Raw genomic sequence first — 52,190 nt, forward strand, 5'->3', positions numbered from 1 at the left:
ACTCCCGCGACGACCAGGCCAAGGTCCGCCTCGACATCCTCAACGACAAGGAGGGCGTGTGGCGCTGCCGCACCACCTTCAACTGCTCCGAGGCCTGCCCCCGTGGCATCCAGGTGACCCAGGCCATCGCCGAGGTCAAGTCGGCGATCATGCGCGGCAAGCCGTAAGAACCACTCCGATGCGACGGGCCTCGATCCTCCGGGATCGAGGCCCGTCGTGGTGTGGCGGGTGCGGGCGCTCCGCGGGCCCAAATTCTCGCTAGGCTGTGGGAGACGAAAGGGAGTCATGACCGCCGCCTCCGCGCACCGAAAAAAGCTTGTCCCCCGCGTGATTGTGCTCGCGCTGCTGCTATGGGTCATTCTCTGCGTCGCGCTCCCCGGCCCGGTCCCGATCCAGTTCGGCAATGCCGACGCCCCGGCCGCGGGCGGCGTCTCCAGCTGGTTTGTCGCCATCGCGATGGCCCTGATCATGTTGGTCACGGTCTGGGCCTTCCGCAGCGGACACGCGACCCGAACCCCGGATCAGCGACGCGGCGACCTGGCCGCCCTGCTGATCGCCCAGAGCCTGTTTGGGTATTCGCTGGTTGCCGCGGGGTCGATCCCCGCCGCCGACCTCCCGGTGTCCTGGCTGCCGCTGGCCGTGGCCATCGTAGCGGCCACCGCCGGATACTTCATCACCCACCGCATCGTTGATCACAATCCGGAGGTTGCCCCTTTCGAGTCGACCGATTCGGGTTCATAATCGAATCAGCGCATAACGCGCATGATCGAGAGGACCAACGATGACCGTCTCCCTGAATCCGTACATCAACTTTCGTGGCGAGGGCCGCGCGGCGCTCGAGTTCTACCATGGGATCCTCGGCGGTGAGCTGACCATCTCGACCTTCGGGGAGGCCGGCATGCCGGTGGACCCCGCGGATGCCGACCTGATCATGCACGGCATGATCGTCTCCCCCTCGGGGCTGACCCTGATGGTCTCCGACACCCCGAGCTATATGGAGCTCACCGTGGGTGACAATGTCTCGGTTTCGCTCTCGGGACCGGATGAGGCCGAGCTGCGCGGCTACTGGGAGGGTCTGCTCCCCGGTGCCACCGTGCAGGCTCCGCTGGAAACCGCGCCGTGGGGCGACACCTTCGGGATGCTGGTGGACTCGTTTGGAATCGGCTGGCTGGTCAACATCACCGCCAACTAGCGCACAAAAAAGCGGCCCATCCTCGGTGAGGGTGGGCCGCCTTTTGTTGCTCGAACTACTTGATCGGAACCAGCACGCCCTGGTGTCCCTGACCGGCGATCACGGCGAGCTTACCCGCGTCATCGTTGGGCACGATCAGCGCGATGTTTCCGGTCACCGACTGGCCCGGGGTCAGCGTCTCATCCAGGGTGAAGCGCGGCTCGGGGGCGTATCCGAAGGTGTCCTCCAGCGGGTAGAGCTCATCGGCGGAGGTAACGTACTGCACCGGGGCTTCGAGGAGGTTGCCCTCGCCGGTGCCGGTGTAGGTCACCGTGTAGTTCACCACGGCGTAGCTGTGGCCGTCGATCGGCTCGGCGTTGTCGGCGTCCGCCGCCAGCACCTCGGCGGTCTGGTTCGGGGTGAAGGAGTTGATCACGACGGTGTAGCCGTCGCCCACGATCGGGGTACCGATCGCTCCAACCTCATCCGCGCTCTCGTCCACCTCGGTGGGCTCCGCGGAGGGCAGCAGCGAGGAGTTCGCCAGCGGACCCTCGCCCTTCTGACCCTGCTCGATCAGGGTAGCGGTGAAGATCAGGCCAATCACCAGGAGGACAGCGCCGATGATGACGCCGACGGCTCCCAGGATCAGACCGGTCAGCGCAAAGGCCTTGGGCTGACGCTTGACCAGCGCAATGATGCCGAAGACCACGGCGATAATACCGAGCAGGATGCTCAGCGGCGGCAGGAACACGAAGACGACGGCAACGATTCCCAGCACCAGGGCGGTGATTGCCAGACCACGGCTGGAGGCGGGAACGGATGCGGGCTCAAATGGTGCCTGCGGCTGCGGGGCAACCGGAAGCTGCTCAGGCTGTCCAGGATATTCAGAGTTAGTCATGATATGGCCAACAATAGCGTGAGTTATTTTCTCACTCCGAATCCAGCCCCACCCCCCTTTCGGGGTTGATGGGGGTTACCGTGCGAGCGGGGCCACCCACCCCACGCAAAAGGAGGGCCCCATCGGGACCCTCCTTCGCTCGGCAGCGCCGTATTACTTGATGGCAACAAATACCGGGTCGGTCAGCAGTCCGGCACGAACCCGAAGGACTCCCTCATCGCCATCCGGGAAGGCGAGTGCGGTGTTCCCGGTGGCACTGGCTCCGGCAAACAGCTCCTCAAAACCGATGGCGGGCTCGGGTGCCACGACAAGCTGGCTGGTGGCATCCACGACGTTTCCGGCGGAGGTCACGTAGTCAATGGATACGAGCCCCGCGTTACCCGAGTCGGCCCCGGTGTAGGTCACGGTGTAGTTGATGACCGCGTAGCTGCTGCCGGCCGCGGGGGCCTCGTTGAAGGGGTTTGCCGCGAGAACAGCGTCATTCTGGCCCAGGGTCACCGAGTTGATGACGACGGTGTATTCCTTACCTTCGATGGTGGTGCCCAGCGCGATCGGGTTTTCCCGGGTACCCAGGGTGTCATCGCCGGCCTCTTCGCCTTCGGTCTGGACGTTGACTCCGGTCTCCTTCTGGACGGAATCGATCGCGGCACCCACAACCACACCGGCCAGGATGGTCACGATCAGCGAGGTGATCAGTCCGACGGCACCCAGGATCAGACCGGTCAGCGCGAACGCCTTCGACTGACGCTTCACCAGCGCAACGATTCCGAGGATGACGGCAACCGCACCCACGATGATGCCGGCGACCGGGAAGAACCCGATCAGAACGGCGACGATACCCACCACGAGTGCGGCCACCGCGAGCCCCTTAGCCGCGGTCGGAGCCACGGGAGGAACGGGCGCCGGCGCGATCGGCGGCTGAGGTGCAGAATTTACAGGAGATTCAAAGTTAGACATAATTAAACAAACGTTATACGTTGAATCGTCTGGCCGCCACTCGACAGTCGCCCCCTGTTCGGGAGTTTCGTCGCGTCGGAGGAGGTACGGGCACGAGTCATCGCTGCCTCGGCGGCTATTCCGCGGGAACTATCCCTCGGTCATCACCAGTCGTGCCTCGGCCGGGGTCGCGGCCGCAAGCGCCCGGGAAGCCAGCAATCTTGCGTGTTCCAGGGTGTGCTGGCGCAGCTCGGTGCGTACGTCCGCGAGCGCCTCGGGGGCCATCGACAGCGATGTGACGCCGAGCCCCACCAGGATGACCGCGAGCAGCGGATCCCCCGCCGCTTCTCCGCACACCCCCACGGGCTTGCCCGACTGACCGCCGGCATCCCCGATCATCCTGATCAGGCGCAGCACCGCTGGGTGCCAGGGATCCTGATACTCGGCCAGCGCACCCAGCTGCCGATCGGCGGCGAGGGTGTACTGGGTAAGGTCGTTGGTCCCAATCGAGACGAAGTCGGCGATGCCCAGGATCTGCGCGGCCAGCAGGGCGGCCGAGGGCACCTCGGCCATGACCCCCGCGGTGCCGAGTCCCAGTTCGCGAGCCAGCAGCACAAACCTGGCGGTTTCGGCGGCATCGGCGATCATCGGGGCCATCACCCGCACGTCCGCACGGCAGCTGTCGGCGGCGATGGCGAGCGCCCGCAGCTGATCGCGCAGGATCGAATCATCTCCCCGGAACGCGCGCAGCCCGCGCATGCCCAGGGCCGGGTTGGGTTCGGCGGTATCCACCGGGAGGAATGCGAGCGGCTTATCGGCACCGGCGTCCAGGGTGCGTACGATGACCCGACGGCCGGGGAACTCCTCGAAGATCCGCTGGTAGTGCTCCACCTGCTCGGCGATACTCGGGGCGCGGTCGGCATCCAGGAACAGGAGTTCGGTTCGCAGCAGCCCCACGCCCTCGGCACCGAGTTCGCGGGCCGCCTGGGCCTCATCGGCCCGGGTCAGGTTGGCCAGGAGCGGAATCGGGGTGTCATCGGCGAGGGTTCCCGGGCCCACCGGGACCTTGGAGCGGCGACGACCCAGCCGGCGGCGAGCGGTCTGCACATCCTCGGGGGTCGGATCGATAGTGACGGTACCCTCGGCCGCATCCAGCAGCACCTCGGTCCCGTCCACCAGCGCGTCCACATCGCCCACACCGACCACGGCAACCAGGGCCTTGGCCCGCGCGAGGATCGCCGTATGCGAGGTGGGGCCGCCTCCGCTGGTGATCAGCCCGAGGACGCGCCCCAGGTCAAGGCCCACGGTGTCGGCCGGGGCCAGATCGTGAGCCACCAGGATAAAGGGGGTATCCGAGTCGGGGATGCCCGGCACCGGAACCCCGCGCAGGTGCGCGATCGTGCGCTGGGAAAGGTCGCCCAGGTCGGAGGCACGCTCGGCCATATAGCCGCCCATCGAGAGCAGCATCTGCTGGAAGGTGTGGAACGCCTCAAAGATCGCACGCTCGGCGGTCTTCTGGGCGGCGATTCGGGAGCGCACATCGGTCAGCAGCGAGGGATCCTGCGCCATCTGAGCCTGAGCCTCCAGCACCGCTCGTGCCTCGCCGGTGGTGTGCTCGGCATGCTGGGAGAGATCATGGGCGGTCTCGCGCAGCGCGGCCTCGGCCCGGGATGATTCCCAGGCCGCCGTGTTGCTGCGCGGACGATCCGAGGGCTCGGGCAACGGTTCGGGCATACGCAGGACCGGTCCGGTGACCACACCGCGACCAACACCCACCCCCTGCACCCGCACCCGGTTCCCTTCGTTCGCCCGCTATCTAGGGTTCAGCCTAGGCCAGGTCCGAGCCGGGCGCACATTCGAAGGAGGAATCCCGCGGCGTTCCCCGGAAATCTCCCCACCCGATCACGCCCCCATTACAGTAGGGGCATGAGCAGTCGACCCCGCAGCGCCTCCCGAGGCCAACGCCTGGCCGAAAAGAATGCCCGGAAGGCCGCGCTAAAGCGTGAGGCCTCCTTCTCGGAATCGATCCGCAACAGCGATAATGCGCTGGTGCAGCGTTTCGAGAAGCCGCTGGAGCGCGCGGGCGAGGCCGTGGACACGGTGACGCGCACCCGGGTGGTCCGCACGGTCATGCGCTACAACGAGGCCGACGGCAACCTGCTGTCCTCGGGCATGAGCTTCCAGGCGGTGTTTGCGGTATTCGCCGCGCTGTACGTGGGGTTCGCGGTCGCCGGACTATGGCTGATCGGCAACGATGAGCTGTTCAAGAATCTCGTTCACATCATCAATAACGCGGTTCCCGGGCTGATCGGCACCGACGGCGGCAGTGGCATCATCAAGGAGGATCAGATCCTCACCATCGCCCGCGTCAATGTGTTCGGGTGGACCGGTGCGATCGCGCTGGTCGGTTTGCTCTTCACCGCGATCGCCTGGCTCTCCTCGACCAGGCAGGCCCTGCGCTCGATCTTCCATCTCCCCCGCGCCGAGGGTAACTTCTTCCTCCAGAAGGCCAAGGACCTGGGGCTCGCGCTGGCCTTCGGGGTGCTGCTGGTGCTTTCGGCCGCGGCCAATATGCTCTCGACCCAGGCGGTGACCTGGGTGCTCGGTCTGATCGGAATCTCCGATGAGTCGTTCTGGGGGCGCGCAACGGTCTCGCTGATCGGTCTGGTTGCCGGTCTGCTGCTGAACTTCATCACCCTGTCGGCGCTGTACCGGGTGCTCGCCCGCATCCCGATTCCGCTGCCCGACCTCTTCATGGGGTCCTTCTTCGGGGCCCTGGCGCTGACCGCGCTGAGCGTTGCCGGTGGTGCGGTGCTGGGTGGGGCCAGCCGAAACCCGCTGTTGGCCACGTTTGCGGTGTTTATCGGTCTGCTGATCTGGTTCAACTTCGTCTGTCGGGTGATCCTGATCGCCGGGGCCTGGATCGCCGAGGGCCTGGAACGCAAGGGTGTGGTCCTGATCGAGCAGAGCGAGCGCGAGCGGCTCGAGGATTTGGCCGATGCCCGCGAACTGATCGCGCGCACGACCTTTGACGAGGCGGTGGCCGCGGCCCGGGCGGCGCGGGGACCGGCGAAACTGGTGGCCAGGGCCCGTGCCGAGCGCGCACGTAAGGAACTGCGGACCCTGCGGGCCGAGCGCCGGGGTCGCTAGTTTTTCGCGGTCGCATACAATCGGGCAATTACGCCCCGGAGTGTCGCCGGTACCCGGTAAACTGGGGCCATGTCTGCCAACCCATTACGCGTTATTTCGGTCAACGTCAACGGCATCCGCGCCGCCTACCGCAAGGGTATGGGCGAGTGGCTGGAAAACTCCGGTGCCGACATTGTGGCCCTTCAGGAGGTTCGCGCCGGCGACGCCGACGTGCACAAGCTGGTGGGCGAGGGCTGGCACATCCTGCACGATGAGGCCGCGGCCAAGGGTCGCGCCGGTGTTGCACTGCTCAGCCGGATCGCCCCCGTCGCCTCGCGCGCGGGCCTGGGCGGCGAGGAAACCGACAGCACCGGACGCTGGCTCGAGGGCGACTACGACTGGCACGGCACCCCGGTAACGGTGGTGTCCACCTACGTGCACTCGGGCGAGGTGGATACCCCGCGTCAGGTATCCAAATATGCCTTCCTGGAGGCGATGCTGGTGCGTCTGGCCGAGCTCTCGGCCCAGACCTCGCACGCCGTCGTGGTGGGTGACCTCAACGTGGGTCACCGCGAGCTCGACATCAAAAACTGGAAGGGCAACCAGAAAAACGCCGGCTTCCTGCCGCAGGAGCGCTCCTACTTCGACCGTTTCTTCGGGGCCGCGGGCACCGAGGTCACCGGCGTGGACGGCGTCACCGGTCCGGGCATCGGCCTGGTGGATGTCGGTCGCGCGTTCGCCGGCGAGGTCCCCGGTCCGTACACCTGGTGGTCCTACCGAGGCCAGGCCTTCGATAACGACGCCGGATGGCGCATCGACTACCACATGGCAACGCCCGCGCTGGCTGCCACCGTTACCTCCTATGCGGTCGAGCGGGCCGCTGCGTACGACGAGCGATGGTCCGACCACGCGCCCGTCACCGTCGTCTACGCACTCTAATCTCGCTCAATTTTTAAGGATTTATCATGACCAACCCCCGCCTGTATTCCGGCATGCAGCCCTCCGCCGATTCGCTCCAGCTCGGCAACTTCCTGGGTGCGCTCTCGCCGTGGAAGCGCCTGCAGGAAACCCACGACGCCTTCTTCTCGGTGGTCGATCTGCACGCGATCACCGTGCCCCAGGACCCGACCACGCTGCGGGAGAAGATCCGCCGCACCGCCGCGCAGTACATCGCCGGCGGCATCTCCCCGGATAAGTCCACCCTGTACGTGCAGTCGCATGTGCCCGCCCACACCGAGCTGGCCTGGATCCTCAACACCATCACCGGCTTTGGCGAGGCCGGTCGGATGACCCAGTTCAAGGACAAGTCCAGCCGCTACGGTTCCGATGCCACCAGCGTGGGCCTGTTTGCGTACCCGGTGCTGATGGCCGCCGACATCCTGCTGTACCAGACCGAGGTGGTGCCGGTGGGCGATGACCAGCGTCAGCACGTCGAGCTGACCCGCAACCTCGCCGAGCGCTTCAACTCGCGCTTCGGCGAGACCTTCACCATCCCCACCGCCCACATCGGTGGCAACGAGGCGCGCATCTACGACCTGCAGAACCCCACCTCGAAGATGTCGAAGTCCGGGGAGTCCCCGGCGGGCATCATTTGGGTGCTGGATGACCCCAAGGTCAACGCCAAGAAGATCATGCGCGCGGTGACCGACGCCGACGGCGTGGTGGCCTTCGATCGGGAAAACAAGCCCGGCATCTCCAACATGCTGAGCATCTACTCGGGCCTGTCGGGGCGCACCGTGGAGGACATCACCGCGGCCTATGATGGCCAGGGCTATGGTGCATTCAAGAAGGACCTCGCCGAGCTGGTGGCCGACACCCTGGGCCCGGTACGTGAGCACGCCAACGAGCTGATGGCCGACCCGGCCGAGCTCGACCGCCTGCTCGCCCGCAACGCCGAGCGCGCCAGCGAGGTGGCCGAGACTACCCTCGACACCGTGTACGACCGCATCGGCCTGCTGCGCCGCGCACGCTAAACGCCACACCCATACGCAGACACCCGGGCCGTTTGGTCCGGGTGTTTGTGCGTCGGGGCCGAGCCGCGTCGCTTCGCTCGGGCCGATCGGTCCAGGCGGGCGGCTAAGCTCCCGCGCGCAGGATCGCGCGGCCCGCGGTGCGCAGCTGGGTCTCGATCTGTTCGGGGGTGTCCAGATATCCGGCAAACATTGCACCGTCCCTGAGCATCAGGAGCTGGCGGGCGACCGGTTCGGCGGGTGCGATGCCCAGGGCACGCACGGCGTCGGCGAGGGTGCCCAGGAGCCAGTCCCGGTGGGTCAGCACGGCCCGACGGATCGGGTGCTCGGGTTCGGCATATTCGGCCGCGGCGTTCAGGAACACGCAGCCTCGGAAACCCGGACGGCAGCTCTCGACCCCGATCACCCGGGCAAACCCGGAGAGGAACAGCTCGGCCTGCTCGGCGGTGACGATGCGCACGGGTAGCTCTTCGGGGCCGCGGCTTTCGATGTCCGATCCTTCGGGAGCAAACAGGCGGGCCACCGATTCCTGGGCGCGCGCGGACTCGGCATCCAGGTAGGCCACGATCAGGTCGTCCTTGGTGGGGAAGTGCCGGTAGAAGGTGACCTTGGTGATGCCGGCGGCGGCGATGATCCGGTCCGCGCTCACCGCGCGGTATCCGAGCGCCGGGAACAGCGCGCCGGCGGCATCGAGGATGCGCTGGCGCGCGCCGATCCGCACCGGGGCGCTGGGAGTCTCGGCCTTCCGAGCCGTCTCGGTGTGTGTTGTGGAGTTCTCGGCCGTCGCGTCGGTCTCGGCATTCGTCGCGGAGGACTCCGAGACGGCCGTGCCTCGCGTCTGTACCTGCGTCATGTGCGCTCCCGTGCCGAACGGTTCCTGAATCGAAACCGAGAATCTGAGGTTGGACTTGCATGTTGCCGAGTCCTGTTCCAGTATAGATCTTGTAGGTAGAGTGACTAGTTCGTCTACCTAGGAATTTTCCGAGAATCCCCGTCAGAAGGACACAGATTATGAGCGAAACCCTGTACACCGCCGTAGCCACCTCGACCGGCGATGGCCGCGCCGGGGGCCACGTCGTCTCCAGCGACGGCAACCTCGACCTGGTCCTCGCGGTCCCCACCGAGATGGGCGGCCGTGGCGGCGGAACCAACCCCGAGCAGCTCTTCGCCGCCGGCTGGTCGGCCTGCTTCCACTCCGCACTCAAGGCCGTGGCTGCCGCCGAGAAGATCACCCTGACCGACTCGGCCGTGGTGGCCGACATTTCGATCTTCCCCAACGGTCAGGGTGGATACGACCTCGGCGCAGCCCTCCACGTGGAAATCGCGGACATCGAGCAGGCCGAGGCCGAGCGCCTCGTGGGTCTTGCGCACCAGGTGTGCCCGTACTCCAACGCCACCCGCGGAAACATCAAGGTCGAGATCGAGACCGTCGTCGCCTAACGCCCTCCCCAGGCATCACGGGCACCCGAGACACTCTCGGGTGCCCGTTTTTTAATACCCGGAACGACATTTTTCGGTGCGCCGAAATTAACCTGCTAGTGTGAGCGCATGACCTCCGCAGCACCCGCCTCCACTCGTCCAACCCGCGCGCCCGAACGTCGGCTCCTGGGTCTCCTCGGCCCCGCCTTCGTGGCGGCCATCGCCTATGTGGATCCGGGGAACGTCGCGGCCAACCTCTCCGCGGGCGCGGGCTACGGCTACCTGCTGGTCTGGGTTCTGGTGCTGGCCAACGTCATGGCGGTGCTCGTGCAGTACCTCTCCGCCAAGCTCGGCCTGGTCACCGGCAAGAGCCTGCCCGAGCTGCTGGGACAGCGCATGCCGCGCGCCGGCCGCCTGGCCTACTGGGTACAGGCCGAGGTCATCGCCGCGGCCACGGATCTCGCCGAGGTGATCGGCGGCGCCATCGCGCTGAACCTGCTGTTTGGGACGCCGCTGCTGCTCGGCGGGATCATCGTCGGCGCGGTCTCGATGGCGCTCCTGGCAATCCAGTCGCGCCGCGGCCAGCGTCCGTTTGAGTTTGTCATTCTGGGCATGCTGGTGATCATCACCATCGGCTTTGTGGGCGGCCTGTTCTTCTCCCCACTGGACTGGGGCGGCGTGGCCGGCGGACTGGTTCCACGCTTCGAGGGCACCGAGACGGTCCTGCTGGCCGCGAGCATGCTGGGAGCCACGGTCATGCCGCACGCGATCTACGTCCACTCGGCCCTCGCCCGCGACCGCCACGGCGTGAGCACCAACCCCGGCCGAGTCCGCCGCCTCCTCAAGGCCACCCGGTGGGATGTGGGCCTCGCGCTCGTGCTGGCCGGGGGCGTGAACATCGCCATGCTGCTTCTTGCCGCCTCGGCCCTGCCCGGCGTCGCGGGCACCGACACCATCGAGGGCGCCCATGCGGCCATCACCGCGGCCCTCGGCCCGGTCGTCGGCGTGGTCTTCGCCGTGGGCCTGCTCGCCTCGGGCCTCGCCTCCACCTCGGTGGGCTGCTACGCGGGAGCCACGATCATGGACGGCCTGCTGCACGTACGCATCCCGCTCCTGGTGCGCCGCGTCATCACCATCATCCCCGCACTGATCGTGCTGGGCGTGGGTTTTGACCCCACGCTGGCGCTGGTCCTCAGCCAGGTCCTGCTCTCGGTGGGCATCCCCTTTGCCCTGATTCCGCTGGCCTATCTGACCGCCAAGCGTTCGCTGATGGGCGAGTTCGTGAACCGACTCCCGATGCGCATCATCACGGCGATCGTGGTGGCCGCCATCGTCCTCCTCAACATCGCGCTGATCTACCTCACCCTCACGGGCGCGGCATAGCCACCGGCCCCTGCCCACGTCCGCGGGCCCAACGCACAATGCGGTCCAGGGTCCAGGCGACCAGGGTGAGTACGTGCAGGAGGACCAGCAGCACGATCCAGATGACCTTCTCCGAGGTTCGCATCCGGCGATCATTCGCGGTAACCACGATCGCGTACACCCAGTACCCAAACAGCGCGAGTACACCCAGCAGAACCGGCAGATGCCAGCCCATCAGCAGATTAGACACGGTGCTCCCCCACTCCCCCTCGGCACATCCGCGTAGCTACACCCTAGCGAGATCCGCACCCCTCCACCAGAAAAAACACCGCCGCCCCGCTGGAATCCAGCGGGGCGGCAGTCAGAGAAAACTCGCGAACTAGTTCACGTCCTCGTCAACCCAGTCGAAGGTCTTGGTGACGGCCTTCTTCCAGTTGCGGTACAGACGGTCGCGCTCGCCCTTGTCCATGCTCGGCTCCCAGCGCTTGTCTTCCTGCCAGTTCTTGGCCAGGTCGTCGGTGTCCTTCCAGAATCCGACGGCCAGACCCGCGGCGTAGGCGGCACCCAGCGCGGTGGTCTCGGCAACCACCGGGCGGACAACCGGGACACCCAGGATGTCGGCCTGGAACTGCAGCAGCAGGTCGTTGGCGGTTGCGCCACCGTCCACGCGCAGCTCGGTCAGGTCCACACCGGCGTCGGCGTTCACGGCGTCCAGCACCTCGGCGGTCTGGTAGGCGATGGCCTCCAGCGCCGCACGGGCGATGTGACCCTTGTTCACGAAGCGGGTCAGACCCACCAGTGCACCACGGGCATCCGAACGCCAGTACGGAGCGAACAGACCCGAGAAGGCGGGGACGAAGTAGGCGCCACCGTTGTCCTCCACGCCACGAGCCAGTTCCTCAACCTCGGCGGCCGAGGAGATCAGCCCCAGGTTGTCGCGCAGCCACTGCACCAGCGAACCGGTCACGGCGATCGATCCCTCGAGCGCGTAGTGGGTGGGCTGGTCACCGATCTTGTACCCGATGGTGGTCAGCAGACCGTTCTCCGAGTGGATGATGTCCTCACCGGTGTTGAAGATGAGGAAGTTACCGGTGCCGTAGGTGTTCTTAGCCTCACCCTTGTCGAAGGCTGCCTGACCGAAGGTCGCGGCCTGCTGGTCGCCCAGGATACCGGCGATCGGGGTCTCGCGCAGCAGCGAGTGGCTGTCGGCGTGACCGTAGACCTCGGAGGAGGACTTCACGGTCGGCAGCAGCGACTTGGGCACATCGAAGGCGGCGAGGATCTCGTCGTCCCACTCGAGGGTCTCCAGGTTGAGGAACAGGGTACGCGAGGCGTTGGTCACGTCGGTGACGTGCACACCGCCCTCGACACCGCCGGTCAGGTTCCACAGCACCCAGGTGTCGGTGGTTCCAAAGAGCAGGTCGCCGGCCTCGGCACGCTCACGAGCGCCCTCGACGTTTTCCAGGATCCAGACGATCTTGGTACCGGAGAAGTAGGTGGCCAGGGGCAGACCCACGGTCTTCTTGAAGCGCTCCACGCCGCCGTCGGCCGCCAGGCGGTCCACGATGTCCTGGGTGCGGGTGTCCTGCCACACGATGGCGTTGTAGACGGGCTCACCGGTGTTCTTGTCCCAGATGACCGCGGTCTCGCGCTGGTTGGTGATACCGATCGCCGCGATGTCGTGGCGGGTCAGGTTGGCCTTGGACAGCGCCTGTCCGATGGCCTCACGGGTGTTGTTCCAAATCTCGTTCGGGTCATGCTCAACCCAACCAGCCTTGGGGAAAATCTGCTCGTGCTCAAGCTGTCCGGTCGAGACGATGCTCCCGGAGTGGTCAAAAACAATCGCACGCGACGAGGTGGTTCCCTGGTCAATCGCGATGACGTAGTCAGCCATGTGCTTAACTCCTTATTTCAAAAACTGCGGTGTCTGTGAGGGGGGAATACTACGAGGGTGGCACGGGCGGATGCATGTTTACCGTGCATCCGCCCGGACCGAGGTGTTAAGTTAGGCTCCGACGATCGGGAGCAGAACCGGGGAGAGCAGACCGGCGGCCACACCACCGATGATCGGACCCACAACGGGAACCCAGGCGTAGCCCCAGTCGCTGGAACCCTTGCCCTTGATCGGCAGGATGGCGTGGGCGATACGCGGACCGAGGTCACGTGCGGGGTTGATGGCGTAGCCGGTGGGGCCACCCAGCGAGGCACCGATACCCACAACAAGGAAGGCAACGGGCAGTGCGCCCACGGCTGCCAGACCACCGGTTTCACCCTGGTGGTTGAAGCCGAGGATCACGATGACCAGCACGAAGGTCGCGATGATCTCGGTGATGAGGTTCCAGGTGTAGGAGCGGATTTCCGGGCCGGTCGAGAAGACGCCGAGCTTGACGCCCTTGTCCTCGGTGGCGTCGAAGTGCTTCTTGTAGGCCAGATACATGAAGATCGAACCGATAATGGCACCGATTAGCTGTCCACCAAAGTAGGTGAATGTGGCGCCGACACTGACCGGCACGTGCGGTGCATAATCAGCGGCACCGGAGGTAAGAATACCCAGCGTCACCGCGGGGTTCAGGTGTGCACCCGAGTTGAATGCAACGATCACACCGGCGAAGACCGCAAGACCCCAGCCGAAGTTGATCATCAGGGTGCCGCCGCCAAGACCCTTGGACTTGGCCAGCAACACGTTTGCAACTACACCCCCACCAAGCAGGGTGAGCATTCCCGTACCGAAAGCTTCGGAGAGAAAGACCGTTCCTAAAGATACGTCCACGTTGACCTTCCTTTTCTGTTTCGTGGCGACCCCTGGTCGCCGCGTTGGTGTGTGAGTCCCGGATCGGGGTCGCCACCGACTCTCGTCGGTGGCGACCCCTAAGCCCGGACTGAGCGAACCCTAGGCGCTCACCGGAGTCTTCCCGCCAGCGCGGGAATCGGTGATGCCGTGAGCCCAGCTCAGGTATTCTGCGGCCCGAGCGATTTCTCGTTCGGTCGCCTCGGTGTCCCAGCCCAGTGACGACGCAATGGCCTCGGCCACTTCGACGAGGACCGCGTGCGAGCTCCGACCGGTGAAGGCCAGGCTCGTGCGGCGCTGGATGACATCAAGCAGGGTGACCACGCGCTCTTCGGTGGCCAAAATGGTGAGCTCCTCGGCGCTGTAGTCCGGTGCGGTGGCGAGCATGTGCTCTTCCGCCGGGAGCTGAGCGATGAGGGCGGCGGCACGGGTGCCGTAGCGCTCAAGCAGTGCGTCGGCACGCTTGTCGGAGACCAGGCCGCGGTTGGCGGATACCCAGCGGGCGCGGGCGGCGTCGTCGCGGGGGTAGTCCTTACCTCCACCGATCGCCATTCCGGCGGTGGAAACCTTGCGCTCGAGGCCCAAGACCTTCAGCACGTCTCCGGAGAGGTGCTCGGCCAGGGCGCGGAACGTGGTCCACTTTCCACCCACGAGGCTCAGCAGCGGGGTCTTACCCACGGCGGTCTCGACGATGCGGTAGTCGCGGGAAACGAAGCCGGGCTGGGTGTCACCGTGACCGGGCAGCGGACGGATGCCGCTGAAGCGGTAGATGATCTGCGAGCGGTCCACCGAGATCTGGGGGAAGACGTGCTTGACCAGGTCGAAGAAGTAGTCCACCTCTTCCTCGGTGCAGACGGCGGCCTCACGCGGGTCGGCGTTGATGTCGGTGGTACCAACCATGACCTTGCCCTTAAGCGGGTAGATCAGCACGATCCGGCCGTCGTTGTGCTCGAAGAAGATCTCGCGCCCACCGGTGGCTGCCAGCAGCTCATCGTTTTCCAGCACAATGTGCGAACCCTTGGTGCCACCCATATAGGTGGTCGGGGTGCCGAAGGCACCGTTGGTGAGGTCGGTCCAGGGACCGGAGGTGTTCACAACGACGTCGGCGGTGAAGTCGAACTCCTCGCCGCTGACGCGGTCGCGCAGGGTAATCGCACCGGACTCGGTGGATCCCACGGCCTCAACATAGTTGACGGCACGGGCGTGGTCGCCGGCGGCCAGACCGTCGTGCATCACGTCGAGGGCGAGGCGCTCGGGGTCGTGCATCGAGGCGTCGAAGTAGGTGGCGGTGTACTTGAGACCCGGGTTGAGCTGCGGCAGCTCGGCGAGGGTCTTCTTCTTGCCCAGGAAGCGGTGACGCGGAACCGAGCCGCCATCACGGGAGAAGGAGTCGTACATCATCAGACCCATCTTGATGAGTGCGGCACCGCGCTCCTTCGGCTTGCCCTGCTTGTGGGTCAGGAAGCGCATCGGAGCGGAGACCATGCCCGAGAAGGTCGAGAAGATCGGCACGGTGGTGGGCAGCGGCTTGACGTAGTGCGGGGCGATCTTGATCAGGGAGTTGCGCTCCTGAACCGATTCCTGCACGAGTCGGAACTCGCCGTTCTCCAGGTAGCGAATGCCACCGTGGATCATGTGGCTCGAGGCGGCCGAAGCGCCCGAGCAGAAGTCGTTACGCTCGATCAGGGTCACGTTGACTCCCTGAAGGGCGAGGTCGCGGAAGGTGGCAATCCCGTTAATACCGGCACCGATAATCAGTACGTTGGCTCGCGGCTCTGCGCGGACAGCCTCTACCGTGGTGCGAGCGGTGCCCGGGTTCCCTACCTGATCCTGCATGGTGTTACCCCTTTTCGAAACTTTCGATTTCCCCCGGCAGCGGCATCCCCGCCGTCGGTTCTTTCCGATTGTGACCCACCTGCACAAAACGCGCAAAGCCGATGCACGAATGTGCACGAGGTCGATAACACATGTTCTTGAATCACAACTTAGTAGCCGTCATGCGCTTTGCATAGGGGTTTTCCGCATCGTTACGCGGAGCGTCATATATCAATCGTGCTCCATTCACCCGGGCACTCCCCTCTCGGTGTCCCCCAAAAATGGTTCCCCGATGCGCCAAAGAAACATTTAAAAAACACACATCTACCCAATCTTGGTGCACAATTTCTCAGCGACCGTTATCCAGATGAACGGCGGGTAAACGGCGCTGTGGCCCCGTAAACAAGCGGATGTTTGAGAACTTTCGACGTTCGCATTCCGCACTCACCGTGGCGAACGGCGAGTCGAAAACTGCCGATTTTGGACCAAAAAGAGCGCGCGAAGGTGCAAGATATACGCGTTCCCGCATTCATCACCCGCTATGAGTGATGTCCCCCATCCATCCGCGAGGCACACCGGCTATCGGAACCTCGGAGAATTACGCCCCCTCCCAACCCCGAGACGGGGCCTCGGCGCGCGCTCACGGGAAAAAATGGTTAAGCTCGGAGGTGAAGTCTTGCGACGGTGAACGCGGCGATCCCGTACCACCACGCGGGCCCGCACATCACACCCGCAATACATCCGCCACCTGACCGGCCCCGCTGGCGGCCGCACGGCGCAAGGAGTTTTACCAATGTCGGTTCCCGAATCGTTTTCCCTCAGTGGGAAAACTCGTGACGCCCTAACCGCCGCGCAGCTCTACTATCTGCAGGACCTGACCATGGATGCGATCGCCGCCGAGCTGCACACCTCGCGCTCGAGCGTCTCGCGTCTGCTCGGTCACGCCCGCGAGACCGGACTGGTCGAAATCCAGGTCCGCTCCCCGCTGGACGCCCCGCGCCAGCTGGAAAACGACATCCGCCAGCAGTTCGGAGTGGTCGCCCACGTGGTCTCGGTCCCCGACCAGATCAGCGATGTGGACCGCCTGGACCGCGTCGCCCTCTATGCCGCCCGGATCCTCGGCGGCTTCTTCGACTCCAATATGTCGATGGGGGTGGCCTGGGGTTCCACCATGAGCGCGGTCTCCCGCAACCTCTCCTCCAAGCCCACCCACAACTCCCTCATCGTGCAGCTCAACGGTGCCGCCAACCCGCGCACCACGGGTATCGCCTATGCCAGCGAGATCCTGCAGCGCTTCGGCGCGGCTTTCGGCGCGGCGATCCAGCAGTTCCCGGTGCCCGCCGTGTTCGACGACCCCAACACCAAGACCGCGATGTGGCGTGAGCGCAGCGTGAGCCGGGTGGTCGAGCGTCAGAACGCGCTGGACATCGCGGTCTTCGGTCTCGGCTCGACCTACTCCGACGTCCCCAGCCACCTCTACGTCGCCGGCTACATCGACGATGCAGACCTCGCCGTGATGCGCGAGGACGGGGTTGTCGGTGACGTCGCCACCGTGTTCTACCGCGAGGATGGCAGCAGCGACAACATCGCCCTGAACTCCCGCTCGTCGGGCCCGAGCCTCGACGTGCTGCGCGGCATCTCCCGCCGGGTCGGCGTCGTCTCCGGTGCCGGCAAGCTGCGCACCCTGCGCGGCGCCCTGGCCGCCGGCCTGATCACCGACCTGATCGTGGACGCCGGCACCGCCCGCCGCCTGGTCGACCAGGGCCCGCTGGACGCCTAGCCCGCCACGCCGCGCAGACACAGACGCTCCCCTCGACTTCAAGGGGAGCGTCTCTGTCTGCGGGCACCCAACCTGTCCGCATTCTTTCCGCTACTTCGGAGCAACAATCGTTATTCGCGTAGCGTTCCGCATATGAGTGCGGATCGAAGCAATAAGACGGGCATACGGGTCCGCCCGTCCCCTGTGCGTGCGTGGGCACCACCCGAATCGGGCGGAGCCCCCATTATCCCGCCCGTCCTGTATCTACCGATTCGGCTCGGCCCCGAGGGGCAGCGCACCATCGAAATACACCGGCGAGCCGATGGACGAACCACCCTGCTTGCTTATACGGCGCTAGACCGCCTTGCGCGACAGTGCGGAGAGAGTCAACCGTGGATTCTGGTTTTTACCGAAAGACTCGGAGAGATCAAGGACGAATACCCGTTTGACGTGGTGAGTTTTGACCCGGGTATCGATCCCCAATCCACGACCGAGGGGCAGCTGAAATGACACACATCCGAATCGATGACGAGGGAATGCAAGAGCTGGCGAAGTCTCCCACCCGTCGAATCGATAACCTTATTTCAGCGATGGATAACTTTCCCGGTGGCGCCAACGGCGGCCTCGCAAGCCGAAAGATCGCGGCTGTGCTCCGAATCACATTGGAAGCTTCTCAGCTCTCCGCTGCAACAAGCACGGCACTTCTCGCTGTCGCCCGAGCGGCAATTGAGGACCACACACTCGCCGAAGAACAGATCATTCGAGACCTCAGTGTGCTCGTTCGTGGAGGTGACTCGTTGTGAGCATCAATCTCAAGATCCCAGGGGATCCCGATGGGCTCCACTCACTTGCGGATTGGCTTGATCCCAAAATCAAGGCCCCTACCGCATCGCTTACCGACGGGTTGGCCCAGCTCATCTGGGACACCCCCATGTTTTGGCGGGGAGAATCGGCGGCCGCGTTCCAACTTGCTGCGAAGAACGTTCGGATCGGGGTCGAGCCGCTGGGTTCATACACCGCAGATGCGGCAGAAATCATTCGGGCCTATGCACGACGTTTGTCCCGGGGGCGTCAAACATTTGCCGGATACGCCGATACTGCCTATCAAAATTGGCTCACCGTGGTGGGCTCAATCATCGAGCCTCCGGTGGCACCCACACAGTTCGTGGCCCCGGCAGGTACTCCACGTCCAACAGAACGGGGCCCGAATGGCGAATGTCTCTCGCCACTCCCGGTCGGAGGATACGAGGATTCGGTGCTGTGCTACCAAAAACTCGATAAAAGTGTCAGCAAATGGTGGGCCGAGCTCCGAGTATGGGTCGATGACCACTTTGCTCCGTTGATCGCCCGTGCGGTCGAGTTTGAAGGTCTCTCGGTAACGTTTGATGCGCTGCAACACGGTAACGAGTTAGTGCGCGGAATCTATTTGGAAGACGCAGGTTCCAAATGGAAAGACACTCTGAGCGCAGCAGAACAAGCCGCGGACTCGGCTCAGGAGGCGTTTAACCGGCTCGAGCGCCAGATGATCTCGGGTAGCGCAGAATTCCGGGCGGCGGCAGCAAGATTCACCAGCCCCGAACTTCGTGAGGCACGTTCACTGCTCGACGCGGAGGTGGGTCGTCTCCGGGTCGGCACACGAATCATTCCGGTTGCTGGCGTTGCCATCGACGTGGTCTCTGCAGCCGCCGATGTTGCAGCAGGGGGATCTGTGTCTTCAACGGGTATCGGTCTCGCGGGCGGATTCGTCGGCGGGCTCGGTGCCGGTGCGTGGCTTGCCCCCGTACTTGGTGCGGTGCTTCCGCCAGTGGCTGTTATTGCCGTGGTGTCCGGCATCTCGGTAGCGGTAGGAAGCGCTGCCAGTTGGGCGTGGGAAGCTTCGGTGCCCCTGGACCTCCGCGAGGCCATAGACGCAGGGGATTTTGGTTATGTTTTCGCACGGTCATGACATGTCGCGTCTGGAGTCCTGATGTTGCGATTACGGATTCATCAGAGAATCGTCACGCTGCCCTCCGGATATACCCAGTCGAAATCTCAGGCTCCCTGGATCGGCCTCGCGATTCCAATTTGCACAGTCCTCGGGTATTTGACGTTTTCGAAGACCCCTAACCCTGGTGTTGCCCTCACCTCGTTCTCTCTCACCGTGAGTCTTGCGCTTTTTCTGGCCTGGCTCCTCGTCCTGACGATCAGGCCCGAGCCGGAAACAGTTCGAGTTGCACGTTCTGGACCACTCCGGTTCCTTCCGCGCCCGGGAACATGGAGCGGATTGATACTTGTCGGTTTGGCGCTATCTATCACCGGAGCAATCACGCTGCTGACGTTGTACATCCCCTCGATCTATCCCGTATCTGGATTAATCGGAGGACGCTTTAGCCGCTTCAGCCTGGGACTGGTCGGTCTCGCATTGGGTGCATACACGTTCATCGGGTCAATCCACCGCCGCACCCGGTTCCAGGGGGTAGAGGTCACGAGCGACGGTATCCGCTGGTGGACCAGGGGTAACACCGTCCACCGCACCTGGGAGCAAATAGATGCCGTCTCACTCTCCTCAGAGAAGGGCCTCCAGCGACTCGACTTACGGGACACCAGCGGCGACACGTTTGTGGTTGGTCCCGGGCAATCTGGGTCCGACCCGTGCATGTTGGCCGAAGTGATCCTGTTCTTTCGAGACAACCCGGTTCACCGTCCTCGTCTCCAGTACGGGGCGACTGCCCTGAGCGCACTGGGTACGGTCTCACGATTTCCCGTCCGCTCGAACACGCGGTAAGCAGCAGCCGGAAAAAAGTCTCGGTGTGTCGGAATACTTCCACCGGGCAGTGGGGTTGTCCTACGATAGATAACAAATAGTGCTCCGGGGTTGGTGAGAGTCCAAACCGGCGGTGAGAGTCCGCGAGCCCGTTCTTTTTCGGAAGGAGGGGTTGAGCCGGTGAAATTCCGGCACCGACGGTTATGGGTCCTGCGGGATTCGAGTCCGGATGAGAGGTAGCACACGCGGATTTGACGACCCTTCGTCGGGTGCGCGTAATTCGGTGACGCTCGCGTCGCCACCCTCCCGGAGTGCGCTCGAGAAAAGGCAACCACTCCGATGATCACCCCAGACCGCCTAGACGCGGCCGTCCTCGACGCGGCCATGGGCCGCGCCCTGGAGATCGCCACCCGCGGGCCCGAAGGCGGGCCCAACCCGCGGGTAGGCTGCGTCATCCTCAGCCCCGACGGGCACACCCTCGCCGAGGGCTGGCACCGCGGTGCCGGCACCGCGCACGCCGAGGTAGACGCCCTCTCCCACCTGGCACCGGGCGAGGCCCGCGGCGCGACCGCCGTGGTCACCCTGGAACCGTGCAACCACACCGGACGCACCGGCCCCTGCGCGCAGGCGCTGATTGCCGCCGGCGTCGCCGAGGTGTACTTCGCGGTGCCGGATCCCGGAGCGGTGTCCAGCCACGGCGCGCAGACCCTGATCGACGCGGGCATCCCCGCACGGCTGGGCCCGCGCCGCGAACAGGCGGAGGAACTGCTGGCCGGATGGCTGCGGGATGCCCGACGCGGACGCCCCACGGTGACCGTGAAGTGGGCCACCAGCCTGGATGGCCGTGCGGCCGCCGCCGACGGGACCAGCCAGTGGATCACCGGACCCGACGCCCGTGCAGATGTGCACCTCGAACGCTCCCGCCACGACGCGATCGCCGTGGGCACCGGAACCGTCCTGGCCGATGACCCCGCCCTCACCGCCCGCGGCGAGGAAAACGGTGCGCCGCTGGCCCAGCCGATCCCCGTGGTGTTTGGCCACCGCGAGGTGCCGGCGAATGCGCAGCTGCGCAGCCACCCGCGCGAGCTCATTACCCTCAGCGGCGATGATCTGGGCGCGGATCTGGATGTTCTGTGGAAACGCGGCATCCGATCGGTGTTTGTGGAGGGCGGCCCGAGCCTGGCCAGCGCCTTCATCCGTGCCGGGTTTGCCGACCGTGTGCTGGTCTATATCGCGCCCACCCTGATCGGCGGTCCGAAGCTCGCGCTGACCGACCTCGGTGTGGACACCATCGGCGACCAGCATCGCCTCGTCTTCACCGATGTTCGACACCTGGGATCGGATCTGCGTCTCACCGCCGAACCGGTCGCCCCCGAAACCTCATCCACCCACCCGACGTCTGGAGCCCACTAGTGTTTACCGGAATCATTGAGGAGCTCGGCACCATCACCGCGCTCGTTCCCAGTGCCGATGCCCTGCGCATCACCGTGGAGGGGCCGCTCGTGGTCTCCGATGCCGGGCACGGCGATTCGATTGCCGTGAGCGGCGTGTGCCTGACCGTGATCGAGCAAACCGAAACCTCCTTCACCGCCGACGTCATGGCCCAGACCCTCGTCATGTCCGCCCTGGATGGGGCGACCGTGGGAACCCGGGTGAACCTCGAACGTGCCGCCCAGGTGGGCGACCGTCTCGGCGGTCACATCGTTCAGGGCCATGTGGATGGCACCGGCACCCTGCTCCAGGTCACCCCGGGTGACGCCTGGCGGGTACTGCGCTTCTCGCTGCCGATCGAGCACGCCTCGCTGGTCACCGATAAGGGGTCGATCACCGTGGACGGGGTCTCCCTCACGGTCAGCGCGATCTCCGATCCCGCCGAAACCGCCCCCTGGTTCGAGGTCTCACTGATCCCCGAAACCCTGGTCGCCACGACCCTCGGCGAGCGCCAGATCGGCGACACCGTCAATCTTGAAACCGACATTCTGGCACGTCACGTGGAGCGTCTGCTCGCCGTGAATGCCGCAGTTACTCCCAACGAAAGCCGATAACCGATGAGTCTCTCAACCATTCCTGCCGCCCTCGCCGCCCTGCGCGCGGGCAAGGCAATCCTCGTGGCCGATGATGAGGGCCGCGAGAACGAGGGCGACGTGATTTTCGCCGCCGAGCTCGCCACCCACGACACCGTGGCCTGGGCCGTTCGGCACACCAGTGGTTACCTGTGCGCCCCGATGACCGCGGACATCGCGGACCGACTGGCCCTGCCCCCGATGGTGGAAAACAGCCAGGACCCGCGCAAGACCGCCTACACGGTGACCGTGGATGCGGCCTCGGGCGTGACCACCGGTATCAGCGCCTCCGACCGTGCCCGGACCCTGCGGGTCCTCGGTGATGCGACCAGCACCGCCGAAGACCTCATCCGCCCCGGACACATCGTGCCGCTGCGCGCGGTGGCCGGGGGCGTGCGTGAGCGTGCCGGTCACACCGAGGCTGCCGTGGACCTGCTGCGCCTGGCCGGGCTGAACCCGGTCGGCGTGATCGGTGAGGTTGTGACCGACGAGGGCGACATGATGCGCCTACCGGGTCTGCTGGCCCTGGGCGTCGAACACGACATCCCGGTGATCACCATCGCCGATCTGATCGAGTACCTCGACGCCGCCGACGCCGGCACCACCGAGCAGCTGGCCGCGGTTGCCAACGACTCGGCCGTGCACTTCGAGATCGAGACCAACCTGCCCACGACCCACGGCAACTTCAAGGTGCGCGCCTACCGTGACCGCCAGACCGGTGCCGAGCACCTGGCCCTGATCCACGGCGAGCTCACCGACACCGCGATCCTGCGGGTCCACTCCGAGTGCCTGACCGGTGAGGCTCTCGGTTCGCTCAAGTGCGAGTGCGGTCCGCAGCTGGACGCCGCCCTCGAGGAGATCGCCGAGAAGGACGGCGTGGTCATCTACATGCGCGGACAGGAGGGTCGGGGCATCGGCCTGATCAACAAGCTGCGTGCCTATGCGCTGCAGGAGCAGGGCTATGACACCCTCGACGCCAACCTGGCCCTGGGCCTGCCGGCGGATGCCCGCAGCTACCTGCCCGCCAGCGCGATCCTCGAGGACCTGGGCGTGAGCGCCGTGCGCCTGCTGACCAACAACCCCGAGAAGATCCGCCAGCTGGAAGAGGCCGGCATCCGCGTGGTTGAGCGCCTGCCCCTGGTGGTCGGCGTGGGCGAGGTCAACGAGAACTATCTCCAGACCAAGCGCGACCGCATGGGCCACCGCTTCGAGGGCGAGCCCGGCTCGTTCATCCCGCTCTCCGACTAACCCCTCCCTACCGAACGGAACACATAATGAGCAGCAACGGAATCCCCTCCCTCCAGGTTGACGGCACCGGCCTCAACGTCACCGTAATCGCCGGATCCTGGCACGAGGAGATCAGCAACGGTCTCATCGCCGGTGCCGAGAAGGCCCTGGCCGAGTCCGGCGCCACCTTCACGACCGTGCGCGTCGCCGGTAGCTTCGAGCTGCCGGTTGCCGCCCGCGCGGCGCTGGAGGCCGGGGCGGATGCGGTGGTCGCGCTCGGCGTGATCATCCGCGGCGGCACCCCGCACTTCGAGTTCGTCTCGGATGCTGCGACCTCGGGGCTGACCCAGGTGTCCGTGTTGACCGGCAAGCCCGTGGGCTTTGGCGTGCTGACCCTGGACGATGAGGCACAGGGCATCGACCGCGCGGGCCTGCCCGGCTCGCGTGAGGACAAGGGCCGCGAGGCCGCCGAGGCCGCGCTGCACACCGCGGTCCTGCTGCGCTCGCTCTAACCCGCGGGTAACAGAACCGCCTCGTGGGCCGCGCCGAAGAGATTCAGCGCGGCCCACTGCAGCAGGATCACGGTTTTGCCGTCGCGGATGCGGCCGTCGGCGATCGCGGCCACGGCATCGTCAAACCCCAGCTCCACCCGCTCGATCTCCTCACCCTCCTCGGCCAGGCCTCCGCCGATCCCGGTTTCATCCTCGGGAGCGTATTCGGCGGCGAAGAAGTGCACCCGCTCGGTGATCGACCCCGGACTCATATAGAGGTCAAAGAGGTACCGGGGCGCGCGGACCCGCACCCCCAGCTCCTCGTGGGTCTCGCGGGCGATCGCCTCCTCGGGGGCATCCCCGTCCAGCAGGCCCGCGGCGGCCTCGATCAACACGCCGTCGGGGTGCCCGTTGACGTAGGCGGGGAAGCGAAACTGTCTGGTCAGTAAGACCGTGCGGGTATCGGTGCGGTACAGCAGGATCGTGGCACCGTTGCCGCGATCGTAGGTCTCCCGGGTTTGCCGCCCCCAGTTGCCGTGTCGGTCCCGGTATTCCAGGGTGGTGCGGCGCAGCACGTGCCAGCCGTCCGAGGTTACCTCCACGTCGAGGATCCGCACGTCGGGATTACCGGCGAGGTCCCGGCCCACTCGATCCAGTCCGGTTCTTCCGCGACCATCGGGGATCCCTTCCCCGGGGACGGCACGGGCGGCACTCTGCGCGGGATTTTCACTCATTTCCCCACCCTAACCCGCGGATTTATTTCCGCCAGGTTGTGTCGCCCTCACGCCGCGGAGTTTCGGGAAACTCCCGGTATGGGCGTATATTGGCATTTCCGCCACAATCGGATACCCACACCAATTTAGGCTCAGCGATCACCCCACCCCCGTGATGACTGCACCTCACTCTTGATTTACGACGTTTTTGGACGACAGCATGTCAGCAGCAACCACGGGGGATTCGAAGGCCCCCGCAGCCCCCGCCAATCCCCGCTCGCGCGTCATTACCGCGAGCCTGATCGGCACCACCATCGAGTTCTACGACTTCTATGTCTACGCCACCGCGGCGGTTCTCGTGTTCCCCACCCTCTTCTTCCCCAGCGCCAACCCGACCACCTCGCTGCTGGCCTCGTTTGCCACGTTTGGTGCGGCGATGGTGGCCCGTCCGATCGGTGCCATGGTCTTTGGCCACTTCGGCGACCGCTATGGCCGCAAGGCCACCCTGGTCGCCTCGCTGCTGACCATGGGTATCGCGACCTTCCTGATCGGTGTGCTGCCGACCTTTGACACCATCGGCTGGTGGGCCGCGCTGCTCCTGCTGATCCTGCGCCTCGGACAGGGCTTCGCCCTGGGTGGTGAGTGGTCCGGTGCGGCGCTGGTCGCCACCGAGAACGCCCCGACCGGCAAGCGCGCCTGGTACGGCACCTTCCCGCAGCTGGGTGCACCGCTGGGGTTCATCATCGCCAACGGGCTGTTCCTGCTGATCAACGCGATGCTCCCCCACCCCGAAAATCCCGCCCTGCAGTCCGAGGCGTTTGTGGCCTGGGGTTGGCGGATCCCGTTCCTGTTCTCCGCGGTCATGGTCATCGTGGGCCTCTGGGTGCGTCTGCGTCTGGTGGAGTCCACCAGCTTCCAGAAGAACGCCGACAGCGGCAAGCTGAAGAAGTCCCCGCTGGCCGAGGTGTTCCGCTTCCACTGGAAGAACCTCATCCTGGGTACCTTCATCATGCTGGCCACCTACGTGCTGTTCTACCTGATGACCAACTTCACCCTGACCTTCGGTACCCGCGCCTCCTCCGTTGAGGTTGCGCAGAAGGCCGCCGAGGCCGCGGGCAAGCCGTTTGATCCCTCGACCTTCTACCCCGGCGGTGGCTTCGGCTACGTCGACTTTGTGCTGATGCTGATCATCGGTGTGGTCTTCTTCGGAATCTTCACGCTGGTCTCCGGCCCGCTGGCCGACCGCTTCGGTCGCCGCAAGACCCTGATCGTGATCACCATCCTGATCATCGGATTCGGCTTCCTGTTTGAGCCGATGCTCGGCACCGATAAGGGCCTGACCCAGGCGTTCCTGATCATCGGCTTCACCCTGATGGGGGCGACCTTCGGCCCGATGGGTGCGCTGCTGCCCGAGCTGTTCCCGACCAACGTGCGCTACTCCGGCTCGGCGATCTCATACAACGTGAGCTCGATCCTGGGTGCCGCCGTGGCCCCGCTGATCGCCCTGCAGCTGTGGCAGGCCGCCGATGGCAGCCCGTTCCTGGTGGGCATGTACCTGGTGGCGATGGGTGTGCTCACCCTGATCGCGCTGCTGCTCTCCCGCGAAACCAAGGACATCAACATCGACAACTAGTCGAGTCCAGCCCGCGGCCCCGTCTCTCTCTCTCCCCCCCAGTTCACGGGGAAAGGAGACGGGGCCGCCGCGTATTTCCAGGGCGAACGGTATGCCCCCGAAAGACACGGAGCCCGATCGCGTTGACACCGGCTGGGCGAGTCCCATAGGTTTTCATCCAGCAGGTCACGAGCCCGCTACAACACCGAAGAATTGCCACCTCGGTTTTACACCCAGAGAACGGTGTTTTCTTCGGTTTCGTGGCGCGCTCGGGGTGCCTGAACTATTAATGGGGGAAATGATGAATACGATTAAGAAGACCGTTACCGTGGCGCTGCTGGCGGCCGGACTGGTTGCCGGTGGCGCGGGGGTCGCGCAGGCAGCAACCGTGTATTACAAGGGCAGCGCCATCAGCTGGGAACACGGTCGTTCGTGGGGGGTCACCAGCTACTCCGACGTGCAAACCGGTGTGTACGAACACAGCTCGACCGCGAACACCACGTTCTCCGGGTGGAAGAAGCCCGGTGTGCTGGCGCACGCCGAGCAGTTCGTTGGCACGGGCGCGGCAACGGCCTACTGGAACGCTCGCGGCTAATAGCACCAGGGTGACAATTGCCGTAGAAGAGAAGGACCACAAGTAACGTTCATGTCCTTTTGGTCAAAACTCTCAAGTTCCATACTCGTTGTCCTGATCGGGGTTCTCTCGACCGTGCTCCTGGTGTTCAGCCAGGGAGCACGGCTTCAGCAGACGGTCGAAGAGTACCCCGTTGGGGCAACAAAAATCTATGTGCACGGAGTCCCCGAAGAAAGGGCAGCGAGTGTTCTCGCTGCCCTTGGGGACTTCGCTCACACCGAAGGCCGCGCGGTTGTCCGAGTCGACCATCTCGCGGCCGACTCCTCGAACCTCGTCACCGGTATGCGCATCGGTATCGTGGCCAACCCGGTTGCCGTCCCGGATACGCTGGGCCTGGACGACCTGGGAACGTCGCTCTTCGGCTCCGCCGAAATCTCACGGCTGCTCGAGGGTGAACCTACACGATCCATCGGGCTGGACGCGAATGCAGCCGACGTGCTCGTTCCCATACCGGAGTTCACGTTCGCGCCGAGGATTGCGGTCGTCCAGCTTGCACATCTTGTCCAAACTTCGGGAACCGTCAACGCCGCCTACCGCGTAGTCGGAGCGAGCCCGGATCAGGTCGCTGGTCTCCTCGGTTCGCTCGAATCCGTCACCGGCCAATCCGCCGAAAGCATGCTGACCCCGATGCAGGGACGCGCCGCCGATGGCGGTCTCGTGGGCGGTCTCCTGGTGGGCTTCCTCGTCGCCGCGACAATTCTGCTCCTCCTCGTGCTCGTTTTTGAAACGCTCAGGGCATTTCGAATTCTCGGCGTGCACGTCTTGCTGGGGCACTCAACCTGGGGATTTGCGGCCACGCTATTTCGTCCGGTGCTGATCACCGCCGGAATCACGGCGGTGCTTTCGGCGGGACTTACCATCGCGCTTGCGCCGGGATATCGGCTCACCGTCGAGCTCGCGTCACTCGCCTGGAGCGCGTTGGCCGCCGGAGGCATCCTTACACTCGCCTGTGTGGCAGTTGCGGCGACGGCGCTTATCTCGACAAAACCGGTCAATGCGATCCTCGGACGCTACTCGAAAAAACTACTGCTCTGGACCCTTTCCGGGTTCTACGTAGTGGCGATTGCCGCCTTCACGCTCACCCTGGTCTTCCTCGACGGCCCCATTCGAGAAGCCAATAGGCTCTCCGATGTTAACCATTCCTGGGCCTCGGTCAAGGACCAGGAAATCCTGTTCCGGATGTCTGCCGGTAGCGCGCAGACCTCCGATGGCGGACAATCGCCACAGCAAACCAGAGACTTTTACGATTGGTACCGGTCCATCGCGGACAAGCCCGGTGTCAGCCTGGTCAATACCCAGTACTTCGACTCGCAAATCCTCGACAAATGGGACGGGATCTATGCATCCGTCCCGGAACAGCCGTTCTGGTATGTTGCCGCGTCACCCAGCTGGCTCGCCGAGCAGGGGTTCCACGTTGATGACGCCCTCATTGCCCGGGCCCACCACGGCGAGCGAGTGTTCCTGATTCCGAACTCCTGGTCGGAATCAACCAGGACCGCAGTGCAGGGGTGGCTGGACGAAAACAGTCATCCCTCATATGAGCCCGCCATTCGCACCGAGTTTTTCGATGGCGAAAGGGTGACATTCGAGGGGTACGAACCGGGTTCGCAGCTGTTCGCCTGGAACACGGATCCGGCTCTTCCTCAGCACACCACCGACCCGGTTATCCTCATCACCACTCCGGAGAATATGGTGCCAACCGAAAGCGAAAGCCTCGCCGCGGTCGGGCTGAGCAACAGTTATGTGAAGCTGGAGACGTCCGCCGCTCGGGACTACACCAGCACCGAGTACCTGGCCTCGTTCCATCTCGACGATAAGAGCATTGAGTTTCTCCCGGTGACGGATTTTATCGCCGGGCTCACCAAGACCATCGAATCAATCATTCAGTTGTTTGGCGGGGTTGTCCTCTTCCTCTTCGTCTTCTGTCTGGTGGTGTTGGCCTCGGTAGCACGTCTGTTTGCGCTCACCTACCGCGAGGCACTGGCCGTCAAACGGCTGTTGGGATTCTCGCTTGGCAAGCTCTTCGCCCCCGCCCTTTTCGTGGTTGGAGGAACCGGAATCCTGGCAATTATCGTGGCTACCTTGTCCCAATCCACGAGTGCCCTAGGGGGCACGATCGTCATGCTGGTGGTCCAATCCGCACTGTTGATAATTCTTGTGCGCCGCTATTCACGACTTCAGCTCGGCACAACCCTTAAAGAATAGGAGTCGCTGTGAACGCTCTACTCACCCTCGACGCCGTCACAAAAACCTACGGGTCGCGAACGATTCTCGATCGCATCAACCTGGAGGTATTTAGCGGCGAATCAGTGGCGATTGTTGGCCCATCCGGCTCGGGCAAATCAACCCTGCTCAACGTGATCGGGCTGCTTGATGACCCGTCGTCAGGGGTCATCCGCTTCAATGGAAAGCCCCTTCCTCGGATCAATGGATCGGCAGCCACCGCGCTGCGCCGAGATCACATTAACTATCTTTTCCAATCGTTTGCACTGATCAATTCCTCCACAGCCGTGGAGAACGTTCTGCTTGGGATGCACGGCGTCAGAGCCCGGCGATCGCGCAAGATCGCACAGGCCATGGAACTGCTGGACCGGCTGGGCCTGCACGAGGTTGCCGAGGATAGGGTCATGACGCTCTCCGGTGGCGAGCGTCAGCGTGTGGCCCTTGCCCGCTGCCTCCTCAAACCCGGTGAGCTCATCCTGGCGGATGAGCCGACCGGTGCGCTGGACGCAGCTATGGCGGACCGTGCAATCACCGAGATGCTGGACCTGCAGCGTGATTACAACAAGACCCTCCTCGTGGTCACCCATGACCAGGGTGTGGCCCGCCGTTGTGATCGCATCTTCGAGATCGGAGCGCGAGCGCAGACGCGCGTGTAGCTACTGGCGGGTACCCCTCCTCTCGTCCGCCGGCTGGCCATCGGCACACTTTGACGGGAGGGGCACATCGAATAGGTGCCGGGGGTAGTTCCGGCCCTCGGTTTTGGGTCCCGCGCGTGCACGGCCCCCGGACACGCCCGTCTTGGCGACAGACTGTCGGAACTGTGTCGACGCGGGGTCGGGAAAATCCCCGGTCACGCGCGTTACCGATGCGTTTGACCAGGCCCGCCGGGTGTTCTACGGTAAGGAAAGCACGCGGTTCCGCCTCCCGCCGCATCGTCGCGTGGGGGCCCCGGGCTCTCGTGCGCCGTTTCAACCCAACACCCGGCCAGACCGCGCACGCTTTCGGCCGCCGATTTACCCCGCCGAATGCCACCCCAGGAGTGTGTTCGGCACCAGGAAAGGCCACATGTCCTCGCCCGCTCAGTCCCGCTCCCCCTTCGCCCGGCGCAAGCCGCAGGAGGGTCCGCGCGCCTCGTTTAGGCAGCTGCTGCCGTTCCTGTTTGAGCACAAGCGGATGCTGTGGTTCATCATCCTGCTCTCGGTCCTGGGAGCCCTGGCCTCGCTCGCCCAGCCGCTGCTGGTCAGCCAGGTCATCGGCCGGGTGCAGAAGAACGAGATGCTGGGATCGCTGGTCTGGGCGCTGGTGGCGCTGGTTGTCATCTCCGCGCTCCTCATGGGCTACCAGCACTATCTGCTCCAGCGCACCGGTGAGGGTGTGGTGCTCTCCAGCCGCAAGCGTCTGATTTCGCGGATGCTGCGCCTGCCGGTCTCCGAGTTTGATGCCCGCCGCACCGGCGACCTGGTTTCCCGCGTGGGCAGCGACACGACCCTGCTGCGCGCGGTCCTCACCCAGGGGCTGATCGAGGCCATCGGTGGCGCGGTGACCTTTGTGGGTGCGCTGATCGCGATGCTGATCCTCGATCCGGTCCTGCTGGGCCTCACGGTTCTTGTGGTGGCCGTCTCGGTGCTCGTAGTGGTCGCGCTCTCGGCGCGGATTCGCCAGGCCAGTGCCGCGGCTCAGGCTCGCGTGGGCGATCTGACCTCCGCCGTGGAGCGGGCAATCAGCTCGGTTCGGACCGTGCGTGCGGCCGGTGCCACCGAGCGCGAGATCGCCGGGGTTGAGCAGCACGCAACCGCCGCCTGGAAGATGGGTATCCGTGTCGCCAAGGCCTCCGCTCTGGTGGTCCCGGTTGCCGGTATCGCGATGCAGGCCTCGCTGCTGGTGGTGCTGGGCGTGGGCGGATTCCGCGTGGCCTCGGGCGCGATCGAAATCTCCAGCCTGGTCGCGTTTGTAATGTTCCTGTTCATGATGATCATGCCGCTGGGCCAGGCCTTCGGGGCGCTCACCGCGACCAACCAGGCGCTCGGTGCCCTGGGCCGGATCCAGGAGATCATCGATCTGCCCGCCGAGGACGCCAACGACGCCGAAATCGCCGCCGCCCTGAGCGATCCCGGCACCGTCTCGGCCGAGGCCGCGGCGATCGAGTTCCGCGACGTCAAGTTTGGCTACGCGACCGCCCCGGCGACCGGCGGCGTGGCCGAGGCCGACGATATCCGCACCGTCACCGCCACCGGCGAGCGCACCGAGGTGCTGCGCGGGGTGTCCTTCACCGCCGAACGCGGCACCCGGACCGCGCTGGTGGGTCCGTCCGGTGCCGGAAAATCGACGATCCTGGCGCTGATCGAGCGCTTCTACGACCCCCAGGACGGCGCGATCCTCTTCGGTGGCCGCGACATCCGGGCCCTGGACCGCGGCGACCTGCGCGGCCAGATCGGCTATGTGGAGCAGGATGCCCCGGTCCTGGCCGGTTCCCTCCGCGATAACCTGCTGCTCGGTGCCCCCGACGCGACCGATGCGGACTGCGAGCGCGTGCTGCGCGACGTCAACCTCGGCGAGGTCCTGGCGCGCAACAGCGCCGGCCTGGACGCCGCCGTGGGTGAGGACGGCATCATGCTCTCCGGTGGTGAGCGTCAGCGCCTGGCCATCGCCCGCGCGCTGCTTGCCGCCCACCCGGTGCTGCTGCTGGACGAGTCCACCTCCTCGCTGGATGGCCAGAACGAGCAGCTCATGCGGGTGGCGCTGGACGCCGTGGCCAAGGATCGCACGCTGATCATCATCGCCCACCGCCTCTCTACCGTCGTGGACTCCGACAAGATCGTGGTTCTCGAACACGGCACCGTGCTGGGCACCGGCACCCACTCCGAACTGGTGGCTTCGGTGCCGCTGTACCGGGATCTGGCCAAGCACCAGTTCCTGGTGTAACGCGCAGGCCCAACGCCCCGGCCGGGTTTCTCGGCCGGGGCGTTGCGCTTCCCCGAAACCCGACGATGCCCCGCACCGCTGGAGGACGGTACGGGGCATCAATCACTCGGCCGGCTCGTTTCCGATGCGAGCCGCCGGTGGGTGGGCGAGCCTAGCGGCCCGCCTCGTCGCCGAGGTTTTCGGCAAGCACGTCGAGCACGCGTGAGCGCGCCCGTTCACCAGCCGCGCCGAGGCGCGTCCCGATGGTCTCCACCAGCGCCTCGAGAAATACCACGTGCGGTACCCGCGAGGTGTGTTCCAGCTCCTGGCGGAAGCTCGCCGCCGGGGCCAGCAGCAGGGTGATCGCGGCCAGACGGGTCAGCGGGGTGTTACGGAACGAGGTAACCGCGATTACCCGCGCCCCGGCCTCATTGGCCTGGGCGGCGGCGCGCAGGCTCGCCTCGTTGGCACCACTGCCGGAGATCACCAGGCAGACATCCTCGGCGCGCAGGCCACGGGCGGCAATCTGCTGGCCAATCGGATCGGCCAGGGTTTCCGCCGGCCGACCGGCGGCGGTCAGGCGCATCGCCAGATCCATCGCCAGCGGACCCGACAGGCCGCTGGCAACCACGAGTACCCGGCCCGCGGCGACGATCGAGTCCACCGCCGAGTCCACCTCGGGTTCGCTCAGCACGCTGGCGATCTGCGGCAGAACCTGCGCCAGGGCGACGATCTCGGCGCGGATCCGGCCGAGCGCACCCGCGCCCGGGTCGGCGTCCTCGGTGCGCTGGGCGATCTCTCCGGCGAGCGCGAGCTCCCCGGCCAACGCAACCCGAAGCTGCGGATATCCTCGGTAGCCGAGGCTCTGGCACATCCGCACCACGGTCGAGCGAGCGACTCCGGCGCGGTCGGCGAGCTCCTGCGCGGTCAGCTCCACCACGCTCTCGGGATCGGCGGCGATGATCTCCGCCGCCCGACGCTCGCTGCGCTGCATGCCCGGCAGGGCGGTGGCGATGCGCACGGTGGGCATCGCGGTGGGAATCTCCCCGGTGGAGACAACATCGATGCTAGACGAGGTCACGGGCGGCGTTCCTCTCGAACGGGACACGGATGCTAGGCGAGGTCACGCGCCTTACTCCCCTCGGTGATCCGGCGACGAATGGCACCGGAGGTCAGGTCAATGGCGATGGTCACGATGATGACCACGATCAGTAGCGCACCCACGGTGGGCCACTCCCGGTACTGGGTGTACGAGGTGAGCATATCGCCAATTCCGCCCACACCGATCAGCCCCAGCACGGCGCTGGCGCGTACGTTGATCTCAAACCGGTAGAGCCAGAACGACACAAACTCCGGCGCCGCCTGCGGCCAGATTCCCCAGCGCACGGTCTGCCAGCGGCTTCCACCGGCGGCTTTCACGGCCTCGATGGGTCCGGGATGCACACCCTCAATCGCCTCGTATCCCCACTTGCCCAGGGTTCCGATGCCGTTGACCGCGAGCGCGAGCGCACCGGTCAGCGGGGTGAGCCCGGTGACCGAGAGAATCACGATGGCAATCACGATCTCGGGAACCGCACGGATCAGCGAAAACAGCCCACGCAGAGCGAGCCGCACCGGGGCCGGGCCGATGCCACGGGCGGCGAGGAAGCTCAGCGGGAACGAGATCACAATACCCAGCAGGCATCCCACCCACGCCATCTCCACGCTGCGCCAGGTCTGCCAGAGCGCCTCGGGGACCCTGTCCCAGGCGGGGTTGGAGAACATCAGCCACAGGTAGCGGGCGATGTCCGCGGGAAGGTTTGCGGTGCGCGCCCAGTCCACCTTGACCGACCAGAAGACCAGCACCACCAGGAGGGTGATGGCCACGGTGATCACGGTTCGCCAGGGGCGGCGCGGCTTGGCCGGCGGCGTGATCGCGCGCGCAGGGGCCGAGCGCACGGTGCGCGGCGCGGTATTCAAGGCTGTCATTTCAAACGCTTTCTCATCGCCGCACTCGCCCAGTCGATCAGCACCACAACCACGAGTATTTCGAGGATGATCAGCGCGAGCTGGTCGTAACGGTAGAAGGTACGCACCGCATCGATCAGGAGGCCGAGGCCACCCGCGCCGACGAGGCCCAGCACGGTCGAGGCGCGTACGTTGAGTTCAAACGCGTACAGCGCCTGGTTGATAAACGGCGGCCAGATATCCGGCAGCAGCGCCGCCCGGTTGATCTGGGTCTGGGTGCCGCCGGCCGCACGCGCGGCCTCACCGGGACCGGGATCCCCGGACTCGATCGCCTCGGACACCAGCTTGACCACGATGCCCACGTTGAACAGCACCAGCGCGATGATACCCGGCAGGGCACCCACCCCGACCATGGCAACTAGGACCGCGGCGTAGAGCAGATCGGGGACCGCGCGCACGATGTTGAGGATGGTGCGCACGAGTCCGCGGGTGATCCGGTTGGGGTTGGTCAGGCGGGCTGCCCACATGCTCAGCGGGACCGAGACGATCGCGCCGATCACCGAGGCGATCACCGCCATCTGCAGGGTCTCAATCAGCGGTTCAATCGTGCGCGGGAAGAACGACCAGTCGGGCACCAGCAGCTGACCGATCTTCTCGGCACCGTTGCGCCAGTTGCGCACAATGGCGTCGAGGGAGAAGTCCACGCCGATGCCGGGAGCCAGGGTCACCGCGGTAATGGCCGCGATGATCGCGATGGCCAGCCAGATCTTCCAGCGTCCGCCGGGTTTGGCGGGGAGACCGGGATACTCTGCTGCACTCACGCGGGCGTCCCGGTGGGGGCAGCACTCTGGCCGCCCAGCAGATCCTGGTCGCCAATCGGCCGTCCATAGATCCGCTCGAAGTCGGCATCGGTGGCGGTGGCCGCGGGGCCGTCGTAGACGATCTCCCCGGCGCGCAGCCCAATCAGCCGGGTGCCGTAGCCGCGGGCGAGGTCGAGCAGGTGCAGGTTGACCAGCACGGTGATCCCGAGTTCGCGGTTGATCCGGCGCAGGTCGCCCATGACCGCGTGGGCGGTGGGCGGGTCAAGGCTTGCCACGGGCTCATCGGCCAGCACGATGCCGGGCTCCTGAGCCAGGGCGCGGGCGATAGCCACGCGCTGCTGCTGCCCGCCGGAGAGGTGTGCCGCCCGGTGATATACCCGTTCGAGCATACCGACGCGATCCAGCGCCTCGAAGGCCAGCTGTCGATCCCGCTGACGGTATGCACCGACCAGGGTGCGCGGCACCGAGGTGTGGGCGAGGCGTCCTACCAGGACGTTGTTGAGCACCGTGGTGCGCCCGGCGAGGTTGAACCCCTGGAAGATCATGCCGATCTGTCCACGCAGGCGGCGCAGTTCGCGGCCGCGGGCGAGATCCATCCGGTGCCCGCCAACCTCGAGGGTGCCCGAGCTGAGCGGCACCAGGCCGTTGATGGTGCGGATCAGGCTGGACTTGCCCGATCCGGAGAGGCCGACGATGGAGACCATCTCGCCGGCTTCGATGTCGAGGGAAATCTTCTTGAGGCCCACCACACCGTTGGGGTAGCGAACCACCGCGTCGCGCAACCGGATGGACCAGGGGGCGGAGGCCGCGGTCGCGGCCCCCGCCGGGGTTTCCGGGGAAATCCGGGTCACTACTGCAGTCCGAGGCTCTTTGCGGCACGGGCCACAACGTCGAGGGACTTGGGGTCGGCCGGGGCGAGCTTGGTGATCGAGTAGATGCTCTGCAGCACCTTGGATCCGGCCTCGGTGTTGGAGTAGTCGGCCAGGGCCTTGGCGATCTTGTCCTGGAGCTTGGGAGAGAGGTCCTTGCTCAGGGTCACGCCGTCGTTGGGGATTTCCTGGCTCAGGGCGAAGACCACAACCTTCTGGCCCACGTCCGGGGTGTCCTTCTTGACGATGTCGCGGGCATCCCAGAACGAGAAGCCGACCTCGGCGTCACCGTTGTAGACGGCGAGCACGGAGGCGTCGTTAGCGGTGACCGGAAGCTTATTGATGTCGGTGTCGATGTTCAGTCCGGCCTCCTTGAGTGCCAGCATCGGGTAGATGTAACCGGCCGGGGATCCCGGGCCCAGGACCGAAACCTTGGCACCCTTGATCTTCTTGATCTCGTCGAGTCCGGCCGGGCCCTTGAGGGCGTCGGCACCGTTGCAGAACAGCTTGCCGTCGCGCTCGACCGGCTTGTCCTTGCAGTACTTATCGGGGTTGTTGGTCATGAACTGGGCGGGGTAGCTGATGTTGCCGTTGCGCTCGGTCTGCAGCACGGTCTTGGCACCGTACTTGTCGCTGGCCTGCCACAGCTGCAGCGAGGGCAGGAAGCCGATCTGGGCCTGACCTGCACCCATCGCCTCGACGGCGGCCTGGTAATCCTTGGACACAACGCCGTGGACGGTGATGCCGAGTTCCTTGGTCAGGAAGTCGGTCAGCGGGGCGGCGGTGTCGACCAAACCGGACTGGTCCTGCGAGGGAACAAGCGCGAGGGTCAGCTCGGTGGGGTCCTTGATGGCTTCGGGTGAGGCGGAGGATCCGGAGCCGGCGTTAGCCGAACAACCGGTCAGGACGATGGCCGCGGCACCGATCAGGGCCAGGGCGCTCAGGGACTTCTTCAGCATGGTTATGCCTTCCAATATGGGGTGTGAGAGGGAGGGGGTGAGGTTTAGTGGGCGGCGATGAATTCGCCGCGGGCCCAGGCGAGCAGCTCGGGGTAGAGGCTCTCCAGGCGTTCGGCCGCGAGGTCGGGGGTGGCCTCGGCGGGACGGCGGGTGCCAACCAGGGCCGTGTGGTGGCCGCGCTGGTGAATCGGGGCGAGGTCGTTTTCCCAGATGTCGCCGATCGAGAGGACCGGTCCGCGTTCGGCTGCGGCGGCCGATTCGGCAGCGGGGGCGTCCCGATCGGAGGCGTTCTGGTGCCCGGCCTCGACGGTGAATCGTTCGGGCAGCGGGCTCGCGCTCAGCTCATCGAGGATGACCGGGAACCCGGCGGGCTTGCCGGCCTGGGTGACAACCCGGTCGAACAGCGGTGCGAGGCCCAGGGTCTGCAGGACCCGGTCGATGCCCGCGGCGGGCGCGTTGGTGACCAGGACGATCTCGGCGTGCGTCCGGGCCTGTTCCAGGAACTCCCGGAATCCACGCGGGGCGAGGATCGGTGCTTCGGCACCGCCGAGCACGCTGCGCGAGTGCAGATAGGCGGCGGAGAGATCCTCCTCGCCGACACCGAGGAGGCGGGCCGCCCGGGCGACCCGGTCGTAGCCGTCCAGGGCTTCGGGATCGGTGTGCTCATCCAGGACCCGGGTCAGGAAGTCTGCGCGCCGTTCGGCGGGGATTCCGGAGGCCGCGGCGACGGCGTAGGCTCGAACCGGACCGGTGCCGAGGGCAACGGTGCCATCAAAGTCAAAAATCAGGGTGGGGGTGGGGATCACAATTCTCCTCGTGGACGATGCGTCCAGACTAAGAAGTCAAAATGGACGAAATGACCACGAGTGGGTGAACGGGTCGTGAACGTGTGACGGCCGAACGGCGTGAGCGGGCGGTCACCCAGCATGCTCCACCTAGCATGAGTTCATGAAGCACTTCTTCGGCACCGCGGCATCGCGCACCACCGCCCTCGCGCCGTCCCCGACCGACGGGTCCGCGGCGCACTCCGCGCTGCGTACGAACCCCACGGACACCGCCGCCCTGCACACCCACCTGCAGGACCTGTCGCTCCACCTCACCGCGCTGGCCGAAGCCACCCCGCTCAGCCTCGCCGAGGATCTCTTCCGCGCCCAACCCTGGCTTGCCGATGCCCTGGACCGCGACCGCGCCGCCGGCGTCTTTGCCCACTGGGGTCGTTCCACCGCGGTCGATGAGAACGTGGGATCCGCGGTGCTCGCCGCTCCGGTCCTCAACGTTCTGAGCGCTCGCGCCGGGCTCCCCTCCACCGCGCCCGAGGCCAACGCCGGTCTCCTACACGTATACGGCTACCTGTATGCGCCGGTGCAGACTCCCTATGGCACCAAGCGTGAACGGTGGATCGACGGCGAGCTCGCCGGAGCGCTCGGCCTGCCGGCGACCCACTTCCGCCCCGAGGACGGAGAATCCACGCCGCTGGCCCGCCTCACCGAGGTGCTGCTGCCGCTGTTCTCGGGCGGTCCACGCCGGGGGGACCTGCTGCGCCTGCGCGAGCAGATCACCCCGGGCCTGGCCGCCCACACCCTGCTCTACCAGGCACGGCCCGGCTCCCCCGGACACGCAGCACTGGCCTATGCTCTCGAGGATTCCCGCGGCATCCACCTGGTCACCGCGTTCCCCTACGCCGGCTCGGCGGGCGAGCTGTGCTCGGTGCACGTGTCGGCACCGCCGCGACTGCGCTACAACGCGCTGACTCCCTAAACCCCACGGGCATGCATACGCCGGGTACCCACCCCCGTGGGTACCCGGCGCAATCATGGTTTATTCGCGTGCGGCGTCGCGGGCCCGGCGGACCCCCATCGCAAACACCCGAACCACTAACGCGATCATCCGAACGCCCGGGCGATCCGAATGCGCGCCTCGGCCAGCTGGCCCGAAAGCTCCAGCGGCAACCGGTTCCCGACCCCACCAAAAAACTCAGCCTCGCGCTCGACCTCGTAGCGCCACTCGACCGGGTCCACCGTCAGCAGCTGGCTGAGGCGGTCCGCGCCCAGCCCCTCGGCGGCGATGTCCGCGGCGAGCGGGACCGCACCGATGGCCGTCTCGTTCGCCTCGGCCTCGCCGGTGATACGCCCGGCGATCCAGGCAAGAACCCGCGCATTCTCGGTGAATCCCGGCCAGAGGAACCCGCCCTCGGCGTCGCGTCGGAACCAGTTGACCCGGTACATCCGCGGGGCCAGCTCGGGATCCAGCTGCTCGCCGATGCGCAGCCAGTGTGCCCAGTGATCGGCCACGTGGTACCCGCAGAACGGGAGCATCGCGAAGGGATCGCGGCGCACGATGCCGGTGGCACCCTCGGCCGCGGCCGTGGTTTCGCTGGCGATCGTGGCACCGAGGTAGACCCCGTGCGCCCACCCTCGCGCCTCGGTGACCAGGGGCACGGTGCTCGCGCGGCGTCCACCAAACAGGATCGCGTCCACCGGCACGGCCTCGCCGATGTTCTCGGCAGCGGTCGGGCAGTGCTCGGCGGCCACCGTGAAGCGGGCGTTGGGGTGTGCGGCCGGGGTCCCCGAAGACTGGTCCCACGGGTTACCCTGCCAATCGGTCAGCCCCGCGGGCGGCACGTCGGTCAGGCCCTCCCACCATACGTCCCCCTCGGCCGTCAGCGCGACGTTGGTGAAGATCGTGTGCGCGGCCAGCATCTCGATGGCCGCCCGGTTGGTCTTGGCATTGGTCCCCGGCGCGACCCCGAAGAATCCGGCCTCGGGGTTGATCGCCCAGAGCCGACCGTCCTGCCGCGGCTGAAGCCAGGCGATGTCGTCACCGAGGGTTTCCACCCGCCAGCCGGGCAGATCCGGGCGCAGCATGGCCAGGTTCGTCTTGCCGCAGGCCGAGGGGAAGGCCCCCGCGATGTGGAATGCACGGCCCTCGGGCGAGATCAGCCGCATGAGCAGCATGTGCTCGGCCAGCCAGCCCTCGTCCCGGCCCTGAACGCTGGCGATCCGCAGCGCAAAACACTTCTTTGCCAGCAGCGCGTTTCCGCCGTAGCCGGAACCGAAGGACCAGATTTCGCGAGTCTCGGGGAACTGAACGATGTACTTCTCCGGGTTGCAAGGCCAGGCTACATCGGCCTCGCCGGGCAGCAGCGGCGCACCCACCGAGTGGATCGCGCGCACCCAGTCGGCACCGCGTTCGATCTCGTCCAGCACCGCGGATCCGGTCCGGGTCATGATGGTCATCGAGAGCGTCGCGTAGCCCGAATCGGTGAGCTGCACACCCACCCGGGAGAGCGGACCGCCCACCGGCCCCATGCTGAACGGGACCACAAACATCGTGCGTCCCCGCATGCTGCCGGCAAAGCGCGCGCTCAGTTCGGCGCGCATCGCGGCGGGTTCATGCCAGTTGTTTGTCGGGCCGGCGTCGGCGGGGTCCTCGCTACAGATAAACGTGCGGGATTCCACCCGCGCCACATCATCCGGATTGCTGCGGGCAAGGAACGAGTCGGGACGCAGCTCGGGGTTCAGACGGATCAGCTTGCCCTCGGCGACCAGCTCCTCCTGCAGCTCGGTGACCTCGGCCGGCGTTCCGGTCCACCAGACCACGCGGTCGGGGCGGGTGTGCGCGGCGATCGTGGCGACCCACTCGGCGAGCGCCGCCGGCACACCGGCGGCCGCGGGATACGTCGCGGCGGCTCCGGTCGCGGCACCGTCTTGGGCGGCGCCACGGACCGCTTCGGTCTTCGTCTGGGCATCGTGTCGCTGGTCGATCATCGTCATCTCACGGTCTCCTTCGGCCGAGTGGATGCGGTGTAAGTTTCACCACTAACCCCATCCTGCGCGCGAAAATCGAAGAAAACGGCTGTAATTTGGTGTTAAGAACCGTGATTCTTTCCCTATGATGAAGAGATGACCGGTATCTCCGCAGATCTTGCGACCCTTGGCAAACGGATTCGACACTTCCGCACCGCCCGCGGCCTGACCCTCGATCAACTCGGGGAATCGGTGGGCCTGGCCGGAAGCCAGCTCTCGCTGATCGAGAACGGCAAGCGTGAACCCAAGCTCTCCTCCCTCCAGCAGATCGCCCAGACCCTGGGCCTCAACCTGGCCGACCTGCTCACCTCGGAGGCTCCGTCTCCGCGGGCCGCGCTGGAGATCGAGCTGGAACGCTCGCAGAAGCTCGGGGTCTTCACCGAGCTGGGACTGCCGCCCATCCGGGTGACCCGCGGCCTGGCCGACGACGCCCTGGCCTCGATCGTCGGCTTGCACCATGAGCTTCAGCGTCGGGCGACCGAGGCGGTGGCCACCCCCGAGGAGGCCCGCCGGGCCAACACCGAACTGCGCGAGAAGATGCGGGCGGTGGATAACTACCTTCCCGACATCGAGAAGATCGCCGAGGAGCGTGTGCGCGCCAGCGGACACACCACCGGGGCCATCACCCACCGCACGGTGTCGATCATGGCCCAGCAGCTGGGGCTCGAGCTCATCTACGTCAACGATCTCCCCCACTCGGCGCGCTCGGTGACCGACCTGGAAAACGGTCGGATCTATCTTCCCCCGGCCTCGATCCCCGGCGGACACGGCCTGCGCTCGATGGCGTTGCAGGCGATGGCCCACCGCCTGCTGGGCCACACCCGGCCCACCTCCTACGCGCAGTTCCTGCTGCAGCGAATGGAGATCAACTACTTCGCCGCCGCCTGCCTGATGCCGCAGACCGCCGCCGTCTCCTTCCTCCAGGCTGCCAAGCGGGAGCGCAACCTGGCGGTGGAGGACTTCCGCGATGCGTTTGGTGTGACCCACGAGGCCGCGGGCATTCGCCTGACCAACCTGATGACCTCGCAGCTGGAAATGCCGCTGCACTTCCTCCGGGTGGATGAGCAGGGTGCGGTGGCCAAGGTCTTCGCCAACGACGGTCTCCCCCTGCCCTCCGATATCACCGGTGCCGTCGAGGGCCAGATCATCTGCCGGCACTGGGCCGCCCGGGCCGCGTTTGAGCGCACCAACCGGACCACCGAGTTCTACCAGTACACCGATACCCCCGCGGGAACCTTCTGGTGTGCCACCCAGACCGGATCCACGGATGCGGGTGAGTTCTCGATTTCGGTGGGCGTTCCGTTCAACCAGTCCAAGTACTTCCGCGGACGCGAAACCTCGATCCGAGCGACCAGCACCTGCCCGGACGCCGCCTGCTGCCGCCGCCCGGCGAAGGACCTGGTGAACCGCTGGCAGGACAAGTCCTGGCCCAGCGCACGCCTGCACGCCCACATCCTCTCCCCGCTGCCCAGCGGCACCTTCCCCGGGGTGGACGACACCGAGGTGTACGAGTTCCTCGAGCGGCACGCGGGCTAGGCACGACATGCTGATTCCCACCGAACCGACCGTCCCGACCGAGTATGTCACCACCACCGATGGGCTGCGCCTGGCAACCTATCGCTACGGGGATCCGAGCGCCCCCACGGTGCTCGCGGTCCACGGCTTCGCCTCCCACGCCTTTTTGAACTGGGAGCTGAGTGGATGGACGCGCGAGCTCACCCGCGCGGGCTTTGGTGTGCTCGCCTTCGACCTGCGTGGGCACGGATCCTCCGATGCACCCTCGGATCCCGCCCGCTACTCCCTGAGCCTATTCGCCGCGGATGCGCGCGCGGTTCTCGCCCACCACGGCGTCCCGCGCGCCCACTACCTGGGCTATTCGATGGGTGCTCGTACCGGATGGCGGCTGGGTAGGGAGAGCCCCGAACTGCTGTACGACCTGGTGCTCGGCGGCATGCCCGAGGGCGACCCGCTCACCACCTTTGATGCCCCCGCGGCCTATGCCTACCGCGACCACGGCACCCCGATCGCGGATCCGCTGACCGCCGGTTATGTCCGCATGGCCGAGGGGGTGCCGGGGAACCGGCTGGACGCGCTCATCGCCGTGGTGGAGGGGGTACGCGGCGGCGAGCACGCGGCCCTGGGGGCGACCCCCACTCCGCCGATGCTGCTGGCCACCGGCGAGAAGGATGCGGTGGCCCCGGGCAGCCGGGCCCTTGCCGCGGATGCCGGGGCGGAGTTTGTGGAGATCCCCGGCCGAGGTCACCTCAACGCCGTGGGTGCCCGCGCCTTCAAGGACGCGGCGGTCGAGTTTTTGGTGCGCCACCGCGACCGGGTTTAGTCCCGCGGAGTAACCTGCCTCGCCCCGCAGTCCCTCGCTTCGAGCGACGATCTCGGGAACGGTGCCCCGGTCTTCCCGGCGGCTGCCTGCCCAACACGGTGCCGACGCGCAAGCCTCGAGCGCTAGTCCTCGTCCAGCTCGCGCAGCAGCTCGTCCAGCTCGTCCCCGCCGGCCATCAGCGCGGTGATCCGCTCGATGCTGGCCTCCTCACGTGGGAAGGCCCCGATCGTACGGCCGCGGCCCAGGATCAGGAATCGATCGGCCACCGGCATCGCGTGACGCGGGTTATGGGTAATGAAGATGACCCCGAGTCCACGCTCACGCGCGTGCCGGATATGCCGCAGCACGAGGGCCGACTGCTTCACCCCGAGCGCCGCGGTGGGTTCATCAAGCATCAGGATGCGCGCGCCGAAGTACACGGCCCGGGCAATGGCCACACTCTGGCGTTCCCCGCCGGAGAGGGTCCCAATGGGCTGGTCAACATCGCGCAGGTCGATGCCCATCCCGGCCAGCTCCCGCCGGGTGATCTCCCGCATCGTGGCGATATCCAGCCGGCTCAGCGGCCCCCATCCGCGGGTGAGCTCCTGTCCGAGGAAGAAGTTGCGCCAGATCGGCATCAGCGGCACCACCGCGAGGTCCTGGTAGACGGTGGCGATGCCGCGCTCCAGGGCCTGCCGGGGCGAGGTTAGCCGCGTGGGGATCCCATCGATCTCCAGGATTCCCGAGTCCGGTGCATGGTTGCCGGAGATGATCCCGATCAGGGTGGACTTGCCGGCACCGTTATCGCCGAGCACACAGGTCACCGAGCCGGCGTGCACCTCGAGGTCCACATCCGCCAGGGAGATCACGTTGCCGTGGGTCTTACCCACACCGGTCAGCCTCAGCAGCGGGGCGTTCATCGGATCCTCCCTCGGGCCGCGCGGCGCTGCAGATAGACGTTGAAGACGGTCGCGGCCAGGAGCATCGCGCCGAGGAAGAACTTCAGCCAGTCGGGGCTCCACTCGGCGTAGACCACACCCTTGAGCGCCATCCCGTAGATCAGTGCGCCGATCGCCGCCCCGATCGCCGAACCGTAGCCGCCGGTCATCAGGCATCCGCCCACCACCGCGGCGATGATGTAGAGGAACTCGTTCCCGATGCCCTCCCCCGACTGCACGGTCTTGAACGCAAACAGCTGGTGCATGGCCAGCAGCCAGGCGCAGAACCCCACGCCGATGTACAGGCCAATCTTGGTGGCGCGCACCGGAACGCCCGAGGCGCGGGCCGCGGCCGGGGCACCGCCGGATGCAAAAATCCAGTTACCCACCCGGGTGCGACGCAGAATCCACGTCGCGATGATCACCAGCGCGATCCAATAGAACACGGTGATCTTGATCGTGATTCCGAACACGGGCACGTCGGCGGCAAAGATCTCTCGGCCCAGCTCATAGCCCGGCGCCGCCTCGATCGAGGGGGTTGCGACGCCGCCGGTCAGCATTCGGGTGACACCGAGGTTCAGACCGGTGAGCATGAAGAAGGACGCCAGGGTCACGATGAAGCTCGACAGCCGGGTCCGGGTGAGGAGCCACCCGTTGAGCGCGCCCACGGCGAGCGCGGCGATCAGCGAGAACAGCACACCCCACCAGATGTTGCCGCCAAACCAGTAGGCGATCAGCGCGGCGGTCAGGGCACTGGTGGTCACGGCCACGCCGGCCGAGAGGTCCACCTCGCCGCCGATCATCAGCAGAGAGACGCCGACGGCCATGATGCCCACGGTCGACGCACCGTACAGGATGGTGGCCAGCGATGCGGGCTGGGTGAAGACCGGCGACACCGCGGCGAACACCACAAACAGCACCAGGGCCGCGGCGAGCGCCCCGATCTCGGGACGGACAAACACGCGCTCAAACAGCCCGCGTCCGCGCACCCGCTCGTCGCGAATCAGGTCACCGGTACTCAAATTAGCGGGTACCGTTCTTGGCGAAGCCGGCGATCTTGTCGGCGTCGGCGGAGGTCAGGATCTGCGGTCCGGTCAGCACGGTCTTTCCGCCACCGAGGATGTTGCCGTTGGTCTTGTACAGCCACAGGTTATCCAGCGCCTCGTAACCCTGCAGGTAGGGCTGCTGGTCCACGATGAACTGGATTTTGCCCGCCTTCATCGCGTCCACGGCGTCGGCGCTGAGGTCGAAGGTCGCCAGTTTCGCCGAGCTGCCGGCGTCGGCGATCGCGTCGATCGCGGTCATCGCGAACGGGGCACCGAGGGTGACCACGTAGTCGATGTCGGAGCTGGTCTGCAGCTTGGCGGTGATCGTGGAGGCCACGTTGGTCATGTCCTGACCGTTGACGTAGAGGCGCTCGACGCTGCCGGTGAAGGTTTTGGCGAGGCCGTCGCAGCGGGCCTCGTGGCCCACGTTGCCCTGCTCATGCACCACGCACACGACCTTTTTGGCCCCGAGCTCGTCCAGCTTGGTTCCCGCGGCCTCGCCGGCGATGGTCTCATTCTGGCCGAAGTGGGCCAGCACGCCGAGGGCCTGCCAGGCATCCTCACCGGAGTTGATCGACACCACCGGAATACCCGCCGCCACGGCCGCCTTCACCGCGGAGGCCACGGCATCGGGCTTGGCGAGGGTCACGATGATGCCATCCACCTTCTGATCCACGGCCTGATCCACGAGCTGCGCCTGGCGGGCACCATCGGGGTCGGAGGAGTACAGCAGCTCGGCATGGTCCTTCTTCGCCGCAGCCTCGGCCCCCGAGCGCACGATGTCCCAGAAGGTATCGCCGGCACCCGAGTGGGTGATCATGGCGATCTTCAATTCGGGACCGGAGGAGGTTTCCTTCCCCTCGGCGCCGCCCACCCCCGCGGGCCCCCCACACGCCGCGAGGGTAAGAACGAGTCCGGCGCCGGCCAGGGTGGTCAGGGCGCGTCGGGTCCAGGGGCGCAGGGTCACGGTGGGGATGTCCTTTGATTGAGGGGATGCGGTCGCGCGGGGGAAGACGCGAGCCAGGGTGTTTCGATCCTATCGTCGCGGGGGCGCACACGGTTTCTGCGGTGCACGCAACCGGGTATCCGTGCAGCAGGAGGGTGCTATTCGTTACGGTCTTCGGCCACGCCGCTGCGGCGAACGACCCGGATATTCGCGCTAGGATCGGGGCACTTCATACCGAGGCCGCGCGAGCGGCAGGAAGCGAGGCACCGTGGTGGATTCACGATTTGACCCGGCATTCCAGCGCGGGTTTTCGGGATCGGTGCGTCCGCCCGAGGAGACTCCGGCCCCGCCCACCGTTTACGCCGACCGGGCGGGGACACCCCAAACCTGGGGACATCCGCCCCAGGACTTCCAGGACATCCAGGATTTTGAGTTCGCGATGCCCCCGATCCGACGCCGCAACCCGTGGGTGTTGAGCCTCTGGATCGTGGGCGGTGTGACGTTTGTCTTGGGGATGCTGGGTATCTTCGCTCAGAGCCTGCGCTACGTCTCCAATGGCTACTTCGACCAGGCCTATCCGGATACCCCCAACCCGTGGGATCCGCTCATCCAGATGCTGACCCTGCTGGCCTTCCCGTTCCTCGTGACGGGACTACTGGCGCTCCTCATCGGGCTGGCGGTCAGCGCGATTCGTTTTGACCTGCGGCACCAGGAATCCGCGCCCCGGTTCGGCTCCGCCGAGCGCGGGTAACCGTCGCCGCACTCGGCCCCTCCGGCCGACTCATTCCCGGATGTCCTACCGCCTGGCAGGGCGCGACGCTAGGATCGGGGCAATCACCAACCGATGCCGCGCAGTCGCGGCGGGAAGCGAGCACACGTGGTGGACACGCGTTTTGACCCGGCTTTCCAGCGCGGTTTTACCGGTGCGCCCGCGCCTGCTGCCGAGGAATCTCGCCGGTCAGCTCGGGATTCTCGCACCGATCCCACCCGGGTTCGCCCCCGGGACGGGCGGGAACGGTCGGGGGCCTCCGAGCGGGTGGATACCGAGGTCTCGACGCCCGCTACCCCCGTGGATCCCGCGCGCGAGGGCCGGGCCACACCAACCAGTGCGCACCTGGGATCCCCCCAGAGCTGGGGTCAGCCCGCGTCGCCCGACGCACCGCTTCCGGGGGCCCCAGCGACGGGGCGAAATCCCTGGTTGGTTGTGCTCTGGGTCTTCACCGCGTTGTGTCTGGCGGGCGGGGCCTGGACCGTGATTTATCTCAGCGATTCCAGCAATTCGGGCATGTACGTCGAGTCGTTTAGCGACAGCGTCCGGGAGCAGTGGCAGATTAATGAGACTGTGCGCATGCTCTCCGCGCCCCTGCTGCTCGTGGGACTGGCCAATCTCACGGTCCTCTTCTGCCTATATGCGCTCCGTCGCGATCGTCTTCGTTCCCTCCCCGTTTCCCACCGAGAGGACCTCGCATGAGTCTCCCCCACCCCGAAGCCACTCCCGCCGCCGAAGCGCGCAACCCCGAGGAGTTTCGCGCGGTCGCCCAGCGCATCCTGGACCGGGTGGAGACGGTGATCGATGGCAAGCCCGAGCCCGCCAAACTCGCCCTGATTGCACTGCTGGCCGAGGGCCACGTGCTGATCGAGGACGTCCCGGGCGTCGGCAAGACCGCGCTCGCACGCGCCCTGGCCGCGAGCGTGGACTGCACGGTGGGGCGAATCCAGTTCACCCCGGACCTGCTCCCGGCGGATATCACCGGCGTCTCGATTTACGATGCCGGTCGGGGCGAGTTTGAGTTCAAGCCGGGCGCGGTGTTTGCGCACATCGTGATCGCCGATGAGATCAACCGAGCCTCCCCCAAAACCCAGTCGGCGCTGCTCGAGGCGATGGCCGAACGTCAGGTCACCAGCGATGGACAAACCCACCGGTTGCCGCACCCGTTTACCGTGATCGCCACCCAGAATCCGTTGGACATGGAGGGCACCTACGTGCTGCCCGAGGCTCAGCGCGACCGGTTCATGCTGCGCATCTCGATGGGATACCCCGATGCCGAGGCCGAGATGAAGATGCTGCGCCAGCGCAACACCGCCAACCCTCTCGACAGCATTACCGCCGTGGTTGGCCGGGATGAGTTGGAGAGCCTGATCACCTGGGCGCAGCACGTCTATGTGTCCCCGCTGGTGGAGGCGTATACCGTCGCCCTGATTCGTGCGACCCGGGTTCACCCCGATCTGAAGCTGGGGGCCAGCCCCCGAGCGACCCTGCAGCTGGTGCGCGCGGCAAAGGCACGGGCGGCGCTGGACGGTCGCGATTTTGTCCTCCCCGACGATGTGGCAGCCCTGGTGCTACCGGTCCTGGAACACCGCCTGATTCCCACCCGCAGAAGTGCCGGCGAACACGATGTCCACTCGGGTAGCGCGATCGGCGATGTCCTGTCCGACATCCTGCGCGACACCCCCGTTCCGCACTCGGGTCAGGCGGGCTAGCATGGCCCGCGCGCCGCATCGGCCCTCCCGGCGCAACGCGCGCTTCACCCTCACCGTCCGCGGCTGGGGTCTGATCATCGTGGTCATCCTCGTCTTTGTGACCGCGACGTCCCTGGGCTCGGTGCAGCTGATGGCGGCCGGCCTCCTCCTCGCGACGATCTTTCCGCTGGCCCTGGTGGTATCGCTGTGGCCCCTTGCTCCGGTACGGGCCGAGCGTGTGCTCCCGGTGACCTCGCTGACGGCCGATGACCGGATGCACCTGCGGGTGCGCCTCACCGGTCCCGGGGCGGCGCGGGTGGCGGCCTCGGACTGGCACGACCTGCTCCCCACCGAGGTGGCCGTGGACCTCTCACTTCCGCTCGAATCGCCCGTCCGGAGGCGACTCCCCTCGGGGGATTCGGTTGTTGAGCTGGGTACCACCGTGCGCGCGCTTCGCCGAGGCCTGTATCGGTTGGGGCCGGTCGAGGCCCTCCTCGGAGACCCCTTTGGTGTGATGCGGCTGCGTCGTCACATCGGCGGAACGAGCGAGATTACCGTGTTGCCGCGCCCAGCCGCGCACGTTCCCTTCGGCGGCCTCAGCGGGCAGGGGGTGGACGGTCAGGCCGGCCGGGTAGCGAGGCGCGGCGAGTCCGGGCTCGATGATCCGATCCCCCGGGTGTACCGCCCCGGGGATTCGATTCGGCGGGTGAACTGGCGTGCGAGCGCGCGACACGGGGAGCTGATGGTGCGTCAGGAGGAGGCCACGCCCTCGCCGAGTCTCTTTGTCATCCTGGATGTGGATGCTCGGCACTGGCCCACCCCGAGTGGAGCCGAGGGGTCCGATGCCGCATTCGAATGGGCGGTGTCCCTGGCCGCGACCGCCTCGATTGATGCGGCCCAGCGTGGATGGCAGCCGGTGCTCTGCGCCGGGGGAACTCCGCTGACCTCGCGCGGACTCGACGGCGGTGTCGCCATCGCCGAACCCGCCCTGCTTGAGCTGGCACGCATTCGGCCAACCGCCACCCCGACCTCGATCAGCGGACTGTATCCGCTGGTGTCACAGCGCAACTCGCTGCTGGCGATCCTCGGCAGCCTTACCCCCGCCGCGGCGGCCGAATTTGCGACGCTCGCCGCCTCAATCGACTCGGCAACCGCACTGTTCACCGATGATGTTCCCGCGGATATTTTGACCATATTGGAATCGGCGGGCTGGTCCTGCACCATCCTGCCCGTCCCCGAGGCGGCGCGTGGATCGCGTCTGGGGTGGCACGCATGAGTCACAATGTCACGGATTCTCGCACGGTCTCCGACCGCCTGGCACCGGTGAGCCAGTCCGCGGCCACGCTCTTTGTGGTGGGAACCGGACTGGGTGGTTTCGGCAGCATCTTTGTGGGGGCCTCCTGGATCACCACGCCTCTGGTGATCTCGGCGTTCATGTACGCGGCAATCGCCGCGCTCCTCATCCTGTTCCGCCGCCCGCGGGCCACCGGACCCGGGTGGGTTCGAGCCGTCCTCCCCTGGCTGGTCGGCGCGGTTGTTGGGCTGTGCGGGCTCACCGCCGCCGTGGCACCGGGAACCGCTCTACTGGGCATCATCCCGACCCCCAACACGGTGCTCAGATTCCAAGAGCTCACCCGGACGGGGCTGGTCGATATGGCCTCGGGGGTGGCACCCCTTCGCCCGGATGCCGGATTCTCCTTCCTGATCGCCGTAGCCGGTGTTGTCATCGCCTTTGTGTCGGCCGCGCTGGTCCTGCTAGCTCGCCTGCCGCTGGTCGCGATTCTGCTGGCGATCGCCGTGTACGCGGCACCTCAGTTGGTGACGGTTCCCGCACTCAATGTCTTTTCGTTCGCGGCGCTGGGCTGCGCGATTCTGCTGTTGTTGGCTCTCACCCGTCCCCGGCAGTTCGACACCGAGCGGATGGGGCGGCTGCGTCCGACGGCGATTCCGACGGCCGCCGTGGCGGTAGTGGTCGCGCTGATTGCCGCCCCGACGCTGACCACGTCGATTGCCCCGTCTCCGGTCGCGGTAAACGCCCATCCCGGGCCGTTTGAGAGCGGAATCAACCCCCTCATCACGCTGGGTGAAGACCTACGGCGGGGTTCCAACACCGTGGCGCTCAAGTATGTAACCACGGCCGAGGACGCACCGTATCTTCGGGTGTTCACGATCGATGACCTCGACCGAACGCTGTGGCAGCCGCGTGGCTTTTCCAGCAACCCCAGCGCGACGGTGGATGCGTTTCCGAGTCCACCGGGACTCGCCGCCGAGACCTCACGCACGGAGATCAGCACCACGATCACCATCGATTCACTCTCGACGAACTGGCTTCCGATGCCCTACGCCGCATCAAGCGTCGAAGGGCTTCTGGGTACCTGGCTCTGGGAGCGTCCCGGGCTGTCCGCCTACAGCAACATGTCCACCACCCGCGCGCAGCAGTACACGGTCAAGAGCATCGTGGCCGAGCCGACGGCGGAACAGCTGCGCGCGGCGACTCCCGGCGGCGGTAGCAGCATCGACGATCGATATCGTTCGCTTCCTGATGACATGCCCACCGAAATCCTAGACGTCCTCAGCCAGGTGGTCGCCGGTGCCGACACCGATTACGACCGGGCCATGGCGATGCAGTCATACTTCCGCGATAACTTCACCTACTCGGAGCAGGCACCGGTCGAAAAGGGCTTTGACGGATCGGCCGGGCAGGTTATTGCCAGCTTCCTGGAACGCAAGACCGGGTACTGCGTGCACTTTTCCTCGGCGATGACGGTCATGTCCCGGCTCTTGGGTATCCCCGCGCGAATCGCCGTGGGCTATCTGCCGGGAACCCCCGATACGATCAACGATGCCGGCGATCGCACCTACCGGGTAACCTCTCAGCAGTTGCACGCGTGGCCCGAACTCTATTTTGAAGGCGCGGGGTGGATCTCATTTGAGCCCACCACTAGCCGGGGCGCGCCCGCCCAGTTTGGCGCGGTGGCGCCGACCCCGTCGACGGCTCCGACCACTGCCCCCACCGCCGCCCCGACATCGGCACCCACCTCCGCCCCCACCACTTCGCCGACCTCCGCCCCCACTCCGTCGGCCGGGCCGAAAAGCCCCGGTGCAAACATCTCCGCCCTGCTGTTGGGTCCGGAGATCATCCTCGGAGCGATCCTGGCGCTGGCGCTGTTGTCTGTCCTCGTTGTCCCGGCCCTGCTGCGCCGCTGGCAGCGTGGACGACGGTTTGCGCGGGGAGCACGTACGGGGACCCCGGCGGGGGCCGTGTGGACGGAACTGAACGCGGTAGCCCTCGATTTGGGAATCGAGCACCCACACGGAGAAACCTCGCGCGAGTTTGCCGCACGCCTCGGCGAGTACCCGGGTGTCAGCGCGGATCACCTCGCACACCTCATCGGTGCGCTCGACGCCGAGAGCTACCGTCGTCCCGCACCCTCGACGCAGACACAAGGCGCGAACCCGCGGACCCCACGGCACCCTTCCACCCGGGATCAGCTCCAGACCCTCCCCGCGGGTACCGAGACGATCCGCGCCCTGCGAGAGGCCCAGCCGGCCCGTGTGCGCCTGCGCGCATTCTTCCTCCCCCGAAGCCTGCGTCGCCACTAGCCCAGGCGGAGAGCCCGTGCTCCCTCCCTCAAGCCTGCGTCACCACTATGCCAAGCGGAGAACGCCCAAGAAAGGCTCAGCCCTCACCACCTCAAGTTGGGTGCGCGTAATCGTACGGAGATCGCGGTCCTGGTCGCCCGCTCCGGCCTCGACCACTAACCCACACCCAGAGCCCTGAGCCCTGAGCCCTGAGTTTGAGTCTCGAAGCCCTCGGCCATCCCCTCCCCGGCAAGGCCACCGGCCGCGGCAGCACACCCACACACACACACCCCACAGCCGGGTTAAACACGAAAAGGCCCCGCCCTCCAGGCAAGGCCCACAACCACCACACACACCAGCCTCCCGAATACTCACCACGGGTTAAACACGAAAAGGCCCCACCCTCCAGGCAAGACCCACAACCAGCAACCACACACCACAACCAGCACCAGCACCAGCACCAGTGCTGTTAAACAAGGAAAGCCCCGACCGTAAACGGTCAGGGCTCTCAACCTGCAACACACACATGTGTTGTAAAGAAGTCCGGCTATCGGCCTATTAGTACCGGTCAGCTCCACGAGTCTTTAGTCCTCGCTTCCACATCCGGCCTATCAACCCAGTAGTCTACTGGGAGCCTCACCCCAA

Annotated in this window: 46 protein-coding genes, 1 rRNA gene and 1 riboswitch (1 of these 48 cut by a window edge); of the genes, 27 read left to right on the forward strand and 20 right to left on the reverse strand. The window is 66.1% G+C overall.

What is annotated here, in order from left to right; translation table 11 throughout:
• The 3 genes from IE92_RS0113540 to IE92_RS0113550 form a co-directional block, all read left to right on the forward strand.
• Positions 1–167, forward strand: partial view of a succinate dehydrogenase iron-sulfur subunit gene (locus tag IE92_RS0113540; RefSeq protein WP_030149043.1) — the 3' portion only. It extends 595 nt beyond the left edge of the window; the window shows 167 of its 762 coding nt (coding positions 596–762); its start codon lies off the left edge, out of view; its stop codon occupies positions 165–167.
• A gap of 118 nt (positions 168–285) precedes the next feature.
• The gene (locus tag IE92_RS0113545; protein WP_030149044.1) at positions 286–741 is read left to right on the forward strand and encodes a hypothetical protein; all 456 of its coding nucleotides are present in this window, start codon (positions 286–288) and stop codon (positions 739–741) included.
• A gap of 40 nt (positions 742–781) precedes the next feature.
• Positions 782–1,192, forward strand: coding sequence for a VOC family protein (locus tag IE92_RS0113550; protein ID WP_030149045.1), 411 nt, complete (start codon positions 782–784; stop codon positions 1,190–1,192).
• Positions 1,193–1,247: 55 nt separating this feature from the next.
• On the opposite strand, the gene IE92_RS17470 is transcribed toward IE92_RS0113550, so the two are convergent.
• The 3 genes from IE92_RS17470 to ptsP all read right to left on the reverse strand — a co-directional run bounded on the left by IE92_RS17470 (position 1,248) and on the right by ptsP (position 4,796).
• Positions 1,248–2,069 (reverse strand): DUF4190 domain-containing protein, encoded by an 822-nt coding sequence (locus IE92_RS17470; protein ID WP_051701966.1) that lies wholly within the window; start codon positions 2,067–2,069, stop codon positions 1,248–1,250.
• Positions 2,070–2,222: 153 nt separating this feature from the next.
• On the reverse strand, positions 2,223–2,927 hold the full coding sequence (locus tag IE92_RS0113565; protein WP_051701967.1) for a DUF4190 domain-containing protein: 705 nt from the start codon (positions 2,925–2,927) through the stop codon (positions 2,223–2,225).
• Between the two features lie 228 nt (positions 2,928–3,155).
• The gene (ptsP, locus tag IE92_RS0113570; protein ID WP_030149047.1) at positions 3,156–4,796 is read right to left on the reverse strand and encodes a phosphoenolpyruvate--protein phosphotransferase; all 1,641 of its coding nucleotides are present in this window, start codon (positions 4,794–4,796) and stop codon (positions 3,156–3,158) included.
• A gap of 135 nt (positions 4,797–4,931) precedes the next feature.
• On the opposite strand from ptsP, the gene IE92_RS0113575 reads away from it, so the two are divergent.
• The 3 genes from IE92_RS0113575 to trpS all read left to right on the forward strand — a co-directional run bounded on the left by IE92_RS0113575 (position 4,932) and on the right by trpS (position 8,107).
• The gene (locus tag IE92_RS0113575; protein WP_030149048.1) at positions 4,932–6,155 is read left to right on the forward strand and encodes a YihY/virulence factor BrkB family protein; all 1,224 of its coding nucleotides are present in this window, start codon (positions 4,932–4,934) and stop codon (positions 6,153–6,155) included.
• Between the two features lie 69 nt (positions 6,156–6,224).
• Positions 6,225–7,073 carry an exodeoxyribonuclease III gene (locus IE92_RS0113580; protein WP_030149049.1) on the forward strand — a complete coding sequence of 283 codons (849 nt, stop codon included), beginning with the start codon at positions 6,225–6,227 and terminating at the stop codon, positions 7,071–7,073.
• A 26-nt stretch (positions 7,074–7,099) separates the two neighbouring features.
• On the forward strand, positions 7,100–8,107 hold the full coding sequence (gene trpS, locus IE92_RS0113585) for a tryptophan--tRNA ligase (protein WP_030149050.1): 1,008 nt from the start codon (positions 7,100–7,102) through the stop codon (positions 8,105–8,107).
• A 103-nt stretch (positions 8,108–8,210) separates the two neighbouring features.
• Here trpS and IE92_RS0113590 read toward each other — a convergent pair whose 3' ends face one another.
• The gene (locus IE92_RS0113590) at positions 8,211–8,957 is read right to left on the reverse strand and encodes a TetR/AcrR family transcriptional regulator (RefSeq protein WP_081864140.1); all 747 of its coding nucleotides are present in this window, start codon (positions 8,955–8,957) and stop codon (positions 8,211–8,213) included.
• 158 nt (positions 8,958–9,115) lie between these two features.
• On the opposite strand from IE92_RS0113590, the gene IE92_RS0113595 reads away from it, so the two are divergent.
• The gene (locus IE92_RS0113595) at positions 9,116–9,544 is read left to right on the forward strand and encodes an organic hydroperoxide resistance protein (RefSeq protein ID WP_030149052.1); all 429 of its coding nucleotides are present in this window, start codon (positions 9,116–9,118) and stop codon (positions 9,542–9,544) included.
• Between the two features lie 108 nt (positions 9,545–9,652).
• Positions 9,653–10,906 carry an Nramp family divalent metal transporter gene (locus tag IE92_RS0113600; protein ID WP_051701968.1) on the forward strand — a complete coding sequence of 418 codons (1,254 nt, stop codon included), beginning with the start codon at positions 9,653–9,655 and terminating at the stop codon, positions 10,904–10,906.
• On the opposite strand, the gene IE92_RS0113605 is transcribed toward IE92_RS0113600, so the two are convergent.
• From IE92_RS0113605 to IE92_RS0113620, 4 genes are all read right to left on the reverse strand, one after another.
• Positions 10,890–11,135, reverse strand: a complete 246-nt coding sequence (locus IE92_RS0113605) for a PLDc N-terminal domain-containing protein (protein ID WP_030149054.1) — start codon at positions 11,133–11,135, stop codon at positions 10,890–10,892. The two genes, IE92_RS0113600 and IE92_RS0113605, sit on opposite strands and share 17 nt — an antisense overlap.
• A 129-nt stretch (positions 11,136–11,264) precedes the next feature.
• Positions 11,265–12,779, reverse strand: a complete 1,515-nt coding sequence (gene glpK / locus IE92_RS0113610; protein WP_030149055.1) for a glycerol kinase GlpK — start codon at positions 12,777–12,779, stop codon at positions 11,265–11,267.
• A 111-nt stretch (positions 12,780–12,890) separates the two neighbouring features.
• A complete protein-coding gene (locus IE92_RS0113615; RefSeq protein ID WP_030149056.1) occupies positions 12,891–13,655 on the reverse strand; it encodes an MIP/aquaporin family protein in 765 nt (254 codons plus the stop codon).
• Between the two features lie 120 nt (positions 13,656–13,775).
• Positions 13,776–15,509 carry a glycerol-3-phosphate dehydrogenase/oxidase gene (locus IE92_RS0113620; protein ID WP_043322183.1) on the reverse strand — a complete coding sequence of 578 codons (1,734 nt, stop codon included), beginning with the start codon at positions 15,507–15,509 and terminating at the stop codon, positions 13,776–13,778.
• 772 nt (positions 15,510–16,281) lie between these two features.
• Here IE92_RS0113620 and IE92_RS0113625 point away from each other — a divergent pair.
• The 7 genes from IE92_RS0113625 (at position 16,282) to ribH (ending at position 23,792) form a co-directional block, all read left to right on the forward strand.
• Complete coding sequence (locus IE92_RS0113625) at positions 16,282–17,268, forward strand: sugar-binding transcriptional regulator (RefSeq protein WP_030149058.1); 987 nt, start codon at positions 16,282–16,284, stop codon at positions 17,266–17,268.
• 132 nt (positions 17,269–17,400) lie between these two features.
• Positions 17,401–17,757, forward strand: coding sequence for an SAV_915 family protein (locus IE92_RS19105; protein ID WP_342666431.1), 357 nt, complete (start codon positions 17,401–17,403; stop codon positions 17,755–17,757).
• 289 nt (positions 17,758–18,046) lie between these two features.
• A complete protein-coding gene (locus tag IE92_RS18430) occupies positions 18,047–19,192 on the forward strand; it encodes a hypothetical protein (protein ID WP_156027563.1) in 1,146 nt (381 codons plus the stop codon).
• Between the two features lie 896 nt (positions 19,193–20,088).
• Positions 20,089–20,235, forward strand: a riboswitch (FMN riboswitch).
• Between the two features lie 94 nt (positions 20,236–20,329).
• The gene (gene ribD, locus IE92_RS0113645; RefSeq protein ID WP_030149062.1) at positions 20,330–21,403 is read left to right on the forward strand and encodes a bifunctional diaminohydroxyphosphoribosylaminopyrimidine deaminase/5-amino-6-(5-phosphoribosylamino)uracil reductase RibD; all 1,074 of its coding nucleotides are present in this window, start codon (positions 20,330–20,332) and stop codon (positions 21,401–21,403) included.
• Entirely contained in the window at positions 21,403–22,035 is a 633-nt protein-coding gene (locus IE92_RS0113650; protein ID WP_030149063.1) for a riboflavin synthase, read from the forward strand. The genes ribD and IE92_RS0113650 overlap by 1 nt, the downstream gene beginning before the upstream one ends.
• 3 nt (positions 22,036–22,038) lie before the next feature.
• Positions 22,039–23,301 (forward strand): bifunctional 3,4-dihydroxy-2-butanone-4-phosphate synthase/GTP cyclohydrolase II, encoded by a 1,263-nt coding sequence (locus IE92_RS0113655; RefSeq protein WP_030149064.1) that lies wholly within the window; start codon positions 22,039–22,041, stop codon positions 23,299–23,301.
• 26 nt (positions 23,302–23,327) lie between these two features.
• Positions 23,328–23,792 carry a 6,7-dimethyl-8-ribityllumazine synthase gene (gene ribH, locus IE92_RS0113660; RefSeq protein ID WP_030149065.1) on the forward strand — a complete coding sequence of 155 codons (465 nt, stop codon included), beginning with the start codon at positions 23,328–23,330 and terminating at the stop codon, positions 23,790–23,792.
• Here the strand turns inward: ribH and IE92_RS0113665 are convergent.
• A complete protein-coding gene (locus tag IE92_RS0113665; RefSeq protein WP_030149066.1) occupies positions 23,789–24,505 on the reverse strand; it encodes an NUDIX domain-containing protein in 717 nt (238 codons plus the stop codon). The two genes, ribH and IE92_RS0113665, sit on opposite strands and share 4 nt — an antisense overlap.
• Before the next feature lie 199 nt (positions 24,506–24,704).
• Between IE92_RS0113665 and IE92_RS0113670 the strand changes: the two genes are divergently transcribed.
• The 5 genes from IE92_RS0113670 to IE92_RS0113690 all read left to right on the forward strand — a co-directional run bounded on the left by IE92_RS0113670 (position 24,705) and on the right by IE92_RS0113690 (position 31,875).
• Entirely contained in the window at positions 24,705–26,117 is a 1,413-nt protein-coding gene (locus IE92_RS0113670) for an MFS transporter (protein ID WP_030149067.1), read from the forward strand.
• A 277-nt stretch (positions 26,118–26,394) separates the two neighbouring features.
• Complete coding sequence (locus tag IE92_RS16835; protein WP_030149068.1) at positions 26,395–26,691, forward strand: hypothetical protein; 297 nt, start codon at positions 26,395–26,397, stop codon at positions 26,689–26,691.
• A 51-nt stretch (positions 26,692–26,742) separates the two neighbouring features.
• Positions 26,743–28,935: a hypothetical protein gene (locus IE92_RS0113680; RefSeq protein WP_030149069.1), complete on the forward strand. Its 2,193-nt coding sequence runs from the start codon at positions 26,743–26,745 to the stop codon at positions 28,933–28,935.
• An 8-nt stretch (positions 28,936–28,943) separates the two neighbouring features.
• Complete coding sequence (locus IE92_RS0113685; protein ID WP_030149070.1) at positions 28,944–29,609, forward strand: ABC transporter ATP-binding protein; 666 nt, start codon at positions 28,944–28,946, stop codon at positions 29,607–29,609.
• Positions 29,610–30,018: 409 nt separating this feature from the next.
• The gene (locus tag IE92_RS0113690; protein ID WP_030149071.1) at positions 30,019–31,875 is read left to right on the forward strand and encodes an ABC transporter ATP-binding protein; all 1,857 of its coding nucleotides are present in this window, start codon (positions 30,019–30,021) and stop codon (positions 31,873–31,875) included.
• A gap of 151 nt (positions 31,876–32,026) precedes the next feature.
• Here IE92_RS0113690 and IE92_RS0113695 read toward each other — a convergent pair whose 3' ends face one another.
• From IE92_RS0113695 to IE92_RS0113720, 6 genes are read right to left on the reverse strand one after another with little or no spacing between them, the layout of a single operon-like run.
• Positions 32,027–32,935 (reverse strand): MurR/RpiR family transcriptional regulator, encoded by a 909-nt coding sequence (locus tag IE92_RS0113695; protein ID WP_245601304.1) that lies wholly within the window; start codon positions 32,933–32,935, stop codon positions 32,027–32,029.
• Between the two features lie 32 nt (positions 32,936–32,967).
• On the reverse strand, positions 32,968–33,822 hold the full coding sequence (gene phnE, locus IE92_RS0113700; protein ID WP_030149073.1) for a phosphonate ABC transporter, permease protein PhnE: 855 nt from the start codon (positions 33,820–33,822) through the stop codon (positions 32,968–32,970).
• Entirely contained in the window at positions 33,819–34,622 is an 804-nt protein-coding gene (gene phnE / locus IE92_RS0113705; RefSeq protein WP_030149074.1) for a phosphonate ABC transporter, permease protein PhnE, read from the reverse strand. The genes phnE (IE92_RS0113700) and phnE (IE92_RS0113705) overlap by 4 nt, the downstream gene beginning before the upstream one ends.
• On the reverse strand, positions 34,619–35,464 hold the full coding sequence (gene phnC, locus IE92_RS0113710) for a phosphonate ABC transporter ATP-binding protein (protein ID WP_030149075.1): 846 nt from the start codon (positions 35,462–35,464) through the stop codon (positions 34,619–34,621). Before phnC ends, phnE (IE92_RS0113705) begins: the two co-directional genes overlap by 4 nt.
• A gap of 8 nt (positions 35,465–35,472) precedes the next feature.
• On the reverse strand, positions 35,473–36,450 hold the full coding sequence (gene phnD / locus IE92_RS0113715) for a phosphate/phosphite/phosphonate ABC transporter substrate-binding protein (protein ID WP_156027565.1): 978 nt from the start codon (positions 36,448–36,450) through the stop codon (positions 35,473–35,475).
• A 44-nt stretch (positions 36,451–36,494) separates the two neighbouring features.
• Positions 36,495–37,256, reverse strand: coding sequence for an HAD family hydrolase (locus IE92_RS0113720; protein ID WP_051701970.1), 762 nt, complete (start codon positions 37,254–37,256; stop codon positions 36,495–36,497).
• Positions 37,257–37,398: 142 nt separating this feature from the next.
• Here IE92_RS0113720 and IE92_RS0113725 point away from each other — a divergent pair, with 142 nt between their 5' ends.
• On the forward strand, positions 37,399–38,208 hold the full coding sequence (locus IE92_RS0113725) for a hypothetical protein (protein WP_051701971.1): 810 nt from the start codon (positions 37,399–37,401) through the stop codon (positions 38,206–38,208).
• A 125-nt stretch (positions 38,209–38,333) separates the two neighbouring features.
• Here IE92_RS0113725 and IE92_RS0113730 read toward each other — a convergent pair whose 3' ends face one another.
• Positions 38,334–40,223 carry a phosphoenolpyruvate carboxykinase (GTP) gene (locus tag IE92_RS0113730; RefSeq protein ID WP_030149079.1) on the reverse strand — a complete coding sequence of 630 codons (1,890 nt, stop codon included), beginning with the start codon at positions 40,221–40,223 and terminating at the stop codon, positions 38,334–38,336.
• Positions 40,224–40,352: 129 nt separating this feature from the next.
• Here IE92_RS0113730 and IE92_RS0113735 point away from each other — a divergent pair, with 129 nt between their 5' ends.
• Together IE92_RS0113735 and IE92_RS0113740 are read left to right on the forward strand one after the other, a co-directional pair.
• Positions 40,353–41,792 carry an XRE family transcriptional regulator gene (locus tag IE92_RS0113735; RefSeq protein ID WP_030149080.1) on the forward strand — a complete coding sequence of 480 codons (1,440 nt, stop codon included), beginning with the start codon at positions 40,353–40,355 and terminating at the stop codon, positions 41,790–41,792.
• A 7-nt stretch (positions 41,793–41,799) separates the two neighbouring features.
• Positions 41,800–42,594, forward strand: a complete 795-nt coding sequence (locus IE92_RS0113740; protein ID WP_030149081.1) for an alpha/beta fold hydrolase — start codon at positions 41,800–41,802, stop codon at positions 42,592–42,594.
• 122 nt (positions 42,595–42,716) lie between these two features.
• On the opposite strand, the gene IE92_RS0113745 is transcribed toward IE92_RS0113740, so the two are convergent.
• From IE92_RS0113745 to IE92_RS0113755, 3 genes are read right to left on the reverse strand one after another with little or no spacing between them, the layout of a single operon-like run.
• Positions 42,717–43,493, reverse strand: a complete 777-nt coding sequence (locus IE92_RS0113745) for an ATP-binding cassette domain-containing protein (RefSeq protein ID WP_030149082.1) — start codon at positions 43,491–43,493, stop codon at positions 42,717–42,719.
• Positions 43,490–44,533 carry an ABC transporter permease gene (locus IE92_RS0113750; RefSeq protein WP_030149083.1) on the reverse strand — a complete coding sequence of 348 codons (1,044 nt, stop codon included), beginning with the start codon at positions 44,531–44,533 and terminating at the stop codon, positions 43,490–43,492. Before IE92_RS0113750 ends, IE92_RS0113745 begins: the two co-directional genes overlap by 4 nt.
• A 1-nt stretch (position 44,534) precedes the next feature.
• Entirely contained in the window at positions 44,535–45,524 is a 990-nt protein-coding gene (locus IE92_RS0113755) for a substrate-binding domain-containing protein (protein WP_342666432.1), read from the reverse strand.
• A 247-nt stretch (positions 45,525–45,771) separates the two neighbouring features.
• On the opposite strand from IE92_RS0113755, the gene IE92_RS0113760 reads away from it, so the two are divergent.
• From IE92_RS0113760 to IE92_RS0113780, 4 genes are all read left to right on the forward strand, one after another.
• Positions 45,772–46,254, forward strand: a complete 483-nt coding sequence (locus tag IE92_RS0113760; RefSeq protein WP_030149085.1) for a hypothetical protein — start codon at positions 45,772–45,774, stop codon at positions 46,252–46,254.
• A gap of 716 nt (positions 46,255–46,970) precedes the next feature.
• Positions 46,971–47,984 carry an AAA family ATPase gene (locus IE92_RS0113770; RefSeq protein WP_051701972.1) on the forward strand — a complete coding sequence of 338 codons (1,014 nt, stop codon included), beginning with the start codon at positions 46,971–46,973 and terminating at the stop codon, positions 47,982–47,984.
• A gap of 1 nt (position 47,985) precedes the next feature.
• Entirely contained in the window at positions 47,986–49,239 is a 1,254-nt protein-coding gene (locus tag IE92_RS0113775; protein ID WP_030149088.1) for a DUF58 domain-containing protein, read from the forward strand.
• Positions 49,236–51,566, forward strand: coding sequence for a transglutaminase TgpA family protein (locus IE92_RS0113780; RefSeq protein WP_156027567.1), 2,331 nt, complete (start codon positions 49,236–49,238; stop codon positions 51,564–51,566). Before IE92_RS0113775 ends, IE92_RS0113780 begins: the two co-directional genes overlap by 4 nt.
• 516 nt (positions 51,567–52,082) lie before the next feature.
• Here IE92_RS0113780 and IE92_RS0113785 read toward each other — a convergent pair.
• Positions 52,083–52,190: ribosomal RNA gene (locus tag IE92_RS0113785) — 23S ribosomal RNA — on the reverse strand; the annotation flags it as partial.

The sequence above is a fragment of the Mycetocola saprophilus genome (assembly GCF_000718085.1).
GTDB lineage: Bacteria > Actinomycetota > Actinomycetes > Actinomycetales > Microbacteriaceae > Mycetocola > Mycetocola saprophilus.

What these genes read in the sequence shown, in the direction of transcription:
- IE92_RS0113545 (WP_030149044.1), top strand. Translation starts at nt 286, where the DNA reads ATGACCGCCGCCTCCGCGCACCGAAAAAAGCTTGTCCCCCGCGTGATT.
- IE92_RS0113550 (WP_030149045.1), top strand. Translation starts at nt 782, where the DNA reads ATGACCGTCTCCCTGAATCCGTACATCAACTTTCGTGGCGAGGGCCGC.
- IE92_RS17470 (WP_051701966.1), bottom strand. Translation starts at nt 2,069, where the DNA reads ATGACTAACTCTGAATATCCTGGACAGCCTGAGCAGCTTCCGGTTGCC.
- IE92_RS0113575 (WP_030149048.1), top strand. Translation starts at nt 4,932, where the DNA reads ATGAGCAGTCGACCCCGCAGCGCCTCCCGAGGCCAACGCCTGGCCGAA.
- IE92_RS0113580 (WP_030149049.1), top strand. Translation starts at nt 6,225, where the DNA reads ATGTCTGCCAACCCATTACGCGTTATTTCGGTCAACGTCAACGGCATC.
- trpS (WP_030149050.1), top strand. Translation starts at nt 7,100, where the DNA reads ATGACCAACCCCCGCCTGTATTCCGGCATGCAGCCCTCCGCCGATTCG.
- IE92_RS0113590 (WP_081864140.1), bottom strand. Translation starts at nt 8,957, where the DNA reads ATGACGCAGGTACAGACGCGAGGCACGGCCGTCTCGGAGTCCTCCGCG.
- IE92_RS0113595 (WP_030149052.1), top strand. Translation starts at nt 9,116, where the DNA reads ATGAGCGAAACCCTGTACACCGCCGTAGCCACCTCGACCGGCGATGGC.
- IE92_RS0113600 (WP_051701968.1), top strand. Translation starts at nt 9,653, where the DNA reads ATGACCTCCGCAGCACCCGCCTCCACTCGTCCAACCCGCGCGCCCGAA.
- glpK (WP_030149055.1), bottom strand. Translation starts at nt 12,779, where the DNA reads ATGGCTGACTACGTCATCGCGATTGACCAGGGAACCACCTCGTCGCGT.
- IE92_RS0113620 (WP_043322183.1), bottom strand. Translation starts at nt 15,509, where the DNA reads ATGCAGGATCAGGTAGGGAACCCGGGCACCGCTCGCACCACGGTAGAG.
- IE92_RS0113625 (WP_030149058.1), top strand. Translation starts at nt 16,282, where the DNA reads ATGTCGGTTCCCGAATCGTTTTCCCTCAGTGGGAAAACTCGTGACGCC.
- IE92_RS19105 (WP_342666431.1), top strand. Translation starts at nt 17,401, where the DNA reads ATGAGTGCGGATCGAAGCAATAAGACGGGCATACGGGTCCGCCCGTCC.
- ribD (WP_030149062.1), top strand. Translation starts at nt 20,330, where the DNA reads ATGATCACCCCAGACCGCCTAGACGCGGCCGTCCTCGACGCGGCCATG.
- IE92_RS0113655 (WP_030149064.1), top strand. Translation starts at nt 22,039, where the DNA reads ATGAGTCTCTCAACCATTCCTGCCGCCCTCGCCGCCCTGCGCGCGGGC.
- ribH (WP_030149065.1), top strand. Translation starts at nt 23,328, where the DNA reads ATGAGCAGCAACGGAATCCCCTCCCTCCAGGTTGACGGCACCGGCCTC.
- IE92_RS0113665 (WP_030149066.1), bottom strand. Translation starts at nt 24,505, where the DNA reads ATGAGTGAAAATCCCGCGCAGAGTGCCGCCCGTGCCGTCCCCGGGGAA.
- IE92_RS0113670 (WP_030149067.1), top strand. Translation starts at nt 24,705, where the DNA reads ATGTCAGCAGCAACCACGGGGGATTCGAAGGCCCCCGCAGCCCCCGCC.
- IE92_RS16835 (WP_030149068.1), top strand. Translation starts at nt 26,395, where the DNA reads ATGATGAATACGATTAAGAAGACCGTTACCGTGGCGCTGCTGGCGGCC.
- IE92_RS0113680 (WP_030149069.1), top strand. Translation starts at nt 26,743, where the DNA reads ATGTCCTTTTGGTCAAAACTCTCAAGTTCCATACTCGTTGTCCTGATC.
- IE92_RS0113690 (WP_030149071.1), top strand. Translation starts at nt 30,019, where the DNA reads ATGTCCTCGCCCGCTCAGTCCCGCTCCCCCTTCGCCCGGCGCAAGCCG.
- phnE (WP_030149073.1), bottom strand. Translation starts at nt 33,822, where the DNA reads ATGACAGCCTTGAATACCGCGCCGCGCACCGTGCGCTCGGCCCCTGCG.
- phnD (WP_156027565.1), bottom strand. Translation starts at nt 36,450, where the DNA reads ATGCTGAAGAAGTCCCTGAGCGCCCTGGCCCTGATCGGTGCCGCGGCC.
- IE92_RS0113725 (WP_051701971.1), top strand. Translation starts at nt 37,399, where the DNA reads ATGAAGCACTTCTTCGGCACCGCGGCATCGCGCACCACCGCCCTCGCG.
- IE92_RS0113730 (WP_030149079.1), bottom strand. Translation starts at nt 40,223, where the DNA reads ATGACGATGATCGACCAGCGACACGATGCCCAGACGAAGACCGAAGCG.
- IE92_RS0113735 (WP_030149080.1), top strand. Translation starts at nt 40,353, where the DNA reads ATGACCGGTATCTCCGCAGATCTTGCGACCCTTGGCAAACGGATTCGA.
- IE92_RS0113740 (WP_030149081.1), top strand. Translation starts at nt 41,800, where the DNA reads ATGCTGATTCCCACCGAACCGACCGTCCCGACCGAGTATGTCACCACC.
- IE92_RS0113745 (WP_030149082.1), bottom strand. Translation starts at nt 43,493, where the DNA reads ATGAACGCCCCGCTGCTGAGGCTGACCGGTGTGGGTAAGACCCACGGC.
- IE92_RS0113770 (WP_051701972.1), top strand. Translation starts at nt 46,971, where the DNA reads ATGAGTCTCCCCCACCCCGAAGCCACTCCCGCCGCCGAAGCGCGCAAC.
- IE92_RS0113775 (WP_030149088.1), top strand. Translation starts at nt 47,986, where the DNA reads ATGGCCCGCGCGCCGCATCGGCCCTCCCGGCGCAACGCGCGCTTCACC.
- IE92_RS0113780 (WP_156027567.1), top strand. Translation starts at nt 49,236, where the DNA reads ATGAGTCACAATGTCACGGATTCTCGCACGGTCTCCGACCGCCTGGCA.